Raw genomic sequence first — 57,671 nt, forward strand, 5'->3', positions numbered from 1 at the left:
GTGGTGGTGGCGGGACCGTAGGTGGGCGCGTCACCGGAGCCGCCCTCGGAACCCCCACCGGGGCCACCGCCCGAACCCTCGGCGGGCCTGTCGTACGCGTCGCCCTGCGCGGGCAGATACGCGGTCTCCGTCACGTCCACCGCGACGACGGGCGGCTGTGCCTGCGTCTCCCAGGTCTGCCCCTCCCACTGCTGGGTGGACTGGTCCTGGGCGTACGCCTGCGGGTACTGCTGCTGATCCGCGTACGGCTGCTGGGCGTACTGCTGCTGGTCCCCGTACGACTGCTGCCCGTACTGCTGCTGGTCCGCATAGGACTGCTGCCCGTACTGCTGCTGATACGGCTCCTGCGCGTACTGCTGATCCGGATACGGCTGCTGCGCGTACTGCTGCTGGTCCGGGTACGGAGCCCCGGGGTACTGCTGCTGCCCGGAGTACGGGTCGTACCCCTCGTACCCCTCGTGCCCCTCGTACGGCTGATTGGACATGGCGCTCATCCTCCTGCGAACGGCGGGAGCACCTCGACCGTGCCGCCCTCGGCCAGCCGTACGGTCTCATGCCCGCGGGTCCCGACGGGGTCACCGTCGATCAGGAAGGAGCAGCGCTGGAGGACCCGGACCAGTTCTCCCGGGTGCCGCTCGCGGGCGGCGTCCAGCGCTTCGGCGAGCGTCGCCGCCGCGTACGGCTCCTCGGCGACTCCCGCGGCCGCCTTGGCAGCGGCCCAGTAACGAATGGTGCCGTTCACCATGCGACTCCCCTTTCAGTCGGCGGTCGCCGAGGTCTCGGTCGGCGTTGCCGACGTCCATGATGCCGTGGCCCATGCCGCGATCCGGCCGACCAGCCCGTCCGAGGCGGCGTGCTCCGCGTGCCCCATGCCTTCTTCCAGCCACAGTTCGGCCCCCTCCGGCGCGGCGGCGGCCAGCGCCCTCGGGTGATCGACGGGGAAGTACGGATCCCGGGTGCCGTGCACGACGAGCAGCGGCGTCGTGCCCATGAGGGCGACGGACTCGACCGGCGAAAGGGGGACGGGGTCCCACTCGTGCGGGTGGATTCGCGTGCGGAGCCCGAAGCGGCCGACCACGCGCCCGGCGGGCCGCGTGACGACCCAGTGCAGCCGCCGCATCGGCGCCGTCCCCCGGTAGTACCAGCGGGCCGGCGCACTCACCGCGACCACCGCGTCGGCGCGCGCTTCGGTGCGCCCCCTGTGCGACGCGGCGTGCCGCACGACGACGGAACCGCCCATCGAGAAGCCCACGGTCACCACGCGCGCGTGTCCGAGGGACCGCGCCCACTCCACCGCCGCCGCCAGGTCGAACACCTCCCGGTCCCCGACCGTGGAGTGCCCGCCGGAGCCGCCGTGCCCCCGGAAGGAGAAGGTGATCACGGCCGCACGCTGGGCGAAGACGCGCGCGATGCGGCGCACGTGCGGCCGCGAGAGGTCGCCGGTGAAGCCGTGCGCGACGACGACCGCGACCCCGCCGCCGGGCCCGGGACCCGGGTCGTACGCGGCCTCGATGGCGACCCCGTCCTGTGTACGGAGCGTTGCGCGCCGTTGAACACCGGACGGAGCGCGAGTGATCGGCTGCACAGAAGATCGCGCCGCTTGACCTGCCGGACCGGAACTCATGTGGGCTATTCTGCTGGGCAGAGGATCCGGGCAGCGCAGCCCCCGGGTCCTTTCGTGCTTTCAGAACCCCGGGCGCGGGTTTTGGAGGACAGCGTGACTCAGTACGAAGCAGTGCCGTAAACGCCCCCAGCTCTGAATGAGCAGGGGGGACCCCCTCCGCAGGGACCGAGGAGGAACCAGACGTTATGGGCGAGCGAAACGTGCACGACAGTCGGACGACCCGGGCAGGTGGTCGGCGGTGAGTTCTCTGCTGCTCCTGACCAATGCCCTCCAGCCGTCGACGGAGGTGCTCCCCGCCCTCGGCCTGCTCCTTCACAACGTGCGCGTCGCCCCCGCGGAGGGGCCCGCTCTCGTCGACACCCCCGGTGCCGACGTCATCCTCATCGACGGACGCCGTGACCTCCCCCAGGTGCGCAGCCTCTGCCAGCTGCTGCGCTCCACCGGGCCCGGCTGCCCGCTGGTCCTCGTCGTGACGGAGGGCGGTCTCGCGGCCGTCACCGCGGACTGGGGCATCGACGACGTACTCCTCGACACGGCGGGACCGGCCGAGGTCGAGGCACGGCTGCGGCTCGCCATGGGCCGCCAGCAGATCACCTCCGACGACTCCCCCATGGAGATCCGCAACGGCGATCTCTCCGTGGACGAGGCGACGTACAGCGCGAAGCTCAAGGGCCGGGTGCTCGACCTGACCTTCAAGGAGTTCGAACTGCTCAAGTACCTGGCGCAGCACCCGGGCCGGGTCTTCACCCGCGCCCAGCTGCTCCAGGAGGTCTGGGGCTACGACTACTTCGGCGGCACCCGCACGGTCGACGTCCATGTGCGGCGGCTGCGGGCGAAGCTCGGCGTCGAGCACGAGTCGCTGATCGGCACGGTCCGGAATGTCGGTTACCGCTTCGTCACCCCGGAGAAGGTGGAGCGGGCGGCCGACGAGGAGAAGGCGAAGGCGGCGACGCCGCGGGCCGAGTCCGCCAAGGAGGACGCTGCCGTACGCCCTACGGGGCGGTAGGTCCATCCGCGTAGACTGCGCGCGTGGCCAAGGTGACGCGGGACGATGTGGCGCGACTGGCGGGTACTTCGACCGCTGTCGTCAGTTATGTCATCAACAACGGACCCCGGCCGGTCGCCCCGGCCACGCGCGAGCGCGTACTCGCCGCGATCAAGGAGCTGGGCTACCGCCCCGACCGGGTCGCCCAGGCCATGGCGTCCCGCCGTACGGACCTCATAGGCATGATCGTGCCGGACGCGCGCCAGCCGTTCTTCGCGGAGATGACGCACGCGGTCGAACAGGCGGCGTCCGAGCGCGGAAAGATGGTCCTCGTCGGCAACTCCGACTACGTGGAGGAGCGCGAGACCCACTACCTCCGCGCCTTCCTCGGCATGCGGGTCTCCGGCCTCATCCTCGTCAGCCACGGCCTGACCGACCAGGCCGCCGCCGAGATAGACGCGTGGGACGCGCGCGTGGTGCTGCTGCACGAGCGGCCCGAGGCCATCGACGACGTCGCGGTCGTCACGGACGACGTCGGCGGCGCGCAGCTCGCCACCCGGCACCTCCTCGAACACGGCCACGAGTACGTCGCCTGCCTCGGCGGCATGGCCGAGACCCCGACCGTCGGCGACCCCGTCTCCGACCACGTCGAGGGCTGGCGGCGCGCGATGCGGGAGGCCGGGCGGTCGGTGGAGGGGCGGCTCTTCGAAGCGCCGTACAACCGCTACGACGCGTACCAGGTGGGCCTGGAGCTGCTCGCCGGGCCCGACAGGCCCTCCGCCATCTTCTGCTCCACGGACGACCAGGCGATCGGCGTGCTCCGGGCGGCGCGGGAGCTGCGCATCGACGTCCCCGGGGAGCTGGCCGTGGCCGGCTTCGACGACGTCAAGGAGGCGGGGCTGACGGATCCCCCGCTGACGACGGTGGCCTCGGACCGCCCCGCGATGGCCCGCGCGGCGGTGGACCTGGTCCTGGACGACGGCCTCCGCGTCGCCGGCTCGCGCCGGGAGCGGCTGAAGCTGTTTCCCTCGCGGTTGGTCGTACGGCAGTCCTGCGGCTGCGAGTAGCTGGCCTCTGGCCTTGAGCGGGGGCCCCTGCCGGGGCGGGCCCGCGGGTGCGGGTCGGTTGCCGCTTCGCGGGGAGTTTTCCCACCCGCCCACCCGTTACCCCGGACCTTTATAAGGGGCATACGTACTTCTGCCGCCCTTCTCAGGACGTACTAAGCCCCCTCTCATCTAAGCCGGTCAATCTCAAAGGCATGACCGAGACCTTCCGCCCCAGCGGCGAGTACCCCACGCATCAGCCGCCCGCGCCTGTGCACCACGGCGGTACGCAGAGCGGCGGCGGCGCCTATCCGCCCCCGCCCGCCTACACGCCGGCGGAAGCACCCCCGAACCCCGCCCCGAGGCGCCGCCGCGCCAAGGGCCCCGTCGCCCTCCTCGCCGCCGTCGCCATCGCGGCCGCAGCGGTCGGCGGCGGAACCGCGTACGCCGTGCAGACGCTCACCGACCAGGGCACCCACTCCTCCGCCACCAGCACCGACGTCGTGCCGACCAGCAAGAAGGGCACCGTCTCCGGCGTCGCCGAGGCGGTCAGCCCCAGCATCGTCGAGATCAGCGCCACCACCGCCCAGGGCAAGTCCACCGGCTCCGGTGTGATCACTAGGAGCGACGGCGAGATCGTCACGAACAACCACGTCATCGCCGGGGCCACCTCGATCAAGGTGCGGACGAACGACGGCAGGACGTACGACGCCGAGGTCGTCGGCACCGACAGCAAGAAGGACCTCGCGCTCATCCAGCTGAAGGGCGCCTCCGGGCTCAAGCCCGCGACCCTCGGCGACTCCGACAACGTCAAGGTCGGCGACGAGGTCGTCGCCATCGGCTCCCCCGAGGGCCTGACCGGCACCGTCACCAGCGGCATCGTCTCCGCGCTCGACCGGGACGTCACCGTCTCCACCGGCGAGGGCCAGGAGCAGCCGCGCAGTCCGCAGGGCGGCTGGCCGTTCGAGTTCGGCGGGCAGGAGTTCAACGGCGACACCGGGTCGTCGAAGACCACGTACAAGGCGCTCCAGACCGACGCCTCCCTCAACCCCGGCAACTCCGGTGGCGCCCTCATCGACATGAACGGCAACATCATCGGCATCAACTCCGCGATGTACTCGCCCAGTTCGACGCAGGCGGGCGCCGAGTCGGGATCCGGCAGCGTCGGCCTCGGCTTCGCCATCCCCATCAACACCGTCAAGGACGACCTCGGCAAGCTCCGGTCCGGCTCGAAGACCTGACCCGCGCCGACCGCGCCCGCGTGCGAGGCTGATACCGGCCCCGTTTTCGCCCCTTACCGAGGAAGTCCGAAGCCCATGAGCCCCGCCGAAGGCGACCGCACCGGTGACCGCGAGCAGCTGCGCATCCTGATCGTGGACGACGAACCCGCCGTGCGGGAGGCGTTGCAGCGCAGCCTCGCCTTCGAGGGATACGGCACACAGGTCGCCGTCGACGGCGCCGACGCGCTGGAGAAGGCCGCGGCCTACCGCCCCGACCTCGTCGTACTCGACATCCAGATGCCCCGCATGGACGGCCTCACCGCCGCCCGCAGGCTCCGCGCCACCGGCTCGACCACGCCGATCCTCATGCTGACCGCGCGCGACACGGTCGGCGACCGCGTCACGGGTCTCGACGCGGGGGCCGACGACTACCTGGTCAAGCCGTTCGAGCTGGACGAGCTGTTCGCCCGTATCCGCGCGCTGCTGCGGCGCAGCTCGTACGCCGCCGGGGCGGGCAAGGCCGAGGAGGGGGACACCCTCGCCTTCGCCGACCTGCGGATGGACCTGGCGACGCGCGAGGTCACGCGGGGCGGGCGCACGGTCGAGCTGACCCGCACGGAGTTCACCCTCCTGGAGATGTTCCTCGCACACCCCCGCCAGGTCCTGACGCGCGAGCAGATCCTCAAGGCCGTCTGGGGCTTCGACTTCGAGCCCACCTCCAACTCCCTCGACGTCTACGTGATGTACCTGCGCCGCAAGACGGAAGCGGGCGGCGAGCCGCGCCTCGTGCACACGGTGCGGGGTGTGGGGTACGTGCTGCGGGGCGGCGAGTGAGCGGGCTCGCCGGGCGGTTCCGGGGGCTGCCGTTGCGCTCCCGTCTGGCGTTGCTGGTCACCGTGGCGGTGGCCCTCGCCGTCGCGGCGGTCGCGGTCTCCTGCTGGGTGCTGACCCGCGCGCAGCTGCGGGACCAGATGGACGCCTCGTTGCGCAGCCTGAACGTGGGCCGCGTCTACCTGGACGTGACGGCCGCGGACTGCAATGACGGCCGCACCCGGCCCGACGGTGAGACGTCTCCCGGCACCACCACCGTCTTCGTCCAGATCATCCGGCCGGACGGCTCGCGTTGCGTGGGCCGCGACTCCACGCCCGTGGTGGTGCAGGACTCCGACGTCGAAGTGGCCCAGCACCTGCGGGCGGAGAGCCTGCACGACGCCAGGACGGACGACGGGGCCGCGGTGCGCGTGCTGACCCAGGTGGACCCCGACAGCCGCTACACGGTGACCCTGGCCCGCCCGCTCTCGGAGATCGACGAGCCGCTGAGCAAGCTGGCCCTGCTGCTGACCGCCGTGGGCGGAATCGGCATCCTCGGCGCCGGCGCCGCCGGCCTGTGGGTCGCCCGCACCGGACTCCGCCCCGTGGACCGCCTCACCGAGGCCGTGGAGCACGTGGCCCGCACCGAGGACCTCGGCCTTCGTATCCCCGTCGAGGGCGACGACGAGATCGCCCGCCTGTCGGAGTCCTTCAACTCCATGACGGCCTCGCTGGCCTCCTCCCGCGACCTCCAGCAGCAGCTGATCGCCGACGCGGGCCACGAGCTGCGCACCCCGCTGACCTCCCTGCGGACGAACATCGAACTCCTTGTCCGCAGCGAGGACACCGGCCGGGCCATCCCGCCCGACGACCGCCGCGCCCTGCTCGCCTCCGTCAAGGCGCAGATGACGGAACTCGCCGCGCTGATCGGCGACTTGCAGGAGCTGTCCAGGCCCGACGCGGGCCACGGCAGCAAGGTCCAGGTCATCGCCCTGCACGACATCGTGGAAGCCGCCCTGGAACGGGCCAGGCTGCGCGGTCCGGAGCTGACCTTCACCGCCGACGTGACCCCCTGGTACGTCCGCGCGGAGCCCGCCGCCCTGGAACGCGCCGTGGTCAACCTCCTGGACAACGCCGTGAAGTTCGGCCCTCCCGGCTCCGCCATCGAGGTGGCCCTGCGCGGCGGCGAACTGACCGTACGCGATCACGGCCCCGGCATCCCCGCGGACGAACTCCCCCACGTCTTCGACCGCTTCTGGCGCTCCCCCTCCGCCAGGAGCCTGCCGGGTTCGGGCCTCGGCCTCTCGATCGTGGCCCGCACGGTGGGCCAGGCCGGCGGCGAGGTCACGCTGGGTGCGGCGGACGGCGGCGGCACGGTGGCCTCCGTACGGCTGCCGGGTGCGTCGACGCCCCCTCCGGACGCGATGCCGCCGGGCGCGCCCACCCTGAATTGACCGGTCTTTTCTGCTTGTGACTGCACCCTGATCAGGGCCAATTGGGGACCTAGAGTCGTCCTTACAAGCCGCGGGGGAAGCCCCGGTCGCCGCCCCTGAGCAGGGAGAACAACCATGAACTCCAACATCCTCAAGCCCGTCCTGACCCGCGCCGCCACCGCCGAGACCACCAGTGACCCGAGCAGCGTGATGACCCTGCTCGCCGACTCCGGTACGGACGGCAGCTCGGTCACCAGTTACCGCTCGACCTTCGCCAAGGGGGCGGTGGGCGCCCCCGCCCACTTCCACACCAAGGCCTCGGAGCTGTTCTTCGTCATCGGCGGCTCCCTCAACGTGCTCGTTGACGACGAGGTCGAGACCCTGGAGCAGGGCGACTTCCTGCTGGTGCCGCCGCACACCCCGCACGCCTTCGCCGCGGCCCCCGGCTCGGAGGCCGACGTCCTGTTCGTCTTCACGCCGGGCATGCCCCGCTTCGACTACCTGCGCCTCCTGGGCCGCGTGATGCGGGGCGAGGCGAGCCCCCAGGAGATCAAGGACTCCTCCGAGCAGTACGACAACCACTACGTGGACAGCCCGACCTGGCGCGCGGCCCTCGAAGCGGCCAAGTGACCGAAGCCCCGCGGCTCAGCTCCCGAAGCCCAGTCCCACTCCCGTCAGCCGCACCCGGATCCCCTCCTTCTCCACCGTCACGTCCCGCAGCGACACCGTCCCCTCGCCCGGCACCTTCGGCAGTTGGAAGGCGAGGGTGAGGCGGTCGGCCAGGGCGGGGCGGGTGAGCTGGGAGAGGCCCTTGAGCAGGGCCGGGTCCAGGCCGAGCTTCTTGAGCAGCCAGGGGTGGCCCATCGCCACGTCGATGAGGTTCAGGCCCATCACGTCGTTCACGAAGCGCGGCGAACCGGTGAGGTCATTGAGTTTGGCGTCGCTCTTGAGGGCCTCCCGCACCACGGACTCGGGCACGCCGAGCCGCTTGACGATCGCGGGCACGGACAGCAGCGCCTTCGCCTTGGCGGTCTCCTTGGCCACGCGGTCCGCCGAGCTGCGCGACAGGTGCAGGCCCTCCTTCTCGCGCGTGCCCGGACGGTAGGTCGCCAGGTCGCCGAGTTGCAGGCTCATGCGGCGGATGTCGGTGGAGATCCCGCGCTCGCCGTTGCGCTGGATGCGGGCGTCGGCGCGCACCTTCAGGTCGTGCCCCGCGACGGGCAGCGTGCCGCGCGCGAGGACCTGGTCGCGGCCCTTGCCGGTGAACGTGACCTGGGAGGCGCCCAGTTCGCGGCCCAGGTCCTCGAAGGAGAGCAGCACCTCGCCCTCCATCGCGCCGATGCGGGCGCCCTTGACCGAGGTGGGCCCGTCCCCCTGGATCGTGATGTCCGTGGCGGTCGCGGAGACCTTGGCGAGCGAGACGCGGTCGGCCGCCACGTCCGGGACGGTCACCTTCACCTGGTCCAGGCGCTTGTCGAGCACCTGCGTGAGGAACGGGAACCCCTCGATCTCGACCTCGGGCGCCGCGCTCAGGTCCATCTGCTCCTTGAGCTTCTCCGCGGCCTCGTGCTCGGCGTAGAGCAGGGCCCAGCGGTCGCCCAGGGCGAGGAAGGCGGCGACGACGAGGAGCGCCACCAGGGCCTTCGCGGCGAGCGGCAGACCGGCGAAGCGGCCGCGGGCCCTGCCCCTGCTACGGCCGCGGGCCCTGAACCTGCTACGGCGGCGGCTGCCGCGTCGGTGGTTGGGCGGCTCCCAGGGAGCCTCGTCGGCCGCGTCGGGCTTGTCCTCGTGGAGGAACTCCTCAAGCGGGTTCGGCGCGAGTGCGGCCAGCTCGTCGTACGGGTTGGTGTAGGGCTTGTCCGGGGGCGGTTCCGTGGTTATGCGGTGGGGGGAACGCATCAGATGATCTCACCATACGTTCACACCCCACCCCAAGTTCAGCCGGACGTCGGCTGCGTCACTTCACGATCGTGATGCGGTCCGCCTTCGGCGGCGCGATCGGCTTGTCCGCCGAGGAGTTGGCGGCCAGATAGTCGTTGAACGCCTTCAGGTCGTCGGCGCCGACCAGCGGCTTCGTGCCCTTGCCCAGCTCGGGGAAGCCGTCGCCGCCGCCCGCGAGGAAGGAGTTCAGCGCGACGCGGTAGGTGGCCGCCGGGTCGAGCGCCTTGCCGTTCAGCTTGATGGAGTCCGTCACGACACGGTCGGCGCCGCTCTTGGTCATGTCCAGCGTGTACGTCAGTCCCTCCGACACCTGAAGGATCTTCGGGGAGGCCTGGTTGGCCCCGCCGACCTGCTGCTTCAGGGCGGTGACGAGCTGCGCGCCGGTCAGGTCCACGAGGTTGACCGTGTTGCTGAAGGGCTGCACGGTGAACGCCTCGCCGTACGTGACGACCCCGTCGCCCTCGCTGCCGCTCGCCTTGTGGACGAGGTCGGAGCGGATACCGCCGGGGTTCATCAGCGCCAGGTCGGCCTCCGGGTCGAGGGACTTGGCGTGTGCGAGCTGCGCGTCCGCGATGAGGTCGCCGAGCGGGGCCTCGGGGACTCCCGCGCCACGGCCGGGGATGTCCCCGGAGATGTAACCGACGGGCTTGTTGGCGATGGGTGCGGCCAGCTTGTCCCAGCGGTTGATCAGCGAGGTCATGTCCGGGGCCTTGGCCTGCTCACGGCTGACCACGTGGTTCGCCGACTTCACGCTCGTACGCACGATGTCCTTGGTCCTGCGGTCGTACGTGAGCGTGGTGTCGGTGTAGAGCTTCCCGTAGGAGGACGCCGAGGTGACCATGCGCGGCTTGCCCGCGGGGTCGGGGATCGTACAGACGTACGCGGCATGCGTGTGCCCGGTGACGAGCGCGTCGACCTTGGGCGTGATGCCCTTGGCGATGTCGGTTATCGGCCCGGAGATGCCGTCGCCCGCGCCCGGGGAGTCGCAGTCGTAGTTGTACGACTGGCTCGCGGGGGCGCCGCCCTCGTGGATGAGCGTGACGATGGACTTCACGCCCTGCTTGTCGAGGATCTCGGCGTACTTGTTGACCGTCTTGATCTCGTCGTGGAACTTCAGGCCCTTGATGCCCTCGGCGGAGACGATGTCCGGGGTGCCTTCGAGGGTGACGCCGATGAAGCCGACCTTCACGCCCTTGTGCTTCCACACCCAGTAGGGCTTGAGGATGGGCTTGCCGGTCTTCTCGTCCGTGACGTTCGCGGCGAGGTAGGGGTAGTCGGCGCCCTCGAACTTCTTGGGCTTGCCCTTCCCGTCCTTCTCGAAGCAGCCGTCCTTGGGGTGGCAGCCGCCGTTCTGTATGCGGGCCAGCTCCTTGGCGCCCTCGTCGAACTCGTGGTTGCCGACACTGCTCACGTCCAGGTCCAGCTTGTTCATCGCCTGGACCGTCGGCTCGTCGTGGAAGAGGCCGGAGAGCAGGGGGCTGGCGCCTATCAGGTCACCGGCGGCGGCCGTGACGCTGTAGGGGTGCGCCTTGCGGGCGGTGCGCAGCGAGGTGGCGAGGTACTCGACACCGCCGGCGTCGATCTTCTTCTCGGTCCCGTCGTGCTGCTTCTCCGTCACCTGGCCCGAGGAGCCGGCGGGCGGCTGGAGGTTGCCGTGGAAGTCGTTGAAGGACAGCAGCTGCACGTCCACCGTGCGCTTCTTGCCGCCCTTGCCCCCGCCCGCCTGGTCCTGGCCCGCGCTTGCGGGAAGCGCGGCGGCCAGCGCGCCGAGCGTGGCGAGCGAGGCGGCCGCGGCGAGTACGCGCGTGGCGCGGCGTCCGGGCCTGCGTGGATGGGGTGTGGTTGACACGTGTCCCCCCTGGGGGTGGTGTGAGACGACTGGGAGGGCGATTCCGCCGAGCGCAGCCTAAAGTCAACGCGCGTAGCGCAACAGGGGGTTACGGGTTACGAGGTGGTTGCCATCGGGAGCGATACGGTCACTTCACCCGATGTCCGGTTCTGTCACCCAGCCCTGTCGCCCGGCTGAGCCCGCCCCGCTGGGACCCCCGGCTGGGCCGCCCGGCTGGGCCGCCCGGTTCGGTACGTAACCGAAGTCCACCGGAGTGAGAGGCGCGCCGCCCACCCCGCGCAGGGGCGCGAGCAGTTCCGGCAGCCGGGGCGGCCACAGCGCGTCGGGAGTGGCGGCCAGCTCCGCCGGGGCCCACCAGCGCCAGTGGAGGATCCTGTCCGCGGCGCGCGCGGCGGCCGCCCGCTCGGCCGGCGCCCGGCGCGGGCCGTGGGCGAGGTAGATGTGCTCGTGCTGGCGCACCGGCACCCCCGCGCGCGTGAAGTCGTGCTCCCACGTGCACAGCAGCGGCCCGGGAGCCACATCCGCCCACCCCGTCTCCTCGCGCAGCTCGCGCAGCGCGCCCTCCTCGGGCCCCTCCCCGGGCTCCAGACCGCCGCCGGGCATGGCCCAGTGGACTCCGACCTCCTCGTTGTCGTAACGGAAGAGGAAGACGGCGCCTTGGGGGTCGACGACAGCAACTCGTGCCGCCTCACGGGGAGTTCTCATCCGCGCACCCTAGCCACCAACCCCGCGTGCGACCTGCGTTCCCGCCGGTCCGTCCCTCCCGCGGCCCGCCGCCGTACCCTCGACCCATGACTGACGACCGGCCCGCCGAGGCTCCCGCTCCCCTCCGGAAGATCGATACGCTCGCCGCCCTCACCCCCGCACAGGCCGACGCCGTGCTCGGGCTCCTCGCGGAGGCCGCCCGCGCCGATGGGCAGCAGGCGGTGTCCGAGCAGGGGCGGCTCCAGCTCCGCGGCGGCGCGCGGGAGGGGGTGCGGCACCTGCTGCTCAGCGTCGGCGACCAGCTTGCGGGGTACGCGCAGCTGGAGGACACCGACCCCGTGGAGGCCCCCGCCGCCGAGCTGGTCGTGCACCCCACCTACCGCGGGCGCGGCCACGGCCGGGCGCTCGGCGCGGCACTGCTCGGGGAGTCCGGGCGGCGCCTTCGCGTGTGGGCGCACGGCGGCCACTCCGCCGCCCGGCACCTGGCGCAGGTGCTCGGCCTCGCCCTCTTCCGCGAACTGCGGCAGATGCGGCGCCCGTTGGCGGATCTGGACCTGCCCGAGCCGGTCCTCCCGGAAGGCGTGTCCGTACGTACCTTCGTGCCCGGACAGGACGACGCGGCCTGGCTCGCGGTGAACGCCGAGGCCTTCGCGCACCACCCCGAGCAGGGCTCCCTCACCCAGCGCGACCTCGACGACCGCAAGGCGGAGCCGTGGTTCGACCCGGCCGGCTTCTTCCTCGCCGAGAAGGGCGGGGAGCTGGTCGGCTTCCACTGGACGAAGGTGCACGCGCAGGAGAGCCTCGGCGAGGTGTACGTCGTCGGGGTGCGCCCCGGCGCCCAGGGCGGCGGCCTCGGCAAGGCCCTGACCACGACGGGCCTGCGCCACCTCGCGGGAGCGGGTCTGCCGACCGCGATGCTGTACGTGGACGCCGACAACAAGGCGGCCGTGAGCGTCTACGAGCGGCTCGGCTTCGTGACGCACGAGACGGATCTGATGTACCGCACGGAGTCCTGACCGGGGTCTTACGAGGGTCCTTACCCGGCCGGCGGACCCTTCGAGGGGCGGCGTCACTTGACGCCGCCCCATTTTTGCACCACCCTTTCACTACTCAATTAGTGAAAGGGTGGTGCAAGGCAGTGGTCGAATACCGCATCGACCGGCGCAGCGGCGTCGCCACCTACCTCCAGATCGTCCAGCAGACCCAACAGGCCCTGCGCCTTGGCCTGTTGGCGCCCGGCGACAAGCTGCCCACGGCACGCGAGGTCGTCGAGGCGACCGCCATCAACCCGAACACCGTGCTCAAGGCCTACCGCGAGCTGGAGCGCGAGGGCCTCGTCGAGGCCCGCCGAGGCCTCGGCACCTTCGTCCGGAAGTCACTGGGCAGCGCGCCCGCCGACTCGCCGCTCCGGGGGGAGCTGGCCGAGTGGGCCGCGCGGGCCCGCGCGGCGGGCCTGGAGAAGGACGACATGGCGGCGATCTTCACCGCCGTACTCGAAGAGCAGTTCGCACCGCCGCAAGCGCCGACGGCCACCCACGCATCGGCCGCTTCACCGGCACCGGCCGCTTCACCCGCACCGACCAGGGGGAACTCCGTATGACCGACACCGCCATCGAGGCACGCGGCCTCACCAAACGCCACGGGCGCCGACGCGCCCTGCACGACTGCTCGTTCCGCCTGCCCGTCGGACGGATCTGCGCGGTCGTCGGCCCCAACGGCGCGGGCAAGTCCACGCTGCTCGCCCTCGCGGCGGGCCTCGACCGGCCCACCGAGGGCGCCCTGACCGTCCTCGGCACCAGCCCGGCGCAGGCCCGTGCCCGCGTGGCGTACGTCGCCCAGGACAAGCCCCTCCACCCACGGCTGACCATCGCCGACACGCTGCGCCTCGGCGCCGAACTCAACCCGGGCCGCTGGGACATGGCCGTCGCCGAGCGCGTCGTCGGCGGCGCCGACCTCGACCCGGGCGCCCGCGTCCGTACGCTCTCCGGCGGACAGCGCACCCGCGTCGCCCTCGCCCTCGCGCTCGGCAAGCGGGCCGAACTCCTGCTCCTTGACGAGCCGATGGCCGACCTCGACCCCTTGGCGCGCCATCAGCTGATGGGCACCCTCATGGCGGAGGCCGCCGAACACGGCACCACCGTCGTCATGTCCTCGCACATCGTCGGCGAACTGGCCGACTCGTGCGACCACTTGCTCCTCGTGTCCGGCGGGCGGATCCGGCTCGGCGGCGGCATCGACGACCTCGTCGCCGCGCACGCCCTGGTGACCGGCGCCCGCCCGGCCGCGGACCTCACCCCCCACACGGTCATAGAATCCCGCGCCACCGGCCGCGGGGTGACCGCCCTGATCCGTCCCGAGGGCCCGCCCGACGACGGCTGGGAGGTCGAGGAACCTTCCCTGGAGGAACTGTTGCTGGCCCATCTCCGATCACCGGACGCGCCCGTGCTCCTGACGCCGAGCACGACCGCCCCGTCCCGGGCCGGGGTGAACGCGTGACCACGCTGACGACGGCGCCCGCGAAGCCGACGGGTCGCCGCACCGCCTTCACTCTGCCGGGCCCGTACCGCGCGGTCCTGCTCCAGCACCGGGCCGCCCTGTGGATCGCGCTCGGGCTCTTCGCGCTCGGCGCCGCGGCGCTGATCGCCGACCGTCTGTGGGTCGCACACGCGGCCGATGCCTTCGCGGCGTCCGACTGCTCGATCAGGCAGACCGCGAAGGAGTGCGGCGGCCCGGTCCGCGGCTACCTCGACGCCGAGATGCAGTTCGGCAGAAACCTCGACTACATGGGGATGGCGATCCTCGCTCTGCCCTGTCTGATCGGTGTCTTCGTCGCGGGCCCGCTCATCGCCAGGGACCTGGAAACGGGCACGTACAAACTGGCCTGGACCCAGTCGTACTCCCCGGCCCGCTGGCTCGCCGCCCGCCTCGCCGTGTGCGCCGCAGTCGTGATCACCGGAATGGGTCTCCTCGCCGCCGTGCAGCGCTGGGCATGGACCAGCGGCCCAGAACTCGAGTACGACAGGGCGGCCTGGTACGAGCGCGCGATATACGGATCGGTGGGGCCGGTCGCCGTCGGGTACGCCCTGCTCGGGCTCGCCGTGGGAGCGCTCGCCGGAATCCTGCTGCGCCGCACGCTGCCCGCAATGACCGGCGCCGGGGCCGTCATCGTGAGCGCGGTCGCCGTACTGCCACTGGCGCGGCCCCACCTGTGGGCCACCGAGACGGTCAGCTGGTCGCGCACCTCTCCCCCGGCCACCCCCGGCTCCGGTTACCCGGTGGAGCGGGGCATGCTCACCTCCGACGGGAGCCGGCTGCCGGAGTCGCTGTGCTGGGACCCGGTACGGGACTCCGACCCGTGCTTCGCCGAGCACCAAGTCACCGGGTGGTACAACGACTTCCACCCCTCGTCCCACTTCTGGCCGCTCCAGCTCGTGGAGACCGGCATCGTCCTCGCCCTCGCGGCCGCCGCAACGTACGCCGCGTTCCGCCTCCTCCGCCGCCGTACCCCCTGAAACGTACGTTCCCGGAGACCCCCGGCACCACGAACCCCCGGGGGTCTCCCGTCGATGTCCCGCACGTCATGTCGCCGTAACCGCCGATTCAGACAGGCTTGCGACGCTCGGCCAATGCAGCCCGCCGTGCCCGACCCGCCCCCGGAGAACGGGAAGCTCCGCCTCACTCCCGCGCTCTCCGACGCGCCCATCGGCGTACCCACGCGGAAGAATGGCTCTATGAGCCAGCAGAACACGCATGGACAGGTACAGCACGCCCAGCCTTCCGTCGGTTCCATCGCCGCGCACAGGCCGCACACCATCGCCGCCACCATCTCCGACCTGGCCCCGGACATCGACGCCGATCTGGACGCGTACGACGAGGACGCCCAGGTGGGGCACGACGGCGTCGAGCTGCCGCAGGGGCGGTTCCTGGACCGGGAGCGCAGTTGGCTCGCGTTCAACGAACGGGTCCTCGAACTGGCCGAGGATCCGCAGACACCCGTCCTCGAACGGGCTAATTTCCTCGCGATCTTCGCCTCGAACCTGGACGAGTTCTTCATGGTCCGCGTCGCCGGGCTCAAGCGCCGCATCGCGACCGGCGTCGCCACCCGCTCGGCCTCGGGCCTCCAGCCCCGCGAGGTCCTCGAACTCATCTGGAACCGCTCCCGCGAGCTGATGGCCCGGCACGCCGCCTGCTACCACGACGACGTCGCCCCCGGCCTCGCCGAGGAAGGCATCCAGCTGGTGCGCTGGCACGAGCTGACCGAGAAGGAGCAGTCCCGGCTCTTCACGCTCTTCCGACAGCAGATCTTCCCCGTCCTGACGCCGCTGGCCGTCGACCCCGCGCACCCCTTCCCGTACATCTCGGGACTCTCCCTCAACCTCGCCGTGGTCGTACGCAACCCGGTCTCAGGACACCAGCACTTCGCACGCGTGAAGGTCCCTCCGCTGCTCTCCCGCTTCCTGGAGGCCTCCCCCCAGCGGTACGTCCCCATAGAGGACGTCATCGCCGCTCCCGCGCACCTCCAGGAGCTGTTCCCGGGCATGGAGATCCAGGAGCACCACATGTTCCGGCTCACCAGGAACGAGGACCTGGAGGTCGAGGAGGACGACGCCGAGAACCTCCTCCAGGCCCTGGAGAAGGAGCTGATGCGGCGCCGCTTCGGGCCCCCGGTGCGCCTGGAGGTCGAGGAGACCATCGCCCCGAACGTCCTCAGCCTCCTGGTGCGCGAGCTGAAGATCAGCGAGGCCGAGGTCTACCCGCTGCCCGGCCCGCTCGACCTCACCGGCCTCTTCAGCATCGCCAAGCTGGACCGGCCCGAGCTGAAGTACCCCAAGTTCGTGGCCGGCACCCACCGCGACCTCGCCGAGGTCGAGTCGGCGTCCGCGCCCGACATCTTCGCCGCCCTTCGCGAACGCGACGTACTCCTGCACCACCCGTACGACTCCTTCTCCACGTCCGTGCAGGCGTTCCTGGAGCAGGCGGCCGCCGACCCGGACGTCCTCGCGATCAAGCAGACGCTGTACCGCACCTCGGGCGACTCCCCCATAGTCGACGCGCTCATCGACGCCGCCGAGTCCGGCAAGCAGGTCCTCGTCCTCGTCGAGATCAAGGCCCGCTTCGACGAGCAGGCCAACATCAAGTGGGCGCGGAAGCTGGAGGAGGCGGGCTGCCACGTCGTCTACGGCATCGTCGGCCTGAAGACCCACTGCAAGCTCTCCCTCGTCGTACGCCAGGAGGGCGAGACCCTGGTCCGCTACTCGCACGTGGGCACCGGCAACTACCACCCCAAGACCGCCCGCCTCTACGAGGACCTCGGCCTGCTCACCTCGAACGCGGAGGTCGGCGCGGACCTCTCCGACCTGTTCAACCGCCTCTCCGGCTACTCCCGCAGGGAGACCTTCCGCCGCCTCCTCGTGGCCCCCAAGTCCCTGCGCGACGGCCTCGTCTCCCGCATCGACAAGGAGATACAGCACCACCGCGCGGGCCGCCCCGCCTACGTCCGCATCAAGGTCAACTCGATGGTCGACGAGGCGATCGTCGACTCGCTGTACCGCGCCTCGCAGGCAGGCGTCGAGGTGGACGTGTGGGTGCGCGGCATCTGCGCGGTGCGGCCCGGCGTCGCCGGGCTCTCGGAGAACATCCGCGTACGATCCGTCCTCGGCCGCTTCCTGGAGCACTCCCGCGTCTTCGCCTTCGGCAACGGCGGCGAACCGGAGGTGTGGATCGGCAGCGCCGACATGATGCACCGCAATCTCGACCGCCGTATCGAGGCGCTGGTCAGGGTCCAGGACCCGGCGCACCGAGCGGCCCTCAGCCGGCTCCTGGAGACCGGCATGTCGGACACCACCGCCTCCTGGCACCTGGGCGCGGACGGCAACTGGACCCGCCACTCGGTGGACCCGGACGGCCAGCCCCTGCGGAACGTTCAGGAGATGCTCATAGACGCCCGGAGGCGCCGGCGTGGCACAGCAACACCATGAGATGACGGGTACCACCGGCACGGCGGGCGAGGTCCTCGCGGCCTACCTCCAGGAGCAGGCCACGGAGTTCCTCCGGTCGCTGCGGCTGCACCGCGAGTCCACGACGGACGCGCAGGGCGCCGAGGCGTCCCTGGAGGCGGCCCGCGCCCTGCGCCGTGCCGCCCGCCGCATCGGCGCCACGCTGCACACGTTCCGCCCGCTCCTGGACACCGAGTGGGCGGCGTCCCTGCGCCCCGAACTGTCCTGGCTCTCGGACACCCTGGCCCAGGAACACGCGTACGCGACCCGCCTGCACCGCCTCCTGAACGCCCTGCACCGCCTCTCGGGTCCACCCCTGGTGCCGAGCCCGGCACAGCCCCGAGCGCCGCGCGCCGAGGAGAGAGGCAGCGCCCCCCGAGGCCTGACCGTAGGCGCGGCCAAAGCCGCGGCCCTCCTCGAACGCCAGCTCACCCTGGCGAAGACGCGGGCCCACTCCGCAGCCCTGCAAGCCATCGGCTCCTCCCGCTTCCACGCGGTAGCGGACAACGTGGCGGTGCTGGCCAGCGAAGTCCCCCTGCGCGACGGCGCGGACGACCTGAAGCCGCCGGCCGCCAAGGCCGACGCCGACCTCGCCGAAGCGGTCGCCGCACTCCCGCTCGGGCAGGCCGGACACCCGTACAACGCCGAGGCCCTGGTCCACGGCCTGGCGGCCGAAACCGCGCCGGACGCCCAGGACGCCCCCTGGCTGAAGGTCCGCTCCCTGCTGCGCCTGCACAGGTACGCCCTGGAGGTCCTGCACGGCCACGCCGCACCCGAGCCCCGCCTGGCCGAGGCGAGCCACGCCCTGAACATCCACCGCGAGGCCGCCGCGGCCGCGTCGGCGGCCGCGCAGGCCGCCCGCACCCCCCGCATCGCCCCCGCCACGGCGTACGCCCTGGGCGTCCTCCACGCCGACCAGCGCCACGAGGTCGAGGCGGCGAGGTTCGCCTTCCAGCAGGCCTGGCAGCACGAGACGGTGAGTACGAGGTGACGCACCCCGGCGGCTCCGCCCCCTCGGCAGGCTCCGTCCACGCGGCCGGCTGTGTCCTGTGGCGCCGCTCCCCGGCGGACGGCGCGCTGGAGATCTGCCTGGTCCACCGCCCGAAATACGATGACTGGTCACACCCCAAGGGCAAGCTGAAGCACTCCGAGGAGCCCCTGGCCGCCGCCGTGCGCGAGGTCCTGGAGGAGACCGGGCACCACTGCGTCCCCGGCGCCCGCCTGCCCACGCTCCACTACCTCGCGCAGGGCCGCCCCAAGCAGGTCGACTACTGGGCGGCCGAGGCAGGCGGCGGCCACTTCGAGCCCAGCCGTGAGGTCGACCGCGTCAGCTGGCTGCGCCCCGCCGCCGCGCGCGACCGGCTCACACACCCCCGCGACCGGGCACTCGTAGACGCCCTACTCAGCGTCCTTCACCTGGCGTAATCTGTCGGATACGTTCCGTGACGTGATGTCGCACCAGGCCGACCGCCGAGGTTCACCCTCCGTTCACTCCTGTCCATCGGCGCCTTCACCTGTCCTGCCTAATTTCGGCCTTACACAAGACAGACATCGCACGCCGCCAGCACAGGGCCGGCGGCTCCCGGAAGGAAAATCCGAAAGTGAAGCTTCAGCGCAAGAACCGGCTCCGCGCCCTGTCCCTCGGCGCCCTCGCCGTCTCCGGCGCCCTGGCCCTCACGGCGTGCGGCTCCGACGACACCAGCGGCTCGGGCGACGGCGGCAAGGAGACGAACGCCAACGCCAACATCAAGTGCGACGACGCCAAGGGTCAGCTCGCGGCCTCCGGCTCGTCCGCGCAGAAGAACGCGATCGACGCCTGGCGGAAGGTCTACACGACCAACTGCAAGGACGTGCAGCTGAACTACAACCCGACGGGTTCGGGCGCCGGCATCACCGCGTTCCTCCAGGGCCAGACGGCGTTCGCCGGTTCCGACTCGGCGCTGAAGCCCGACGAGATCGAGAAGTCGAAGAAGGTCTGCAAGGACAGCCAGGCCATCGGCCTGCCCATGGTCGGCGGCCCGATCGCCATCGGTTACAACGTCCCCGGCGTCGACAAGCTGAACCTCGACGCCAAGACCCTGGCCGACATCTTCAACGACAAGATCAAGACCTGGGACGACAAGGCGATCGCCAAGCTCAACCCCGACGTCAAGCTCCCGAAGACCAAGATCCAGGCCTTCCACCGCTCCGACGAGTCCGGCACCACGGACAACTTCACCAAGTACCTGAAGGGCGCCGCTCCGAGCGCCTGGCCGTACGAGCCGGGCAAGTCGTGGGAGCCCAAGGGCGGCCAGTCCGCGAACGGCTCCGCCGGTGTCGCGAGCCAGGTCAAGCAGACCGCGGGCGCCATCTCGTACTTCGAGCTGTCCTACGCGGGCGACGGCATCAAGACCGTCGACCTGAAGACGCAGGCCAAGGAGCCGGTGAAGGCCACCGTCGACAACGCCTCCAAGGCGATCGCCGAGGCCAAGGTCGTCGGTAAGGGCAAGGACCTCTCCCTGGAGCTGAACTACAAGCCCACCGCCGAGGGCGCCTACCCGATCACCCTGGTGACGTACGAGGTCGTCTGCGAGAAGGGCAACAAGGCCGACACGCTCGCCGCCACCAAGTCCTTCCTGACCTACATCGCCGGCGAGGACGGCCAGAACGTCCTCAAGGAGAACGACTACGCGCCGATCCCGGCCGAGATCATCACCAAGGTCCGCTCCACCGTCGCGGGCCTGAGCTAGCAGAACCGAGTGCGGCCGGCCCCGCAGGACCGGGCCGGCCGCACCGTCCGGTGCACCGCCGCCACGGAGCGCCCGCAGCACACGCGCGGCAGCTCCGCAGACCGGAGAACCCCATGGACATAGCAAGTAACACGACCGCACCTCCACCCGTCGACGACACGAAGCCCGTCGCCCCCGTGGACAAGGCCGCCGCCCGCGGCGCCACCCGCCCCGGCGACAAGATCTTCCTCGGATTCTCCCGGGGCTCCGGCATCGCGCTCCTCGCGATCATGGCCGCCATCGCGGTGTTCCTCACCTACCGCACGGCCCTCGCCCTCGCCGACAACACGGGCAACTTCCTCACCACCTTCGAGTGGGACCCGGCCGGTGCCTCCACCGGCGGCAAGCCGTACTTCGGCATCGCCGTCCTGGTCTTCGGCACCGTGGTCAGCTCACTGATCGCCCTGGTGATCGCCGTCCCCGTCGCCATCGGCATCGCGCTCTTCATCTCGCACTACGCGCCGCGCAAGCTGGCCACCCCCATCGCGTACGTGATCGACCTGCTGGCCGCCGTGCCCTCGATCGTGTACGGCCTGTGGGGCGCCCTCGTGGTCGCGCCCAACCTCACCGGGCTCTACAGCTGGCTCGACGACTACTTCGGCTGGACCGGGATCTTCGAGTACAACGGCGGCGCCCCGCGCTCCCTGATGACCGTAGGCATCCTCCTCGCGATCATGATCCTGCCGATCATCACGAACGTGAGCCGCGAGGTCTTCCTCCAGGTCCCGAAGATGCACGAGGAGGCCGCGCTGGCCCTCGGCGCCACGCGCTGGGAGGTCATCCGCATGTCGGTGCTCCCCTTCGGCCGCTCCGGCATCATCTCCGCCTCGATGCTGGGCCTCGGCCGCGCGCTCGGCGAGACGATCGCCGTCGCCACCGTGCTCTCCCCGTCCTTCCTGATCAACGCGTCCGTGCTCGACTACGGCGGCGGCACCTTCGCACAGAACATCGCCAGCAAGTTCAACGAGGCCAGTGAGTACGGCCAGGACGCGCTCATCGCCTCCGGCCTGGTCCTGTTCATCATCACGCTGCTGGTCAACGGCGCGGCCCGCCTGATCATCGCGCGCCGCAAGGAGTACTCGGGGGCCAACGCATGAGCACCACGACACCCACCCCGACCGGGCCGCTCACCAAGCGCCCCTCGACGCTCAAGGCGGCCAGCCTCCCGCGCTGGTCCCCCCTGGCCGTGGCCGCCGGCTCGGCCGCCGTCGCCATCGGCATCGGCGCCGGCGCCGGACTGCACAGCCACATCCAGTGGGGCCTGATAGCCGCGATCCTCTTCATCGTCGGCTCGTACGCCCTCGCGGTCACCGTGGAGGGCACCCGCCAGGCCAGGGACCGCCTCGCCACCTCGCTGGTGTGGGTCATGTTCCTGCTGGCCGTCGTCCCGCTGGCCTCGCTGATCTACGAGACGGTCCAGCGCGGCATCAAGGTCTTCGACGTCTACTTCCTGACCCACTCGATGGGCGTCCTCTCCGACGACGAGACCGGCGGCGGCATCTACCACGCCCTCATCGGCACTCTCCAGCAGGTGCTCCTGGCCTCGGTCATCGCCGTGCCGATCGGCCTGCTCACCGCGATCTACCTCGTCGAGTACGGGCGGGGGAAGCTCTCCAAGGTCATCACGTTCTTCGTGGACGTCATGACCGGCATCCCCTCGATCGTCGCGGGCCTGTTCGTCCTCAGCTTCTGGATCCTGATCCTCGGCTTCGGCTACTCCGGCTGGGCGGGCGCGATGGCGCTCGCGATCCTGATGATGCCGGTGATCGTCCGCTCCACCGAGGAGATGCTCAAGCTCGTCCCGAACGAGCTGCGCGAGGCCTCGCTCGCCCTCGGCGTGCCGAAGTGGCGGACCATCCTGAAGGTCGTCCTGCCCACCGCGATCGGCGGCATCACCACGGGCGTCATGCTCTCGGTGGCCCGCATCGCCGGTGAGACCGCGCCGGTCCTGCTCCTGGTCTGGGTGAACCCCCTGATCAACACGAACCCCTTCGACGGTTCGCAGGCCTCGCTGCCGCTGTACGTCTACCAGCAGTACGCGGCAGGCACCGACGCGTCGTACGACCGGGCCTGGGCGGCGGCGCTCGCCCTGATCGCCTTCATCATGATCCTCAACCTGGCGGCCCGCGGCGTAGCACGCTGGAAGGCCCCCAAGACGGGCCGCTGAGCGGCCAATCAGCGACCCTCTCGCACTCCCCCTCGAAAGAAGCAGTGATCCCCATGGCCAAGCGAATCGACGTATCCGGCCTGACCGCCTACTACGGCTCCCACAAGGCGATCGACGACATCTCGATGACTGTGGAACCCCGCTCGGTGACCGCCTTCATCGGCCCGTCCGGCTGCGGCAAGTCCACGTTCCTGCGCACCCTGAACCGCATGCACGAGGTCACGCCGGGTGGCCGCGTCGAGGGCAAGGTGCTCCTGGACGACGAGGACCTGTACGGCAGCGGCGTCGACCCGGTGGCCGTGCGCCGCACGATCGGCATGGTCTTCCAGCGCCCGAACCCCTTCCCCACCATGTCGATCTTCGACAACGTGGCGGCGGGCCTGAAGCTCAACGGCTCGTACAAGAAGTCCGAGCTGAACGACGTCGTCGAGAAGTCCCTCAAGGGCGCGAACCTCTGGAACGAGGTCAAGGACCGCCTGAACAAGCCCGGCTCGGGCCTCTCCGGCGGCCAGCAGCAGCGTCTGTGCATCGCGCGGGCGATCGCGGTCGAGCCGCAGGTCCTCCTGATGGACGAGCCGTGCTCGGCCCTGGACCCGATCTCGACCCTCGCCATCGAGGACCTGATCGGCGAGCTGAAGGAGCGCTTCACGATCGTCATCGTGACGCACAACATGCAGCAGGCGGCCCGCGTCTCGGACCGCACGGCCTTCTTCAACCTCTCCGCGGTCGGCCAGCCCGGCAAGCTCATCGAGATCGACGACACGGAGCGGATCTTCTCCAACCCGTCCGTCCAGGCCACCGAGGACTACATCTCGGGCCGCTTCGGCTAGCCGCCCCGGGCTCGGCCCACCCCGACTCCCCGCGGTGCTGCATGGCGGTGCCACCGCAGGGACAACAAGAAGGGCCCGCCCCTGGCTCCCGGGGGCGGGCCCTTCCTTCGTAGCCGTGGCTACAGGAACGCGAGGTTAACGATCCAGAAGCTGACCGCCGCGACCAAGGCGGCCGCAGGCATCGTGATGAACCAGCCAAGAATGATGTTCTTGGCCACCCCCCACCGCACCGCGTTCACACGCTTCGTCGCGCCGACGCCCATGATCGCGGAGGTGATGACGTGAGTCGTCGAGATCGGCGCGTGGAACATGAACGCGGTGGTGAACATGATGCCCGCGCCGGTCGTCTCGGCGGCGAAGCCCTGCGGCGGATCCAGCTCGATGATCTTGCGCCCGAGGGTCCGCATGATGCGCCAGCCACCCGCGTACGTACCGGCGGAGAGCATCAGCGCACAGGCGACCTTGACCCAGATCGGGATGGGCGCGTCGGCGCTCTGCACGTCGGAGATGACCAGGGCCATCACCACGATGCCCATCGTCTTCTGGGCGTCCTGGAGGCCGTGGCCGAGCGCCATGCCGGCCGCCGACACGGTCTGCGCGATACGGAAGCCGCGCTTGGCCTTGTGCGGGTTGGACTTGCGGAACATCCACATGATCGCGCACATCACGAGGTACCCGATGGCGAGACCGACGAGCGGCGACAGGAACATCGGGATGACGATCTTGTCGACGACCCCGGACCAGATGACCCCGATACCGCCGGCGAGCGCCGCTCCGACCATGCCGCCGAACAGCGCGTGCGAGGAGGACGAGGGAAGGCCGAAGTACCAGGTGATGAGGTTCCACACGATGGCGCCGATGAGCGCCGCGAAGAGGATCCACATCCCCTTGTCACCGTGCGGGGTCTCGATGATCCCCTCGCTGACGGTCTTGGCGACCCCGCTACCCATGAAGGCACCGGCGAGGTTCATCACCGCGGCCATGGCGAGCGCCGCGCGGGGCGTCAGCGCACGGGTGGAGACGGAGGTGGCGATGGCGTTCGCGGAGTCGTGAAAGCCGTTCGTGTACGTGAATCCGAGCGCGACGCCGATCGTCACGATCAAAGCAAAGGTGTCCATGGCTAGGCCTCAGGACTCCTTGACCGCGATGGTCTCCACAGTGTTCGCCACATGCTCGAAGGCGTCGGCGGCCTCTTCCAGCACATCCACGATCTGCTTCAGCTTCAGCACCTCGATGGCGTCGTACTTGCCGTTGAAGAGCTGGGCGAGGAGCTTGCGGTGAATCTGGTCGGCCTGGTTCTCCAGGCGATTCACCTCGATCCAGTACTCGGTGAGGTTCTCCATGGTCCGGAGGTTCGGCATGGCCTCGGCCGTCAGCTCGGCGGCCCGGGACAGGACCTCGATCTGCTGCTCGACGCCCTTGGGAAGTTCCTCGACCTGATACAGGACGACCAGGTCGACGGCCTCCTCCATGAAGTCCATGATGTCGTCCAGGGACGACGCGAGGTTGTAGATGTCCTCGCGGTCGAACGGCGTGATGAACGAGGAGTTCAGCTGGTGGAAGATCGCATGCGTCGCGTCGTCTCCCGCGTGTTCCGCGGCCCGCATACGCTCTGCGATCTCGGCCCGCGCGGAAGAGTCCGCTCCGAGCAGTTCCATCAGGAGCTTCGAGCCCGTGACGATGTTGTCCGCGGATGCGGCGAACATGTCGTAGAAGCTCGTCTCCCTGGGGGTCAGACGAAAGCGCACGTGGGGTCCTCGGGGTGCTCTGGATGCGGTCAGGCTGATGCTAGGCGCATCATCCGGCCACGGCTAACCGGCCGCCCCCCCAGTGTCGCCCATCAGGCACAGTGATCAGCACACCCCCCGAGAAATCGGCTAAGATATACCCACCAGGGGTATATGGATCAGCGAAAATACCCCATGCCCCTTTACAGGAGGAGGACGCGATGACGACCGCCGACGCGGCAGCGGTGACCCCGGAGACGCCCGAAGCGCCCTCCGACCACGGTGACCACGCTCACGGTGTGCACGGGTACCACAAGCAGAAGGACGAACACCTCAAGCGCCTGCGCCGCATCGAGGGCCAGATCCGCGGCCTCCAGCGCATGGTCGAGGAGGACGTCTACTGCATCGACATACTCACGCAGGTCTCGGCGAGCACGAAGGCCCTCCAGTCCTTCGCGCTCCAGCTCCTGGAGGAACACCTGCGGCACTGCGTGGCCGACGCGGCGGTCAAGGGCGGCACGGAGATCGACGCGAAGGTCGAAGAGGCGACGAAGGCGATCGCACGCATGCTCCGCACGTAACGCTCCCGCGAGGAGAACAGCCCAGGCCCACTCCAGCGGAGCCCGGGCAGGTTCACGCGGGCCCCGCGAGAAGCCGACCCGGCGCCAACGGGGCGGCGAGGGAGACTCCCCCGCCGCCCAAGCGACTAGCCGCGCCCGCCCGCCGAGGGCGACGCGTTGTCCTGGGGATCCCAGACCCTCAGCACCTCGTCGATCCGGTCAACACTGAGCCGCTCAGCCGCCGCACTCGCCGCAATGATGAGTTCGCCGCAGAGCTCGATCTCGGCGAGGGCGACGTGGTCCTGAACCGCCGTACCGCCACGCATAGGAGCCACGTTCATCACCTCTTCCTGACCAGCACCAAAATCAGCACCAGAAGCCGGCACCGAAAGCCGGCGCCGGAAGCCGGAAACCAGCACCTGCCCCGTACCGACTTGCCGACTTCCTAGAGTAGGGAGCGGCCCACACGCCGCGCATGGCACGGACGGACCATTTCCTCCAGCCGTACGCGACTACGAACCCGCGATTTTCCCGGCGAAGATGTCCTTCTCGGCCGGAAGTCGCACCCCGACAGGCACCCCGAAACCGTAGAGCAGCGTGGTCGACGCCACGTCGGCGTTGGCCACGGTGAACTGCTGGCGCAGCTTCCGCACCCGCCCCCGCTCATCGAGATAGGCCTCGAAGGGCACCTTCCCCCCGCTGAACCCTTTCGCCGCGGCAGCCCCCAGCGCACCACGCTGACCTGCGGAGGAAGCCTTCGCCGCGGTCCGCAGATCGGCGACCCCGCGGTAGTGCCGCACCTCCGCGCCGCCGACCCGCTCCTCCCCCACGTAGGTCACCTTCCGCGCCCCGCGCAGCAGTTCCGCCGCCGCGAGCGGATCCGTGGCGCCGCCGGTGACGAGATTCCCGTCGGAGAGCGAACGTGTCTCGATCCGCACCCACTTGTCGGCGGGCACCCCGGCCCCCCGGTTCTTCATGAAGAGCGCGCCGTCCGACATCAGCTCGGTGACCGGACGCCGCGCCCGGCCCCCGGCGGGGTCCTGAGGGAGCACCACCTCGAACTCCCCGAGCTGCCGCCGGAAGTCGTACACGCCCTCACCCCGGACGGTCACGCGCGTCCCGCCGCTGGCCATCTCCATGGACGTACGCGCCTTGGCGCTGCCCGCCCGGACCAGGAAGTCGGCGGACCTCCGCACCATTTCGCGGGGGTCGCCAGGGGCCCCCGCACCGCTGCCCTCGGCGACGGCACCGCCCGAACAGCCGGTGGCGACGGCCATCAGCCCCACCGCCACGACCGCGGTGACCGCCCGGCCCGTGCGCCTGTGCTGCTGCCCCATCGCCTGTGTACCCCCAAGCGTTTCCGCGCTTGTCGATCCCCCCGTCGTACGGGATAACGACCGGTACGTTGACCCGTCACGCCGCCCGAGGCGGACCGACCGATGCGGCTTCACCCGGGGTCGGTACCGTGACGGCGTGGCCGAACAGGAAGTCTCCGCCCCGCACCGCACGACGACGGTCGAGAAGGGCCGTTTCATCGCGGCCCACTGTTCCTGCGGCTGGCGCGGCCCGGCCCGCAGGGCCCGCAGCAAGGCCCGCACGGACGCGGCCGAGCACGAGGAGTCCCCCTAGAGCCGAACACGACGAGCCCCTTGAGGGAACCCGCCCGCCCCACGCACCGTCTCGTTCTCCGGGAAGCAAGGGGAGGCGTCATGGAACGACGTACGTTCATCGGTACAACGGCCGCCACGCTGGCCGCGGCCACCGTCGCGGGCTGCACGAGCGGCGCCGGGGGACCGGGCACGGCGGCGCGCACCAGCGGCACCAGCAGTACGCCCATCAGGACGTCCAGCGCCGCCGCCGCGGCGCCCGCGAGCCTCAAGGCCCTCGCCAAGGATCTCGACGGCACCCTCGTGCGTCCCGGCGAGGCCAAGTGGGCGGCGGCCCGTCAGCTGTACAACACCCGCTTCGACGATCTGCGGCCCACCGCGGTCGCCTATGTCGCGCACCCGGACGACATCCGCACCGCCCTGGCGTACGCCCGCGCCCACCACACCCCCGTCGCGATCCGCAACGGCGGGCACTCGTACGCGGGTTGGTCCTCCGGCACCGGCCGGCTGATCATCGACGTATCGAAGCTGAGCAAGATACGGGCGAGCGGGAGGACGGCCACGATCGGCGGCGGCGCCAAGCTGATCGACGTCTACCGCTCGCTCGCCGCGAAGGGCGTGACGATCCCCGCGGGCTCCTGCCCGACCGTCGGCATCTCGGGGCTCACCCTCGGCGGCGGCCAGGGCGTGGTCTCCCGCGCGTACGGCCTGACCTGCGACAGCCTCACCTCCGCCACCCTCATCACGGCGGACGGCAAGCAGCTCACCGCCTCCAAGTCCGAGCACAAGGACCTCTTCTGGGCGCTGCGCGGCGCGGGCAACGGCCAGTTCGGCGTCGTGACCGAGCTGTCCTACCGCACGCACACCGCGCCCCAGGCCGTCTCCGCGTACATGACCTGGCCCTGGTCGAAGGCGGCCGCGGTCGTCAAGGCGTGGCAGGCGTGGGGCCCGGACCAGCCGGACGAGATCTGGTCGTCCCTCCACCTGGCGAACACCCCGGGCGGCACCCCGACCGTCTCCGTCGCCTGCTTCTCCCTGGGCACGTACGGCGAACTGCAGAACGCCGTCGACCGCCTCGCCGACAAGATCGGAGCCCCCGCGCGCAGCGTGTCCCTGAAGCGGCGTACGTACGAGGAGGCGATGGAGGTGTACGCGGGCTGCTCGTCGTTCGCCACGGACGCCCAGTGCCATCTGCCCGGCACGACGCCCGGCCGCAGCCCGCAGGGCGCCCTCAAGCGGGAGACGTACGCGGCGAGTTCCGACTTCTTCGACCGCTCCCTGTCGGCGGCGGGCATCCGCGCGCTGCTGTCGCAGATCGAGAACGTGACGGGCGCGAGCGCGGGCAGCATCGCGCTGACGGCGCTCGGCGGCGCGATCAACCGCGTCGACCCGACGGCGACGGCGTTCGTGCACCGCCGCTCGCGGATGCTGGCGCAGTACATCGCGTCGTGGCGCGCGGGGACCTCGGGCTCACCGGCACGGGCGTGGCTGAAGTCGGCGCACGGGGCGATGGGGCGTTACGCGTCGGGCGCGGCGTACCAGAACTACACGGACTCGACGCTGACGAACTGGCGCGAGGCGTACTACGGGGCGGCGGCGCCGCGCCTGAAGCAGCTCAAGAAGCAGTACGACCCGGGCCGCTTCTTCGACTTCCCGCAGGCGCTCTGAGCCTCCTGGCTGACCGCTGAGCCTCCGGGGCGGCCGCCGGCCCTCCTGGGCGGCCGCCGATCCTCTGGGCGCTCGGCCTAGGCCGCGAGGTCCCGCTCGTCCGGGTCCGCCGCGGCCTCCGACGGCGACGACGCCGGGGATTCGCTCACCGCCGCCGCGGACACCGGTGCGGCCCTGCGGTCCCACACCAGCCACCCCACGTGCCGCGAGCGCCCGATCGCCTTGGCGAGCGGGGTGAGCAGCGCCATGGCGAGCGGGGAGAGGAGCAGGGCGACGGCCGTGCCGAGCGCGAAGCCGCCGATGACGTCCGTCGGGTAGTGGACGCCCATGAAGACCCGGCAGAAGCCCTCGACGGCGGCGAGCCCGAGGCCGACGAATCCGAACTTTCGGTGGGCCACGAAGAGTCCGGCGCCGATGGCCATGGCGAGCGTGGCGTGGTCGCTGACGAAGGAGAAGTCGTTCTTGCCCTCGACCAGGACGTCGATGCCGCTGTGGTCACGGAACGGGCGGGGCCGCTCCACGAACCCCCTGATGGGGACGTTCACGAGGACCGCGATGCCGGCGGCGAGCGGCGCCCAGACGACGGCGGCGACCGACGAGGCGGCGTCGTCGAGGGTGCCCCGCTTGCGCTGGCCCCACCAGCACCACACCACGAGCAGGACGAGGGCGAGCAGCAGTCCGTACTCACCGACGAACGCCAGGGCGCGGTCGAGCCAGTGCGGCGTATCCCGCGTCAGGCCGTTGATGTCGTAGAGCAGGCCGACGTCGGGGTTCGACCCGGATTCCTCGAGTCCAGCCATGGCGCTGCGGCCCCTTGTCTCCTAGCCCATGGACGCACTTTTCCGTGCGCCCTTCCATCAACCCCCGTGGTCGGTCCAGTCAAGGGAACGCCCGGTCCCCACCCCTACGTTCCACTCTCCACCGAAAGATCACTCAGACGTTACCGAAGAGAGATACATCGCCGCAGCTCAGGGAAGTTTTTTTACGGAGAGTTCAAGCCACGTCACACCACGCGTGCGCCCTCCGCACGCCCCCGCCCGCGCCCCCCTCAGACCGCTGTGGGCTTGACCGGTGCCGCCTTGGCGCCCTCATCCGTCACACGAGTCGCGCCAAAATAGTCCGGGGTGTCGATCGGGTCGAAGCGGATCACGGCGCCGGCCCGCGGGGCATTGATCATGTAGCCCCCGCCGACGTAGATCCCGACGTGCCGGATGGCGCGCGAGTTGGTGAGGTCGTCCGAGAAGAAGACCAGGTCACCGGGGAGCAGCTCGTCCCGCTTGGGGTGCGGTCCCGCGTTGTACTGGTCGTTGGCGACGCGCGGCAGCGTGACGCCGACCGTGCGGTAGGCGGCGAGCGTGAGACCGGAGCAGTCGAAACGGCCGTTCTGCTCGGGCGTGCCGTTGCCGCCCCACAGGTAGGGGGTGCCGAGCTTCTTCTGCGCGAAGGCGATCGCCCCCGCCGCCTGCTGCGACGGCTGCACGCGCCCCACGGGCTTGGCGAAGCTCTTCGAGAGGGTGGTGATGGTCTTCACGTAGTTCTGCGTCTCGCGGTAGGGCGGCACGCCCCCGTATTTGATGACGGCGTACGCGCCCGCGTTGTACGCCGCGAGCATGTTCTTCGTGGGGTCCCCCGGGGCGTCCTTCACATAGCCCGCGAGTTTGCAGTCGTACGAGGCCGCGGAGGGGATGGCGTCCTTGGGGTCCCAGACGTCGCGGTCGCCGTCACCGTCGCCGTCGAGGCCGTGCGTCGCCCAGGTCCCGGGGATGAACTGCGCTATCCCCTGCGCCTTGGCGGGGCTCGTCGCGCGCGGGTTCCACCCGCTCTCCTGGTACAGCTGGGCGGCGAGCAGGGCGGGATTGATGGCCTTGCAGAGATTGCCCCACTTCTGAACGAGGGACTGATAGGTCGCGGGCACGGCTCCCTTGGCGAGCCCCACGGACCCGCCGCCCACGCCGCTGGCGATGCTTCCCGCGGCCATGTACGTCCCGAGGACGAGGAGCGCGATGAAGCTGAGGGCGCCGCCGATCCCGACGGCCGCGACCAGCCACGCCTTACGCACCGTCAACCACCCCTCACCCGACGGGAGTCCACCGCCGCTCAGTGTAGAGGCCGGGTGTGACAGCGCCAGGAGCCATCGCCCGATAGGCCCGACAGGGAGTCCCCTTCACCGACCCGGACTAGGGCGAGACCTCCGCCCACAACAGCTTCCCCACATGCCCCTTCCCCACGGGGCCGGCCCCCCAGCTGTCCGCACAGGCCCGCACGAGGTGCAGTCCCCGGCCGCTTTCCGCGGTTCCCGGCGGGTAGGGGTCGAGGGCGCCTCCGTTCCCCCCGAACCCGGGTGGGATCCGCGGATCGGAGTCCCATACGGCCACGCGGATCCCCTGCGGGGAGGCGGAACGGACGCGAAAAGCGTAGGGCCCGTCGGTGTGGCAGTGCGCGTTGCTGAGCAGTTCTCCTGCGAGGAGTTCCGCGGTGGGGGAGAGTTCACCGAGCCCGTACGTCTCCAGGACCGCGCGGAGGGTGGCGCGGGCGATTCCCGGTGCGCGGGGGTCGTGGGGCAGTTGGAGGGTGTAGGTCCAGGGCGGCGATACGGTGGCGTTCATGGAAGTCTCTCCTGCGGGACGGTAGTTGCCGGGTAGGCCCAGTGACCTTGCCGCTCCGTCGAGCGGGGTTCTTCTGGGTGGATGACCTGAGCTATAAGGTAGCGAGGCCCGGATAAGAAATTATCGGCATCGCGTAAAAGGGCTGATCTGCCACTCGTGTGGGTGACCAGTCGTGGTGAGAGGCGAGCGAACGGTGAGATCCAACCCGACGGGCCGTCAACTCCGACTCGGCGCGGAGCTGCGCAAACTCCGTGAACGCGCGGGCCTGACGTCGACCGAAGCGGGTCAACTGCTCGGCGTGAAGCAGAACCAGGTCAGCAACATGGAGTCCGGCCGCATGGGCGTAAGCCCCGAGCGTGTACGGATGCTTGCCTGTCACTACGAGTGCCCGGACAAGGCCCTCGTCGAAGCCCTCACCCGCATGGCGAGCGACCGCACGCGCGGCTGGTGGGAGGAGTACCGTGAGCTGCTGCCCAGCTCACTGCTCGATTTGGCGGAACTGGAGCATCACGCCCGGGCGTTGCGTGACAGCGTCACCGCACGGATCCCCGGCCTGCTCCAGACGCACGACCATGCCCGCGAGATCTTCCGCCAGGCCGTTATCGAGCTTTCGCCGCCCGACATCGAGCACCGCCTCTCGTTCCGCATCAAGCGCCAGTCCGTGCTGTACCGCGACGCCCCTCTCCCCTACGAGGCAGTCATTCACGAGGCCGCGCTCCGCATGAAGGTCGGCGGCTCCGCCATCGCGCGGCGTCAGCTTCAACACCTCCTCGACATGAGCGAGCGCGACGGAGTCACCCTGCGTGCGATCACGTTCGATGCCGGCGCTTACCCCGGGTCCGGACAGTCGATCTACTACGTACACGGGCCGGTGCCCCCACTCGACACGGTTTACCTCGACCAGTCGCACGGGCTCGCGTTCCTCGACGCCGAGGCGCAACTTCACAAGTACCGCACCCTCTTCGACCGTCTGGAGGCAGTAGCACTCGCCCCCGGAAAGACCCGAGACCTTATCCACGCCGTGATGAAAGATCTGTAGGGGAAGCACTCATGAACCGTCACTGGCAGAAGTCCTCGTACTGCTCCGAGGGCAGCTCCTGCGTACACGTCGCCGCGACAACCACCGGCACAGTCGAACTCACCGAAAGCAGCGACCCCACCGGCACGATAGTCCGCACCACGCCCAGAGCCTTCGCGGCGCTGATCCGCACCGCCAAGCAGCCCGCAGGCGCCGAACCGGCCTGAGGGGACGTGGGGGTATGTGCGCACGGAGCACCGAGCACACCGCGTCCCGAGCGGCTGCCGGGGCAGCACAGCAGAGATGGCGAGTACGCACATACCCCCGCGGCCCCGCCCCACAGACGAAGAAAGGGCGCCGACCCCAGCCATGACCGACAGCCCCCGCCCCAGGCCCGTGCCCATACCCCCGCCCCCTGCCGGCCTCGACTGGATCCGCGCCGCCCCCGAGGACGAGCAGGGCCCCGGCCCCTGGATCGAGATCGCCTTCGGAGAGGGCGACGCCGTCTACCTCCGCGAGACCAGCACCCCGGACAACGTCGTCACCACCACCCGGACGAAGTGGAACGCTTTCGTACTCGGCGTACAGGCAGGCGAATTCGATCATTTCGTGGAAGGCGTCGACCAGGACTGACACCGCCCGACGGACACATCCGCTCGAAAACCGCTAACCACCCGCCGGGCAACTGCTGTTACCGTCCCGCCATGTCTGAGCCCTCTCACTCCCCTGGTCCCCAGGTTCCCCATAGCCCCCAGGGCCCCCCTAGCCCCGTAACCGCCGACGACGTCACCCGAGCCGTCCGCCACGCCGTAGCGACCCTCCGCGAAGCGCCCGCCGACGCCGACTGGAGCGTCAAGGCGGGCGGCCTGGAGTGGGACTGCTGGGAGACCGGCGAGCACCTCGCCGACGACCTCTTCGCGTACGCCGCCCAACTCGGCCCCGAACACCCGCCGCTGGACAGAGAGGTCCCCTTCCACTGGGTCAGCCGGACCCCGGGCGGCCCCGCAAACGTCACCCTCGCCGACCCCGCGGCAGGCCCGGCCGGACTGCTCATGGTCGTGGAGGCGTGCGGCGCGCTGCTGACCGCCATGGTCGCCACCACCCCGCCGACCGTCCGCGCCCACCACGGCTTCGGCGCCTCGGACCCCGAGGGCTTCGCCGCGATGGGAGTCGTAGAGACCCTCGTCCACACGTACGACATCGCGAACGGACTCGGCATCGGGGCCGCCTGGACCCCGCCCGCCGACCTCTGCACCCGAGTCCTGCACCGCCTCTTCCCCGACGCCCCCACGGACACGGCCCCCTGGCCCACCCTCCTGTGGGCGACGGGCCGCGGTGAACTCCCGGGCCGCAAACGCCTGACCGAGTGGCGGTGGTACGGAGAGCCCAGGGCCTGAAAGGGCCTGACCCAGCGGCCCGTGCCACACCCGCATCCCACCCCCGCGTTCCACGCGAAGTGCGTCACCCCAGGCCAGACCCCCTGGAAGCGTTCCAGCATCCCCGATCACCCAGTGTCCCTTGCCCCTGCCCGCCGGGGACGGCTTCGCTGTTGGCCAGGCCAGGAAACACGGCCTCACACAAGGCCAACACCAATGCCGACGCCAATGCCGACGCCACTTCGCACTTCGCATCTCACCGGGGACCCCATGAAGCTCACGCACGCCTCGAAGACCCTGCTCGCCGGCCTCACGCTCCTCGGCGCGCTCTCGCTCACCGCCTGCAACAACGACGACGGCGGCGTGAAGGCGGGAGACACCCCGTCCGGTGCAAAGCCGACGGTGTCCACGGGGACCGGCAGCAGCGGCGGAACGGGCGACTCCGGCACATCGTCCGGCTCCGGCTCCGGCTCCTCCGGGGAGGGCAACACCGACACCGAGGTCGACGACTGCCGCAGCGACGAGCTGGAGGTGACCGCCGCCGACAACACCACCGACAAGACGGAAGGTGTCATCACCGTCCAGTTCAAGAACGGCGGCGGGCGCGACTGCGCCCTCAGCGGCTACGCGGGCGTGGACCTCAAAACGGCCACCGGCGACACCCTGTCCGTCGACCGCAATGGTGACCAGCCCCACCCCCACGTCCTCAAGGACGGCGAGTCCGCCGCCTTCAACATCACCTTCCCGGTCAACACCACCGGCGGCTCCGGTGTCCGTATCACCAACATCCTGGTGACCCCGCCGAACGAGACGAAGACCGTCACGATCGCCTGGCCCGCCGGCTCCCTCCCGGTGAGCGGCGAGGACTCCTCGGACAGCGGCCCGAAGCTGTCCGTCGGCCCGGTCGGCAAGGTCAGCGACTCCCCCGCGAGCTGAGGTGGGCAAGTGACCCCTGGGGCTGGCGAAACCACCCGGTCACAGGGGGTCGACACCCTCCCCCACACGTGATTGACGCGACCCCAACCATCCTCGATGGTTGGGGAATCGGGCGTTGTGCGGCCGCTGGGCGCGGCATGGCGCGGTGCCACGGCTGGGGGGAGCCGACGATGGAACCGAACGAGCCGAGGGATCGACGCACCGCCGGACCCGAGAGCGAGGCCGACCGCGGGCCGGGCCGTTTCGGACCCCCGCCCGCTTTCCCGCCACCTCCGCCCGCGTTCCCGCCTCCCTCACTCCCACCCGTGTCCCCGACCCCACCCGCATCCCCACCCTCGTACGCGCCCTCTTCCTCCTACGCGTACCCGCCACCGCCGCCACAGTTGTCCGCCCAGCCCTCAGCCGCGCTCCCGCCCCCGCCCCCACTGCCCACCCGGCCACCCGGCCCACCCGGCCAACCCGGCGACCACAGTCCCTTGCGCCCTCTGGCCGTCGCCCTGCTGAACCTCAGCGGCCTCGGCCTCGGCTACCTCCTCATCCGGCGGCTGCTCCCCGCCCTGCTCTGCGTCGGCGCGACCGCCGCGCTGCTTCTGCTGGCGCTGCCCGCCGACGTCGACGGCGTACCCGGCGGCGTACTCATCGGCTACGCCGCCCTCCTGCTCCTTGCCGCCGTCCACGGCGCGCTCCGCGCCATCCGCGACCGGACGCGCCGGCCGCTGCGCGCCCCCCTCGCGACCGCCCTCGGCGTCATCCTGCTCGCCGTGCCCTCCGGCGGCGCCCTCGCCTACGAGAGCGCGCGGGACGAGGCCGTCGAGCAGATGCTCCTCGACCGCCTCGACAACGCCGACCGCATCGTCGCGGGCCTCGACTCACAGCCCTTCGAGGGCATCGCCGAGACGAAGTACAAGAAAGCCCTCCGCACCTACCGCGACCTCGCCGACGACCACCCCGGCTCCCGGGCCGCCGACCGCCTGCCCGACAGCCTCACCGCCTACTACGAGTCCGTCGCCGCCCCTTACGCCGCCAAGCGGTACTGCGAAGCCGTCCCCCCGCTCACACATCTACGCACCCTCCCCGGCACCCTCGGCAAGGACCGCCTCGGCGCCCTCGCCACCTGGCCCGACGACCGCCTCGCCACCTCCCTCTACGAGTGCGGCACCGAAGGGCTCGGCCGCTCGGCCGCCGACGCCCCGCTCACCGAACTGCTCCGCACCTTCCCCGCCTCGGCCCAGGCCAAGAAGGTCGAGCCGGCCCTGCGCGACGCCATCGACACCCGTACGTCCGCCGTCAAGGGCCCCGCCCCCTGCCCCGCCCTGGACGAACTGCGCGCCATCGGCACCACCGCCGCCGCCCTGCCCGGCGACGCGGTCGACGCCGAGGCCGTTCGCGGCGCCACCGAACGGGCCGTGGAGAGCGGCGTCTACGCCTGCGGCATGGACGAGTTCGAGGACGCCCACTTCGCGAAGGCCGCCGCGACCCTCAACGGCTTCGCCAAGGCCTACCCGGCCAGCGAGAAGCGCGACCGCGCCAAGGATGTCGCCATCGCCGCCGAGATCGCCGAGGAACGCCCGAGCGCGGGCCGCCGTCTGCCCCCGTCCGGCTCCCCCGGCGGCGCCAAGGTCGACCTCGTCGTCGCCAACCTCGGCCCCGGCGAGCTGGAAGTCCTCTACACCGGCCCCACCACCGGCAGCGTCCAGCTCAAGGACTGCGCCTCCTGCCGGGTCTTCGCCACCAAGTCCCAGGGCGACAAGACCTGCCGGGCCGGCGTCACGAAGTACCCCAGGACCACCCTCAGGCTGCCCGCCGGCGAGTACCACTTCCTCTACAAGAGGGCCACCGTGCGCGATCGCGCCGACGGCGCCAGGCTGAGCCCCGCCTACCGCTACACCGACTGCTCCTTCGTCACCCGTGGCACGGCCGGCCTCGGCCGCTCTTGAGTGCTCGTCAAAAGTGCTGGTCAGAAGTCCTGGTCAGAGGCACGCCGGGCCGTCATTGCCCGGCGTCGTACCGCGTGATACACAGAGTGACCAGACCTCGCGTACGAGGAAACGCACGAAGTCAGCCAACGAATGGCGCCAAGGCGCCATCCGCGGGCCCGATTGTCGGCGAGAATGAGCTGTCCTCTGCACCGAGGCGGGCAGAGGTGCCAGAACAACCCACTAGGGGCGGTGAGTTACACATGCTTATGGCAGCCGAAAAGGGCGACATCACCACCATCATCGGCGGGATCGCCCCCGACTGGGGTCCCTTCGGGAACCTGGGCAACGAGGCACGCGTCATGATCGAGGTCGTGATGGCGGTCGCCATTCTGCTGTGCCTGGGCATTGCGATCTGGGGCGCGGCGAAGCAACGCATCGGCGCGACGGCGCTGCGCGACACCTTCAGCGCGGAACAGGGCAAGGGCCTGATCATCGCGGGCCTGACCGGAGTCTTCATCATCGGTTCGCTCGGCACGCTGTTCACGATCGTCTACGGCATGGCGGTCTAGCGCCCTTCCCCAGGCCTCGACCCCGCGCTCCCTCTCCCCTTGTCCCGCCTGTCCCCCCTGTCCCCCCTTCCCTGTCCCCTCTTCCCTGTCCCCTCCCCCACCTGTCCGTCGTGCCCACCGGCTGAGGTTGCAACTCCCTGATGTCGAGTCACCACACCGCGCCCGCGCGGGAACCAGCACGGCTACCGTCATACGTGTCCTACGTGACGGTTCGGCGAGAGGTTGAGGGGGCGGTCGCGGCATGAGCCTCGACGACGAGCGGAACGACGGCCTCTTCGGCGGCTCGGGAGAGACCAGGACGCGGCTTCCCGAGGGGGAGGGCGGGGACGACGTCTACGGCGCGCGCAGATCCGCCCGGGGCGGGCGGACGTCCTCCCGCAGCCTGGTGACGGTGGTCGGCGTCGTGGTCCTGCTGATCGCGGCGATCGCCTTCGCCAACAGGGGCGGGGACGAGTCCTCTGCGGGGGGCGGCGACGCCAAGACGCCTGACGCGGCGGCGACGGCCCCTTCGGGGAGGAAGCCGGTGGGCGGCAAGGCCGACGGGATCGCGACGGGCTTCGCCAAGACCGAGCAGGGTGCCCAGAGCGCGGCGGCGAACTTCGCGGTTCCGCTCGGCTCTGCCGAAATGTTCGACAAGGGCAAACGCGACGCCATCCTCCGAACCGTCATGGCGCCGCAGAGCGTGGCCAAGTTCCAGGCCGAGCTCGACAAGGCGTACACCGCGCCGTTCTTCAGGAACGTAGGCCTGAACGAGGACGGTTCGACGCCGAACGGCTATCAGTTCATCTCGCGCACATCCCCGATCGGCACGAAGGTCACCGACTTCTCGGACCGCAAGGCCACCGTCGAAGTCTGGTGCAGCGGCCTGCTCGGCCTGGCCGGCGAGAAGTCCACCAAGCCGGTCACCAACAGCTGGTTCACGCTCACCATGGAGCTGGCGTGGATCGACGGCGACTGGAAGGCCGTCACGCACTCCCAGAAGAACGGTCCCGCCCCAGTTCCGGGCGACGACCGTGCGTCCAACTCCGACGAGATCGCGAAGGCGGTCGAAGGGTACGGAGGGTTCACGTATGCCCGGTAGCCGCCGTGTACTCCGCCTCAGCGCCACCATCACGGCCGCGCAGACCGCGGCGGTCCTGTTCGCGACGCGTGCCTTCGCGGCGCCGGAGCCCAAGGACGACGACGCCTGCGACCTCATCCACGGCCCCGCCAAAAAGTACTGCGAAAGAGGCCAGGCCACCCGAGACGGAGGCAGCTCCGGGGACGAGGGCAAGTACCCCACCGACGCCCCCCTCGACGGCACCGCCGACCCCCTCAGCTCCCTGGCCAAGGGCTGCGCCGAAGCCGCCTCCTGGACCGTCGACAAGCTGTCCGACGCCGTCAAGGAGACGGCCAGCGTCGACTTCACCAACCCCAAGTTCCTCCAGCAGTACGCCGTCGTCTTCGCGGCGTCCACCATCCTCACCCTCCTGCTGTGGCTGCTCGCCGTGGCGAAGCGGGCCGTGCGGGGCGTGCCGTTGACCACCGCGATCTCCGAGGCCATCGGGTTCCTGTGGCTCACCGTGCTCGCCTCCGCCTTCACGCCCCTGATCCTGTACACCGTCGTCTCGGCGACCGACGGTGTCTCGGACGTCATCGCGAAGGCGACGGGCGGTCAGACGGACCACTTCTTCGGGACGTTCGCGGGCGCCCTGAAGAGGGGCGAGGACATCGGCGGCGGCCCGATCATGCTGATCGTCGTCTCGCTCGTGTCGATCCTCGCCGCGGGCGTGCTCTGGCTGGAGCTGGTCATCCGGGCGGCGCTCCTCTACGTAGGAGCGCTCCTCGGCACGGTCGTCTACGCCGGCCTCGTCGACAAGAACCTGTGGTCGCACGTCCGCCGCTGGGCGGGCATCATGATCGCCGTCATCCTCGTCAAACCGATCATCGTGATCGTGCTCGGCCTCGCCGGGGCGCTCTCCGCCGACGACGGACCCGACGCGTTCTCCGCCGTCGTCTCCGGACTCTCGATCATCCTGCTCGCCATCTTCGCGAGCGCCATGATCTACCGCTTCGTACCGGGCTTCGGCGACGAGATCGCCGGCTCCCGCGACAACCGCATGATGCGCGGCGCCGAGAACAAGGCCGCCGCCGTGATCAGCTCCCCCGCCTCCCTCGTCTCCCAGGGCATCAAGACCCACAGCGCCCGGGGCCACGGCGGCGGCGGTGGCGGCGGGAGCAGCCAGCCCCGGCCCGCCAACCCCGCCAGCGGCGGCGTCGCCGCACACAGCGGCCGCACCTCCCCGGGCGGCTCGTCGAACGGCGGCGGATCTGTCCCCTCCGCCGCACCCGCGCCGCGCAGCAGCGCGACGAACACGCCGCACGCGGGCAACCGCGGCGGCTCCCGCAACAGCAGTACCAACCGCACGGGAGGTGAAGGGCGTTGACGACCCAGTCCCACGTGTCCCAACCGGTCGCGCCCCGCCGCACATATCTGATCGGCCGCGCGCGGCCGAACGCGATCGTCGGCAAGAACCGCGAGACCGGCGAGATCGCCCTCATCATCGTGGGGGCGTTCCTCGGCATGATGTGCGGGCTCCTCGTCCCCCTCCTCGCCCTGCGCATCGTGCTGCTCTCCGGCCTGCCGATGCTCGCCGTCGCGGCGGTGTACGTCCCGTACAAGGGCCGCACGTTCTACAAGTGGTTCGAGATCAACCGCAGCTACAAGCGCTCCCTCAAGCGCGGCACCGCCTACCGCTCCGCCGCCCCCGAGGCCGGGGTCAGGATCGACGGCCGCGAGGTCGAGGTCGGCCCGCCCCCCGGCATCGGCCGCATCAGCTGGCTCGCCGCGCCCTTCGGGCCGGACGAGATCGCCGTGCTGCTGCACGCCGACCGGCGCACGGTCACGGCCGCCATCGAGATCGAGGGGCCGGGCGTCGGCCTGCGCGACTCCGAGGACCAGGAGGCGCTGGTCGACCGCTTCGGGACGCTCCTGAAGCACGTGGCCAACGGCGACGGCTTCGTCACCCGCCTCCAGATGCTCGCCCGTACGCTGCCCGCCGACCCGGACGCGCACGCCAAGGACGTCGCCCAGCGCGGCGACGACCGGGCGCTGCCGTGGCTCCAGCAGTCGTACGACCAGTTGCAGTCGATGGTGTCGACCAGCAGCGAGCAGCACCGCGCCTACCTCGTCGCCTGCATGCACTACTCCCGCGACCTGGCCGCCGAGGCCCAGGCGATGGCCCGCGCGGCGCGCCCGCACGGCGGCCGCAAGCTCGACAAGGACGCCGGTCTCGCCGTCGTCATGGCCCGCGAGCTGACCGACATCTGCTCGCGGCTCCAGGAGGCCGACATCCGCGTACGGCAGCCGCTCGGACAGGGCAGGCTCGCCTCGCTCGTGCACTCCATGTACGACCCGGACCACCCCATCGACCACATCCAGGCGATGACGAAGCGCAACGCCTGGCCCGCCGAGCTGGACGCCATGGAGCCCACCTACCTCCAGGCCAAGACCCGCGAGTCCTCCACCCGCGCCCCCTGGTGCCACGCCACGGCCTGGGTGAAGGAGTGGCCGATGACGCCCGTCGGCGTCAACTTCCTCGCCCCGCTGCTCGTCCACACCCCCGACGTGATCCGCACGGTCGCCGTCACCATGGACCTCGAACCCACCGAGGTCGCCATCGAGCGCATGCTGACCGAGAAGACGAACGACGAGGCGGAGGCCAGCCGCCAGGCCAAGATGAACCGCACGGTCGACCCCCGCGACATCGCCTCGCACTCCCGCCTCGACCAGCGCGGCGAGGACCTGGCGAGCGGCGCGGCGGGCGTCAACCTCGTCGGCTACATCACGGTGTCGTCCCGTTCCCCGGAGGCCCTCGCGCGCGACAAGCGCACCATCCGCGCCTCCGCCGGCAAGTCGTATCTGAAGCTGGAGTGGTGCGACCGCGAGCACCACAGGGCCTTCGTCAACACGCTGCCGTTCGCGACCGGCATCCGACGTTAGACGTATCGACGTAGAGGCAGGCTGTTGCGATGCGGGATCCGCTGACCGTCCTCACGGACGCCTTCACGTCCTTCCTCTTCGGGAAGGTCGAGACGACCAGGCTTCCGGTGCGCACGTCGACGGGGCAGGCCCAGGCGGTCTACCTCCCGACGGCCGCGCCCGGCCTCGGCGACTCGGGCGTGATCATCGGGCGCGAGGTGTACTCCGGCAAGGGTTACATCTACGACCCCTTCCAGCTGTACGGGCAGCAGCTGCCCGCGCCGCACTGGCTGGTGCTCGGCGAGTCCGGCAACGGCAAGTCGGCGCTGGAGAAGACGTACGTCCTGCGCCAGCTGCGCTTCAAGGACCGCCAGGTCGTCGTGCTCGACGCGCAGGGCGAGGACGGGGTGGGCGAGTGGAACCTCATCGCCCAGGAGCTGGGGATAACTCCCATCCGGCTCGACCCGACCGCCGCCCTGGACATGGGCATCCGCCTCAACCCGCTGGACCCCGCGATCACGACGACCGGCCAGCTCGCGCTCCTGAGGACGATCATCGAGGTCGCCATGGGGCACGGGCTCGACGAGCGCTCGGGCTTCGCGCTGAAGGTCGCGCACGCGTACGTGAACGAGACGATCGTGGAACGCCAGCCGGTCCTCACCGACATCGTCGAGCAGCTGCGCCACCCCGAGCCGGAGTCCGCCGAGGCGATGAACGTGGCCATAGACGACGTACGGGCATGGGGCCTGGACGTGGCCCTCGTGCTCGACCGCCTTGTCGACGGTGACCTGCGGGGCATGTTCGACGGCCCGACGACGGTCGGCGTCGACCTCGACGCGCCCCTGACCGTCTTCGACCTCTCCCACATCGACCGCAACTCCATCGCCATGCCGATCCTGATGGCGATCGTCGGCGTCTGGCTGGAGCACACGTGGATCCGGCCCGACCGCAAGAAGCGCATCTTCCTGGTGGAGGAGGCGTGGCACATCATCAACTCCCCGTTCGTGGCGCAGCTGTTCCAGCGGCTGCTGAAGTTCGGGCGGCGGCTCGGTCTGTCGTTCGTGGCGGTGGTCCACCACCTGAGTGACGTGGTGGACGGGGCGGCGGCGAAAGAGGCCGCCGCGATCCTGAAGATGGCCTCCACACGGACGATCTACGCCCAGAAGGCCGACGAGGCGAGGGCCACGGGGCGGGTCCTCGGACTGCCCCGGTGGGCGGTGGAGATCATTCCGACCCTGACCCCCGGCATCGCGGTATGGGACGTCAACGGCAACGTCCAGGTGGTCAAGCACCTCATCACGGAGACGGAACGGCCGCTGGTCTTCACCGACCGCGCCATGACGGAGTCGTCCGCCGACTTCGCCGACGACGCGATGCGGGCGGCCGAACTGGAGGCGGAGGCACGGGCGGCGTACATGGAGCAGCATGCGGGATGACTGGGAGCGGAGAGGCCCCTCGTACGGGCGCGGTCCCGAGCGGGGTGCGCGGAGCGCCGGCGCCGAGAGGGGCATCCCGGACGGGCTGCTACTGAGTTTCCTCGGCTTCCTGCTGGGCTCCACGGTCCTCGTCTGGACGTCCACGAGGCTCGCGGCGCGGTTCGCGCGAGGGGCGTGGCCGGACGGAGTCACGTTCGGGAACACGCCCCTGGCGGTACGCCACTTGATCGGCAGCCCGCAGGACCTGCCGGGCGCCTGGCCCGCAACACCTGCGGCGCAGCTGTCGGGATACGGCCTGTTCTGGGGCCTGTTCATCGGCCAGCTGATGGTGTTGATCGTACTGATGGTCTTCGTGACGGGCACGGTGGTGCGGTGGCGGGCGGTGCGGAGGACGAGGCGCGCCGAAGGCGCGAACAACGCTTCTTGGGCCCCGGTCCCGGCGCCGGCGCCGGCCCCGGAGAGCGCCGCACCTCCGGCCCCGGCCTTGGAGAGTGCCCCGGCCCCGGCCCCGGAGAGCATCCCCGCCCCCGCCCCGGAGAGCCCACCGGCATCCTCTGCGCCACTCACACCACCTGCATCACCCACATCACCCGCACCACTGACACCACCATCACCACTCCCATCCCCCACTCTCCGTACGCCCCTGATCCTCGGCACCCCCGCGACCAGAAGACCCCACGCCCTCCAGGCCGTCCAGGACGCCGAGGCCGCCGCCCTGGTCCTGACCTCCGACCCCACCCTGTGGGAGGAGACGAAGGACGCCCGCGCCAAGCTGGGCCCGGTCCTCCTCTACGACCCGTCCCACCTCTGCGACACCCCGGCCCGTCTGCACTGGTCCCCCACCGCCGGCTGCCAGGACAAGGCGACGGCCGCCCAGCGCGCCGCCGCCCTCCTCGCCCCGATAAGGCCGAGCGCCAAGCTGGACGCCGCCGTGGCCGACACGGCGGAGACCCTGATGCGCAGCTTCCTGCACGCCGCCGCGGTGGGCGACAGGCCGATGAAGCACGTCCACCGCTGGTCCCAGGGCACCCAGGTCCAGGAGGCCGTACGCATCCTCCGTACGCACCCCGGGGCCGCGCCCGGTGCCGCGGGCGAGCTGGAGGCCACCCTCACGGCGTACCCCGAACGCCGTGACGTGGCCCAGGAGTTGACCGCCCGAGCCCTCTCGGCTCTCTTCACGGTCCACGTCCGCGAGTCCTGCACCCCAAACCGAACTGATGCGCTCACGCTGGATTCCTTCGTCCATGAAGGGGGCACGCTTTTTGTGGTGGGTGAGGCGATCGAGGATCCCAAGGCCCGCCAAGGCCCGGGTGCCATGCCGCTGCTCACGGCACTCGCCTCCAGCGTGGTCGAGCACGGCCGGCGCATGGCCGAACGGTCATCCTCCGGTCGGCTCGACCCACCAATGACGCTCGTCCTCGACGACGCCGCCGCGGTCGCCCCGCTGCCTCAGCTCCCGGAGCTGCTCGCCACCGGCGCCGACCGGGGCCTGCCCACCCTGGCCCTGCTCCGCTCCCGCGAACAGGGCCGTTCCCGCTGGCCGAACAGCGAACTGCCGGTCTGACAACAGATGAATAGCCGTGAACGCAGAAAACCCCCGCACCATAAGGTGCGGGGGTTTCCCATTCAAAATTAGTTCGGCGGCGTCCTACTCTCCCACAGGGTCCCCCCTGCAGTACCATCGGCGCTATGAGGCTTAGCTTCCGGGTTCGGAATGTAACCGGGCGTTTCCCTCATGCTATGACCACCGAAACACTATGAAACTGTCAACCGCACCGCACGTGACCATGTACGGGGTTGTTCGTGGTTTCAGAACCAACACAGTGGACGCGAGCAACTGAGGACAAGCCCTCGGCCTATTAGTACCAGTCACCTCCACCCGTTACCGGGCTTCCAGATCTGGCCTATCAACCCAGTCGTCTACTGGGAGCCTTAACCCCTCAAAGGGGGTGGGAATACTCATCTCGAAGCAGGCTTCCCGCTTAGATGCTTTCAGCGGTTATCCTTTCCGAACGTAGCCAACCAGCCATGCCCTTGGCAGGACAACTGGCACACCAGAGGTTCGTCCGTCCCGGTCCTCTCGTACTAGGGACAGCCCTTCTCAATATTCCTACGCGCACAGAGGATAGGGACCGAACTGTCTCACGACGTTCTAAACCCAGCTCGCGTACCGCTTTAATGGGCGAACAGCCCAACCCTTGGGACCGACTCCAGCCCCAGGATGCGACGAGCCGACATCGAGGTGCCAAACCATCCCGTCGATATGGACTCTTGGGGAAGATCAGCCTGTTATCCCCGGGGTACCTTTTATCCGTTGAGCGACGGCGCTTCCACAAGCCACCGCCGGATCACTAGTCCCGACTTTCGTCCCTGCTCGACCCGTCGGTCTCACAGTCAAGCTCCCTTGTGCACTTACACTCAACACCTGATTACCAACCAGGCTGAGGGAACCTTTGGGCGCCTCCGTTACTCTTTGGGAGGCAACCGCCCCAGTTAAACTACCCATCAGACACTGTCCCTGATCCGGATCACGGACCGAGGTTAGACATCCAGCACGACCAGAGTGGTATTTCAACGGCGACTCCACGAACACTGGCGTGCCCGCTTCAAAGTCTCCCACCTATCCTACACAAGCCGAACCGAACACCAATATCAAACTGTAGTAAAGGTCCCGGGGTCTTTCCGTCCTTCTGCGCGAAACGAGCATCTTTACTCGTAGTGCAATTTCACCGGGCCTATGGTTGAGACAGTCGAGAAGTCGTTACGCCATTCGTGCAGGTCGGAACTTACCCGACAAGGAATTTCGCTACCTTAGGATGGTTATAGTTACCACCGCCGTTTACTGGCGCTTAAGTTCTCAGCTTCGCACACCCGAAAGTGCACTAACCGGTCCCCTTAACGTTCCAGCACCGGGCAGGCGTCAGTCCGTATACATCGCCTTACGGCTTCGCACGGACCTGTGTTTTTAGTAAACAGTCGCTTCTCGCTGGTCTCTGCGGCCACCCCCAGCTCACGGAGTAAATCCGATCACCAGTGATGGCCCCCCTTCTCCCGAAGTTACGGGGGCATTTTGCCGAGTTCCTTAACCATAGTTCACCCGAACGCCTCGGTATTCTCTACCTGACCACCTGAGTCGGTTTAGGGTACGGGCCGCCATGAAACTCGCTAGAGGCTTTTCTCGACAGCATAGGATCATCCACTTCACCACAATCGGCTCGGCATCAGGTCTCAGCCTTAATGTGCGACGGATTTACCTATCACACGGCCTACACCCTTACCCCGGGACAACCACCGCCCGGGCTGGACTACCTTCCTGCGTCACCCCATCACTCACCTACTACAAGTCTGGTCCGTCGGCTCCACCACTTTCCTTTCCCCGAAGGGTCCGGAACGGCTTCACGGACTTAGCATCGCCTGATTCAATGTTTGACGCTTCACAGCGGGTACCGGAATATCAACCGGTTATCCATCGACTACGCCTGTCGGCCTCGCCTTAGGTCCCGACTTACCCTGGGCAGATCAGCTTGACCCAGGAACCCTTAGTCAATCGGCGCACACGTTTCTCACGTATGTATCGCTACTCATGCCTGCATTCTCACTCGTGAACCGTCCACCACTGCCTTCCGGCGCAGCTTCACCCGGCACACGACGCTCCCCTACCCATCCCAGCAGGCGTTGGCCCTATATGCTGGAATGACACGACTTCGGCGGTACGCTTGAGCCCCGCTACATTGTCGGCGCGGAATCACTAGACCAGTGAGCTATTACGCACTCTTTCAAGGGTGGCTGCTTCTAAGCCAACCTCCTGGTTGTCTCTGCGACTCCACATCCTTTCCCACTTAGCGTACGCTTAGGGGCCTTAGTCGATGCTCTGGGCTGTTTCCCTCTCGACCATGGAGCTTATCCCCCACAGTCTCACTGCCGTGCTCTCACTTACCGGCATTCGGAGTTTGGCTAAGGTCAGTAACCCGGTAGGGCCCATCGCCTATCCAGTGCTCTACCTCCGGCAAGAAACACACGACGCTGCACCTAAATGCATTTCGGGGAGAACCAGCTATCACGGAGTTTGATTGGCCTTTCACCCCTAACCACAGGTCATCCCCCAGGTTTTCAACCCTGGTGGGTTCGGTCCTCCACGACCTCTTACAGCCGCTTCAACCTGCCCATGGCTAGATCACTCCGCTTCGGGTCTTGAGCGCGCTACTAAACCGCCCTATTCGGACTCGCTTTCGCTACGGCTTCCCCACACGGGTTAACCTCGCAACACACCGCAAACTCGCAGGCTCATTCTTCAAAAGGCACGCAGTCACGAGACACCAAGCAAGCTTGATGTCCGACGCTCCCACGGCTTGTAGGCACACGGTTTCAGGTACTATTTCACTCCGCTCCCGCGGTACTTTTCACCATTCCCTCACGGTACTATCCGCTATCGGTCACCAGGGAATATTTAGGCTTAACGGGTGGTCCCGCCAGATTCACACGGGATTTCTCGGGCCCCGTGCTACTTGGGTGTCTCTCAAACGAGCCGCTGATGTTTCGACTACGGGGGTCTTACCCTCTACGCCGGACCTTTCGCATGTCCTTCGCCTACATCAACGGTTTCTGACTCGTCTCACAGCCGGCAGACTGTGAAAGAGAGATCCCACAACCCCGCATACGCAACCCCTGCCGGGTCTCACACGTATACGGTTTGGCCTCATCCGGTTTCGCTCGCCACTACTCCCGGAATCACGGTTGTTTTCTCTTCCTGCGGGTACTGAGATGTTTCACTTCCCCGCGTTCCCTCCACACTGCCTATGTGTTCAGCAGCGGGTGACAGCCCATGACGACTGCCGGGTTTCCCCATTCGGAAACCCCCGGATCAAAGCCTGGTTGACGACTCCCCGGGGACTATCGTGGCCTCCCACGTCCTTCATCGGTTCCTGGTGCCAAGGCATCCACCGTGCGCCCTTAAAAACTTGGCCACAGATGCTCGCGTCCACTGTGCAGTTCTCAAACAACGACCAACCACCCATCACAGCCCGCCGAAGCGAACCTTCACTGGGGTCGGCATTGAGGTCGGGAACAAGCCCGTACCCTCAGATACCCAACAGCGTGCCCGACCGAGTCCCGTCCGAAGATCATGCTTTCCACGCTCTTGCGAGCAGTACTTGCAGCCTCCGACCCGTGAACCAGGCCGAGTAGTCAACGTTCCACCCATGAGCAACCACCGTCGATCGTTTGCCGACGTAGTGGCCTCTGAACCAAGCAAGCTTGGCTTAGAAGTGCTCCTTAGAAAGGAGGTGATCCAGCCGCACCTTCCGGTACGGCTACCTTGTTACGACTTCGTCCCAATCGCCAGTCCCACCTTCGACAGCTCCCTCCCACAAGGGGTTGGGCCACCGGCTTCGGGTGTTACCGACTTTCGTGACGTGACGGGCGGTGTGTACAAGGCCCGGGAACGTATTCACCGCAGCAATGCTGATCTGCGATTACTAGCAACTCCGACTTCATGGGGTCGAGTTGCAGACCCCAATCCGAACTGAGACAGGCTTTTTGAGATTCGCTCCACCTCACGGTATCGCAGCTCATTGTACCTGCCATTGTAGCACGTGTGCAGCCCAAGACATAAGGGGCATGATGACTTGACGTCGTCCCCACCTTCCTCCGAGTTGACCCCGGCGGTCTTCTGTGAGTCCCCATCACCCCGAAGGGCATGCTGGCAACACAGAACAAGGGTTGCGCTCGTTGCGGGACTTAACCCAACATCTCACGACACGAGCTGACGACAGCCATGCACCACCTGTACACCGACCACAAGGGGGGCACCATCTCTGATGCTTTCCGGTGTATGTCAAGCCTTGGTAAGGTTCTTCGCGTTGCGTCGAATTAAGCCACATGCTCCGCTGCTTGTGCGGGCCCCCGTCAATTCCTTTGAGTTTTAGCCTTGCGGCCGTACTCCCCAGGCGGGGAACTTAATGCGTTAGCTGCGGCACCGACGACGTGGAATGTCGCCAACACCTAGTTCCCACCGTTTACGGCGTGGACTACCAGGGTATCTAATCCTGTTCGCTCCCCACGCTTTCGCTCCTCAGCGTCAGTAATGGCCCAGAGATCCGCCTTCGCCACCGGTGTTCCTCCTGATATCTGCGCATTTCACCGCTACACCAGGAATTCCGATCTCCCCTACCACACTCTAGCTAGCCCGTATCGAATGCAGACCCGGGGTTAAGCCCCGGGCTTTCACACCCGACGTGACAAGCCGCCTACGAGCTCTTTACGCCCAATAATTCCGGACAACGCTTGCGCCCTACGTATTACCGCGGCTGCTGGCACGTAGTTAGCCGGCGCTTCTTCTGCAGGTACCGTCACTTTCGCTTCTTCCCTGCTGAAAGAGGTTTACAACCCGAAGGCCGTCATCCCTCACGCGGCGTCGCTGCATCAGGCTTTCGCCCATTGTGCAATATTCCCCACTGCTGCCTCCCGTAGGAGTCTGGGCCGTGTCTCAGTCCCAGTGTGGCCGGTCGCCCTCTCAGGCCGGCTACCCGTCGTCGCCTTGGTGAGCCATTACCTCACCAACAAGCTGATAGGCCGCGGGCTCATCCTTCACCGCCGGAGCTTTTAACCTCCACCCAGGAGAGTGGAGGTGTTATCCGGTATTAGACCCCGTTTCCAGGGCTTGTCCCAGAGTGAAGGGCAGATTGCCCACGTGTTACTCACCCGTTCGCCACTAATCCACCCCGAAGGGCTTCATCGTTCGACTTGCATGTGTTAAGCACGCCGCCAGCGTTCGTCCTGAGCCAGGATCAAACTCTCCGTGAATGTTCTCCCGTAATCGGGATGACACCACGAGAGCGGAACGGTCGGGAGGAATAATCCCGTCCGTTCACAGCGTCCTCGCTGTGTTTTTTCAAAGGAACCGCGTCCCAGCTGATGCTGGAGACGGGGTTATCAACATATCTGGCGTTGACTTTTGGCACGCTGTTGAGTTCTCAAGGAACGGACGCTTCCTTTGTACTCACCCTCTCGGGCTTTCCTCCGGGCGCTTCCCTTCGGTGTTTCTTTTGTTGTTGCGTTTCCGACTCTATCAGACTCTTTCGTGTCCGATTTCCTCGGTGCCTTTCCGGTTCCCGCTCCAGCCTTTCGGCTTTCGCGTTTCCCTTTCCGGCGGTTCCGACTCTATCAGATCCTTGCGGGCCTGACTCCCAGTCGAATGTGGGTTGTCCTCGCGGCTGTTGGGCCGTTCCGACGTCCCAAACTCTAGCGGGTTTTCCCGGCGACTCATAATCGAGTCCTGGAATTGAATTCGGGCATGCCGAATGCGTTCCGTTGGGAGGTTGTGCTGAGTTGGGTTTGCCGCTCGATCAGCGGCGGAGGTGCGGCCGCAGAACCGTTACGGCTCCGTGGCAACCCGAAGAACCTTACGGGTCGGTTGGGTGACTGTCAACCCCCACCCAGCGGCCTTCAGTCAAGGTCCGTCAGGCGTCCGCCGGCGTCCGGCTGGGCGTGCTCCACGCGGCGCAGCAGCCGGGTCAGCAGCTCGTCCAGGACGCCGCGCTCGTCGTCGGACAGGTCCTGGAGGAGGTCCTCCTCGAAGACCGTGGCAAGGCGCATCGCCTCCAGCCACTTCTCGCGGCCCTCCGCGGTCAGCTCCACGATGACGCGCACGCGGTTCGTCTCGTCGCGGTCGCGGGTGACCAGACCCTCCCCCACCATGCGGTCGATGCGGTGGGTCATGGCGGCGGGCGTGAGGCCGAGCCGCTTGGCAAGGTCGCCGGGGCCCATTTGGTACGGGGCTCCGGAGAGGACGAGGGCCTTGAGGACCTCCCACTCGGCGTTGCTGATGCCGAGCGTCGCGGTCTGGCGGCCGTAGGCCACGTTCATACGGCGGTTCAGGCGGCCGAGGGCCGAGACGATCTTCTCGACCTGGGGGTCGAGGTCCTGGAACTCGCGCTGGTACGCGGCGATCTGCTCTTCAAGTGTCGGCTCACTTGGGCCGGGGGTGTCACCCATGGCCGCAGTATGGCACGCCCCCACTTGGCATTGAAGTCCTTCAGTGTGTACTGTTTAGATCCTAACTTTAGCTTCGAAGTCTTCACTTCTAACTCCTAAGGCAGGTGAAAGTGACCAGGGCGATGGGCGCAGCGATGCGTCGTATCCAGGCAGGCAGCGCGCTGAGCGCGTTCGGCATCGGGTTCACGGTTCCGTTCCTCTACGTCTATGTGGCGCAGGTGCGGGAGCTGGGGGCCAGTACGGCGGGCATCGTGCTGGCCGCCTTCGCCATGGCCGCGCTGATCGTCCTGCCCATCACCGGCCGCGTCATCGATCGGCGCGGCCCGCTGCCCGTACTCGTGGGCGCGGCAGTCGTCGCCTCCGTGGGCGCGGTCGCGCTCGGCGTCGCGAACAGTGAGACGACGGCGATCCTGTCCGCCGCCCTGCTCGGCGCGGGCACCGCGGTCATGCAGCCGGCGCTCGCGACGATGATCGTCTGGTCGTCGACGCCGGCGACCCGTACGCGCTCCTTCGCGATGCAGTTCTTCCTCCAGAACCTGGGTCTCGGCATCGGCGGCCTCATCGGCGGCCAGATCGTCGACGAGCACCGGCCGAGCAGCTTCACCCTGCTGTTCTCCATCGAGTCCGTGATGTTCCTGGTGCTCGCGGCGATCGCGCTGACCGTGCGGCTGCCGCACGCGCCGTCCATCCAGGACGCGATGCCCACGGACGGCGCTCCCCGGGGCGGGCTGCGCGCGCTCCTGAAGCACAAGGCCATGGTGCAGCTGTGCGTCCTCGGCTTCGTGCTCTTCTTCGCCTGCTACGGGCAGTTCGAGTCGGGTCTTTCCGCGTACGGCGTGGAGGCCGCGGGGATCTCGCCGTCGACGCTCGGCATCGCGCTCGCCGCCAACACGGCGATGATCGTGCTCGCGCAGTTCGCGGTCCTGAAGTTCGTCGAGCGGCGCAAGCGGTCCCGGGTGATCGCGTCCGTCGGTCTGATCTGGGCCTTCGCGTGGATCCTCGCGGGGTACGCGGGGCTCGGGCACGGCAGCCAGGCGATGGCGACCGCGGCGTTCGTCTCGACGTACGCCCTGTTCGGGCTCGGTGAGGCGATGCTGTCGCCGACCGTCGCGCCGCTGGTCGCGGACCTGGCGCCGGGCGGCATGGTCGGGCAGTACAACTCGGCCTTCGCCCTGGTGAAGCAGCTGGCCCTCGCGGTCGGTCCGGCCGTGGGCGGTCCGATGGGTGCCGCGCTGCACGCGCCGTACATCGTGACGTTCGTACTGTTCTCGCTCGGCATCACGGTGCTGGCGGTGCGGATGGGACGTCAGCTCACTCCGGTGCAGAACCAGCCTTCGCTGGCCAAGAGCCCTGTGGTGGCGCAGGGCGGCCCTGCTACGGCCGTGCCGGCCAAGGCCGACGCGTAACGCGCACTACTTGGGAAGCGCGAACTCGCACCAGACGGCCTTGCCGCCGCCCGGTGTGCGGCGGCAGCCCCAGCTCGACGCGATCGTGGCGACGATGGCGATGCCGCGTCCCGCCTCGTCGGCCGGTTCGGCGCGGCGGCGGCGCGGCAGGTGGTCGTCACCGTCGGTGACCTCGATGATCAGACGGCGGTCGGTGCGGCGCAGACGGAGCCGCATCGGCGGGGTGCCGTGCTGGAGGGAGTTGGCGACCAGTTCGCTGGCCGCGAGGACGCCCAGGTCGTGCAGTTCCGGGGAGAAGCGCCAGCTGGCCAGCACGCCTGTGGCGAAGGCACGCGCGCGTGGCGCCGCTTCGACGCCGCCGAGCAGCTCCAGGGCGGCGTTTCTGAACAGTTCGGCGTCCGAGCCGATGCGGGCGGGGTGCTGGAGGACGAGGACCGCGACGTCGTCGTCGTGGTCGGCCGTCACCCCGAGGGCGCGGATGAGGCGGTCGCACACCACCTGGGGCGTGCCGGTGGCGCCGGCCAGGGCGCGCTCCAGGGAGGCCACGCCTTCGTAGATGTCCTCGCTGCGCCGCTCGACCAGGCCGTCCGTGTAGAGGACGGCCGTCGATCCGGGGGCGAGCGGCACGGAGCCCGAGGTGTGCAGCCAGCCGCCGGTGCCGAGCGGGGGTCCGGTGGGCTTCTCGGCGCGGTGGATGGTGCCGTTCTCGTCGCGTACGAGGATGGGCAGGTGCCCGGCGGACGCGTAGACGAGGCTTCCTTCGTTCGGATCGTGTACGGCGTAGACGCAGGTGGCGATCTGGCTGGCGTCGATCTCGGAGGCGAGGCCGTCCAGGAGTTGCAGTACCTCGTGCGGGGGCAGGTCCAGGCGGGCGTAGGCGCGCACGGCCGTGCGGAGCTGGCCCATGACGGCCGCCGCGCGCACGCCGCGGCCCATCACGTCGCCGATGACGAGGGCGGTGCGGCCGCCGCCGAGGGTGATCACGTCGTACCAGTCGCCGCCGACCGCGGCCTCGGTGCCGCCCGGCTGGTAGGTGGCGGCGATGCGCAGGTCGTCGGGCTGTTCCAGTTCCTGGGGCAGCAGGGACTTCTGGAGGGTGACGGCCGTCTCGCGCTGGGCGCGCTCGCTGGCGCGCAGCCGCTCGGCGGCCTCGGCGTGGTCGGTGACGTCGGCGGCGAAGACAAGCACACCGCCGCCTTCCTCGGTGTCGGCCTCGGAGCCGCCCAGGGGCAGCGTCACGGGCGTGCAGGTGAAGGTGTACGAGCGTCCGCCGGGGGCCTTGCGGGACTTGACGGTGCGCGGCTTCGCGCTGCGCAGGACCTGGTCCAGGAGGGGCAGCAGGCCCAGCTCGTCCAGTTCGGGCAGGGCCACGCGCGCGGGTTCGCCGATGGGGCGGGGGCCGAAGGCGGCGACGTACGCGTCGTTGACGTGGGCGATGCGGTGGTCGGCGCCGTGCACGAGGGCGACGAGGGCCGGGATGCGGTCGAGCACCTCGCGGACCGGCAGCTGGTCGATGCCGTCGGCGGGCGCGGGCGGGGTCCCGTCGGAGAGCCGCTCGGCGCGGGCCGCGGGGACGGAGCCGTCTCCTCGGGATGCCGTGGCGATCGCCTGTTCGGTCCGCGCTGCTGCGCGGCGCTGCGTTCCGGGGAGCCGGGCGCTCCAGCGCGTGAAGTTCACTGCGGTAGGCCTCGTGGTGTCGCTTCTGGATCGGGAACACAGCATGTCGAGGGCGGACGTCCCTGGTCGGCCTTGCGGCCGGACCATGGTCACACGAACAGTCTCGTCTGCCGGACTGACATCGGCCGGTCCGGACGGACATCCGTCAGACGTGGGTCCTGCGCGGGGAGTTCCTGACTCCGGTCAGGAGGACTCCTTCGGGCGCTCGCGCCCGGCCGCCAGTTCGAACTCCGCACGGGGGTGCTCAAGCGATCCGAGGGAGACGATCTCGCGTTTGAACAGTCCGGAGAGGGTCCATTCGGCGAGCACACGGGACTTGCGGTTGATGGTCGGCACTCTGCTCAAGTGGTAGACGCGGTGCATGAACCAGGCAGGGTAGCCCTTCAGCTTGCGTCCGTAGACGTGTGCGACACCTTTGTGCAGTCCCAGGGACGCTACGGAGCCGACGTATTTGTGCCGGTACTCCTGGAGGGGCCGCTCGCGCAGGGTCGCCACGATGTTGTCGCCGAGGACCTTGGCCTGGCGCACGGCGTGCTGGGCGTTGGGCGCGCACTCCTTGCCGGGCTCGTCCGCGGTGACGTCGGGGACCGCGGCGGCGTCTCCGGCCGCCCACGCGTGCGTGGCGCCTTCGACAGAGAGCTGTGCGGTGCACTTGAGGCGGCCGCGTTCGTTCAGCGGCAGGTCGGAGGCGGCGAGGACCGGGTGCGGTTTGACGCCCGCCGTCCACACGACGGTGCGGGTGGGGAAGCGGGAGCCGTCGCTCAGCACGGCGACACGGTCCTCGCAGGAGTCGAGGCGGGTCTCCAGGCGTACGTCGATATTGCGCCGTCGTAGCTCCCGCACGGTGTACTGGCCCATCTCCTCCCCGACCTCGGGGAGGATCCGCCCCGTCGCCTCGACGAGGATCCACTTCATGTCCTCGGCCTTGATGTTGTGGTAGTACCGGGAGGCGTAGCGCGCCATGTCCTCCAGCTCGCCGAGCGCCTCCACGCCCGCGTACCCGCCGCCCACGAAGACGAAGGTCAGGGCCGCGTCGCGGATCGCGGGGTCGCGGGTCGACGAGGCGATGTCCATCTGTTCGATGACGTGGTTGCGCAGCCCGATGGCCTCTTCGACGGTCTTGAAACCGATGGCGTACTCGGCGAGCCCGGGGACGGGCAGCGTGCGCGAGATGGAGCCGGGGGCCAGCACCAGTTCGTCGTACACGATGTCGACGGGGCCGGTGCCCTCCTCCTCGGTGGCGAGCGTGGTGAAGGTCGCGGTGCGCTTGGCGTGGGCGATCGACTCGACCTCGCCGATGACGACGCGGCACTGGTCGAGGACGCGGCGCAGCGGTACGACGACGTGGCGCGGCGAGATGTTGCCGGCCGCCGCTTCGGGCAGGAATGGCTGATACGTCATATACGGCTCGGGAGTGATCACGACGATCTCGGTCTCACCCCGCTTGAGCTCCGACTTCAGCTTCCGCTGGAGCCGCAGCGCGGTGTACATACCGACGTAGCCGCCGCCGACGACGAGAATGCGCACAGGTTCCTTCACCATCCCATGACGCACCCGGCTACAGAGTTTGTCCACAGGCCCGGCAATTTGTGTGACCGGTCGTGGTGCGCCCCCGGCGCCCGGCGGATTGCGCCGGAGCGCGGGAGGTGCGCAGGTCAGCGGGGGTGAGGGGGGTATGGAGACGGGGGACGATAAGGCCGGAAACGGTGCGTACTCCGATCGGGGGGCGCTCCGTGCGGAACCCACCTCTTCTGAATTGACTCAGGCTCAACTATGTTCGTGGGACGTCGGGGTGTCGGGGGATGCGCTCGTCGAGCCGAGTTTCCGGGCTCGCGGAAGGGTTCGCTCCTCACACGCCGGTTGACCAATGGCGGGGAGTCTCCGGGGGGAGACGTCATTAACCGGGGGAACGTGTATGACCATTCAGGAAACCCACTGGACTTCCGCTGCCGCGTCGGCATCAGCCGTCGGCCTCAGCGGGAACGGACGTGACATGGGGGAAGGAGCGCGCACGACACCGCTGCGTGTCGACGCACAGCGCAATCTCGAGCATGTACTTCGTGCGGCACGCGAGGTCTTCGGCGAGCTGGGGTACGGCGCGCCGATGGAAGACGTGGCGCGCCGCGCGCGGGTCGGTGTCGGCACCGTCTACCGCCGCTTCCCGAGCAAGGACGTACTGGTCAGGCGCATAGCCGAGGAGGAGACCTCCCGGCTGACCGACCAGGCGCGTGCCGCGCTCGGGCAGGAGGACGAGCCGTGGTCGGCGCTCTCGCGCTTCCTGCGGACGTCCGTGGCGTCGGGCGCGGGGCGGCTGCTGCCGCCGCAGGTGCTGCGGGTGAGCGTCGAGGACGGCGCGGCCGACGAGGACGAGGCGAGGGTGCCGCAGCAGCGCCAGCCCGCCCCGGACTCGCCCGAGCTGCGCCTCGTGGAACAGCGCCAGGCGCCGGCCGAGGAGTCGGTCCCGATGGGCGAGGACGCGGGGACGGCGACGCTCCTCGATGTCGTCGGCCGCCTCGTGGAGCGTGCCCGTGCGGCGGGCGAGCTGCGACCGGACGTGACCGTCTCGGACGTGCTCCTGGTGATAGCGACGGCGGCGCCCTCGCTGCCGGACGCGGCGCAGCAGGCCGCGGCCTCGTCGCGACTGCTGGACATCCTGCTCGAAGGGCTGCGGTCTCGGCCGTCGTAGCGGCACCCCAGACGGCGGAAGGCTCAACTCCGTTTATCACCGCGGTTGTTGAGTCTTCCCCGAATGGGTGAACGGTAGTGCTCCGTTGCGGGAAGTCACCTCGGACGAGTGGTTGCCTGTCATCCCTCGTGGCCCGAGCGCGGCCGTGTGCCACGCTTTCCCGGTGGTCGGGTCTGAGTGTGCAACCGGGGGCGTTCCGCGATGAGTGTTGACGGTCGGGACGAGCCGTCCACCGGCTTCGGCGAGGAGGCACCCTCGGCAAGCGGTGGCAAGGGGACCGGCGGGACGGCATCCGGCACGGCCCCCGGCCCCAGCGTGCCGCCGCAGCGTGAGGGCGGCACGGGAGCCGCCGCGCCCGGCGACGGGGAAGCGGCGCCGTCCGACGCCGACCTGATCTCGCGGATGCGGACGGGCGACGACTCCGCGTACGAAGAGCTGTACCGCAGGCACGCCGAAGCCGTCCGCCGCTACGCCGGCACCTGCTGCCGCGACGGCCACACCGCCGACGACCTCACCGCCGAGGTCTTCGCCCGCATGCTCCAGGCGGTACGCGGCGGCAGCGGGCCCGAGTACGCGGTGCGCGCCTATCTGCTGACCACGATCAGGCGCGTCGCCGCCGGGTGGACGAAGTCGGCCAGGCGGGAGCAGCTGGTCGACGACTTCGCGGTGTTCGCCGCGCAGGCCGCGCGCGGCACCGACGTGGGTGACGACGACACGCTGGACCTGGGCGCGGACGTCCGCGCGATGCACGAGGCCGAGCAGTCGATGGCCATGCAGGCCTTCCGGAGCCTGCCGGAGCGCTGGCAGGCCGTGCTGTGGCACACGGAGATCGAGGACGAGTCCCCGAGCGAGGTCGCCACGCTCTTCGGCCTCGACGCGAACGGCACGCGCGTGCTCGCGAGCCGCGCCCGCGAGGGCCTCAAGCAGGCCTACCTCCAGGCGCACGTGAGCGCCACCCTCACCGAGAGCGAGGAGTGCGCGCGCTACGCCGACCGCCTCGGCGCCTACGCCCGCGGCGGACTGCGCACCCGCGCCGAGCGGGGCCTGCGCAAGCACTTGGAGGAGTGCGCCAAGTGCCGTCTGGCCGCGGGCCAGATCAAGGAAGTCGCCAGCGGGATCCCCGCGGTCGTGCCGATCGCCGTCATCGGCTGGTTCG

The 57,671-nt window shown here is 69.3% G+C and carries 51 protein-coding genes and 3 rRNA genes (2 of these 54 cut by a window edge); 35 read left to right on the forward strand and 19 right to left on the reverse strand.

The genetic code is table 11. The features are described 5' to 3' along the window. The 3 genes in view from CP975_RS16345 to CP975_RS16355 are tightly spaced (at most 12 nt apart) and all read right to left on the reverse strand, a layout consistent with a single transcriptional unit that may run on beyond the window. Positions 1–485, reverse strand: the 5' end (the start) of a protein-coding gene (locus tag CP975_RS16345) for a hypothetical protein (RefSeq protein WP_055533910.1). Its footprint begins 769 nt before the window's first position; the window shows 485 of its 1,254 coding nt (coding positions 1–485); it begins with the start codon at positions 483–485; the stop codon falls past the left edge of the window. Positions 486–490: 5 nt separating this feature from the next. Continuing rightward, positions 491–745: a MoaD/ThiS family protein gene (locus tag CP975_RS16350; protein WP_055533908.1), complete on the reverse strand. Its 255-nt coding sequence runs from the start codon at positions 743–745 to the stop codon at positions 491–493. A gap of 12 nt (positions 746–757) precedes the next feature. Continuing rightward, entirely contained in the window at positions 758–1,624 is an 867-nt protein-coding gene (locus CP975_RS16355) for an alpha/beta fold hydrolase (RefSeq protein ID WP_055533906.1), read from the reverse strand. A gap of 238 nt (positions 1,625–1,862) precedes the next feature. Between CP975_RS16355 and CP975_RS16360 the strand changes: the two genes are divergently transcribed. The 6 genes from CP975_RS16360 to CP975_RS16385 all read left to right on the forward strand — a co-directional run bounded on the left by CP975_RS16360 (position 1,863) and on the right by CP975_RS16385 (position 7,745). Further along, complete coding sequence (locus CP975_RS16360) at positions 1,863–2,630, forward strand: response regulator transcription factor (protein WP_055533904.1); 768 nt, start codon at positions 1,863–1,865, stop codon at positions 2,628–2,630. Positions 2,631–2,653: 23 nt separating this feature from the next. Continuing rightward, complete coding sequence (locus CP975_RS16365) at positions 2,654–3,676, forward strand: LacI family DNA-binding transcriptional regulator (protein ID WP_150477043.1); 1,023 nt, start codon at positions 2,654–2,656, stop codon at positions 3,674–3,676. Between the two features lie 191 nt (positions 3,677–3,867). Continuing rightward, positions 3,868–4,893, forward strand: coding sequence for a S1C family serine protease (locus CP975_RS16370; RefSeq protein WP_150477044.1), 1,026 nt, complete (start codon positions 3,868–3,870; stop codon positions 4,891–4,893). 75 nt (positions 4,894–4,968) lie between these two features. Further along, entirely contained in the window at positions 4,969–5,706 is a 738-nt protein-coding gene (locus CP975_RS16375) for a response regulator transcription factor (protein WP_150477045.1), read from the forward strand. Beyond that, positions 5,703–7,136 (forward strand): sensor histidine kinase, encoded by a 1,434-nt coding sequence (locus CP975_RS16380; RefSeq protein WP_055533210.1) that lies wholly within the window; start codon positions 5,703–5,705, stop codon positions 7,134–7,136. The genes CP975_RS16375 and CP975_RS16380 overlap by 4 nt, the downstream gene beginning before the upstream one ends. A 114-nt stretch (positions 7,137–7,250) precedes the next feature. Further along, the gene (locus tag CP975_RS16385; RefSeq protein WP_055533208.1) at positions 7,251–7,745 is read left to right on the forward strand and encodes a cupin domain-containing protein; all 495 of its coding nucleotides are present in this window, start codon (positions 7,251–7,253) and stop codon (positions 7,743–7,745) included. Positions 7,746–7,760: 15 nt separating this feature from the next. Here the strand turns inward: CP975_RS16385 and CP975_RS16390 are convergent, their stop codons facing one another. From CP975_RS16390 to CP975_RS16400, 3 genes are all read right to left on the reverse strand, one after another. Further along, complete coding sequence (locus tag CP975_RS16390) at positions 7,761–9,014, reverse strand: LmeA family phospholipid-binding protein (RefSeq protein WP_055533205.1); 1,254 nt, start codon at positions 9,012–9,014, stop codon at positions 7,761–7,763. A 58-nt stretch (positions 9,015–9,072) separates the two neighbouring features. Beyond that, entirely contained in the window at positions 9,073–10,905 is a 1,833-nt protein-coding gene (locus tag CP975_RS16395) for a bifunctional metallophosphatase/5'-nucleotidase (protein ID WP_055533203.1), read from the reverse strand. A 132-nt stretch (positions 10,906–11,037) separates the two neighbouring features. Continuing rightward, positions 11,038–11,610, reverse strand: a complete 573-nt coding sequence (locus CP975_RS16400; protein ID WP_150477046.1) for an NUDIX domain-containing protein — start codon at positions 11,608–11,610, stop codon at positions 11,038–11,040. Between the two features lie 86 nt (positions 11,611–11,696). Between CP975_RS16400 and mshD the strand changes: the two genes are divergently transcribed. From mshD to pstB, 11 genes are all read left to right on the forward strand, one after another. Next, positions 11,697–12,626, forward strand: coding sequence for a mycothiol synthase (mshD, locus tag CP975_RS16405; RefSeq protein ID WP_055533201.1), 930 nt, complete (start codon positions 11,697–11,699; stop codon positions 12,624–12,626). Positions 12,627–12,748: 122 nt separating this feature from the next. Then, on the forward strand, positions 12,749–13,210 hold the full coding sequence (locus tag CP975_RS16410; RefSeq protein ID WP_055533199.1) for a GntR family transcriptional regulator: 462 nt from the start codon (positions 12,749–12,751) through the stop codon (positions 13,208–13,210). Next, positions 13,207–14,106 carry an ABC transporter ATP-binding protein gene (locus tag CP975_RS16415; protein ID WP_055533197.1) on the forward strand — a complete coding sequence of 300 codons (900 nt, stop codon included), beginning with the start codon at positions 13,207–13,209 and terminating at the stop codon, positions 14,104–14,106. The genes CP975_RS16410 and CP975_RS16415 overlap by 4 nt, the downstream gene beginning before the upstream one ends. After that, positions 14,103–15,122 carry a hypothetical protein gene (locus CP975_RS16420; protein WP_055533195.1) on the forward strand — a complete coding sequence of 340 codons (1,020 nt, stop codon included), beginning with the start codon at positions 14,103–14,105 and terminating at the stop codon, positions 15,120–15,122. Before CP975_RS16415 ends, CP975_RS16420 begins: the two co-directional genes overlap by 4 nt. A 114-nt stretch (positions 15,123–15,236) precedes the next feature. After that, positions 15,237–17,588: an RNA degradosome polyphosphate kinase gene (locus tag CP975_RS16425; RefSeq protein WP_425474254.1), complete on the forward strand. Its 2,352-nt coding sequence runs from the start codon at positions 15,237–15,239 to the stop codon at positions 17,586–17,588. Further along, positions 17,569–18,597 carry a CHAD domain-containing protein gene (locus CP975_RS16430; RefSeq protein WP_055533191.1) on the forward strand — a complete coding sequence of 343 codons (1,029 nt, stop codon included), beginning with the start codon at positions 17,569–17,571 and terminating at the stop codon, positions 18,595–18,597. Before CP975_RS16425 ends, CP975_RS16430 begins: the two co-directional genes overlap by 20 nt. After that, entirely contained in the window at positions 18,594–19,031 is a 438-nt protein-coding gene (locus CP975_RS16435) for an NUDIX hydrolase (protein WP_055533189.1), read from the forward strand. The genes CP975_RS16430 and CP975_RS16435 overlap by 4 nt, the downstream gene beginning before the upstream one ends. Before the next feature lie 176 nt (positions 19,032–19,207). Next, a complete protein-coding gene (pstS, locus tag CP975_RS16440) occupies positions 19,208–20,335 on the forward strand; it encodes a phosphate ABC transporter substrate-binding protein PstS (protein WP_055533187.1) in 1,128 nt (375 codons plus the stop codon). A 113-nt stretch (positions 20,336–20,448) separates the two neighbouring features. Next, entirely contained in the window at positions 20,449–21,471 is a 1,023-nt protein-coding gene (pstC, locus tag CP975_RS16445; RefSeq protein WP_055533185.1) for a phosphate ABC transporter permease subunit PstC, read from the forward strand. Then, positions 21,468–22,541 (forward strand): phosphate ABC transporter permease PstA, encoded by a 1,074-nt coding sequence (gene pstA / locus CP975_RS16450; protein WP_055533183.1) that lies wholly within the window; start codon positions 21,468–21,470, stop codon positions 22,539–22,541. The genes pstC and pstA overlap by 4 nt, the downstream gene beginning before the upstream one ends. A gap of 53 nt (positions 22,542–22,594) precedes the next feature. Beyond that, entirely contained in the window at positions 22,595–23,371 is a 777-nt protein-coding gene (gene pstB, locus CP975_RS16455) for a phosphate ABC transporter ATP-binding protein PstB (protein WP_055533214.1), read from the forward strand. A gap of 119 nt (positions 23,372–23,490) precedes the next feature. Here pstB and CP975_RS16460 read toward each other — a convergent pair whose 3' ends face one another. Both CP975_RS16460 and CP975_RS16465 read right to left on the reverse strand, forming a co-directional pair. After that, positions 23,491–24,489, reverse strand: a complete 999-nt coding sequence (locus tag CP975_RS16460; protein WP_055533181.1) for an inorganic phosphate transporter — start codon at positions 24,487–24,489, stop codon at positions 23,491–23,493. 9 nt (positions 24,490–24,498) lie between these two features. Next, positions 24,499–25,119 carry a DUF47 domain-containing protein gene (locus CP975_RS16465; RefSeq protein ID WP_030784908.1) on the reverse strand — a complete coding sequence of 207 codons (621 nt, stop codon included), beginning with the start codon at positions 25,117–25,119 and terminating at the stop codon, positions 24,499–24,501. Positions 25,120–25,319: 200 nt separating this feature from the next. On the opposite strand from CP975_RS16465, the gene CP975_RS16470 reads away from it, so the two are divergent. Continuing rightward, the gene (locus CP975_RS16470; protein ID WP_055533179.1) at positions 25,320–25,679 is read left to right on the forward strand and encodes a metal-sensitive transcriptional regulator; all 360 of its coding nucleotides are present in this window, start codon (positions 25,320–25,322) and stop codon (positions 25,677–25,679) included. 125 nt (positions 25,680–25,804) lie between these two features. Here the strand turns inward: CP975_RS16470 and CP975_RS16475 are convergent, their stop codons facing one another. Both CP975_RS16475 and CP975_RS16480 read right to left on the reverse strand, forming a co-directional pair. Further along, positions 25,805–25,999, reverse strand: a complete 195-nt coding sequence (locus tag CP975_RS16475) for a hypothetical protein (protein WP_055533173.1) — start codon at positions 25,997–25,999, stop codon at positions 25,805–25,807. Between the two features lie 171 nt (positions 26,000–26,170). Continuing rightward, on the reverse strand, positions 26,171–26,995 hold the full coding sequence (locus CP975_RS16480) for an SCO4651 family lipoprotein (RefSeq protein WP_055533171.1): 825 nt from the start codon (positions 26,993–26,995) through the stop codon (positions 26,171–26,173). Between the two features lie 136 nt (positions 26,996–27,131). Here CP975_RS16480 and CP975_RS35055 point away from each other — a divergent pair, with 136 nt between their 5' ends. Together CP975_RS35055 and CP975_RS16485 are read left to right on the forward strand one after the other, a co-directional pair. Beyond that, on the forward strand, positions 27,132–27,287 hold the full coding sequence (locus tag CP975_RS35055; protein WP_167532702.1) for a hypothetical protein: 156 nt from the start codon (positions 27,132–27,134) through the stop codon (positions 27,285–27,287). Between the two features lie 80 nt (positions 27,288–27,367). Further along, entirely contained in the window at positions 27,368–28,933 is a 1,566-nt protein-coding gene (locus tag CP975_RS16485; protein WP_055533169.1) for an FAD-binding oxidoreductase, read from the forward strand. A 77-nt stretch (positions 28,934–29,010) separates the two neighbouring features. Here the strand turns inward: CP975_RS16485 and CP975_RS16490 are convergent, their stop codons facing one another. From CP975_RS16490 to CP975_RS16500, 3 genes are all read right to left on the reverse strand, one after another. After that, on the reverse strand, positions 29,011–29,733 hold the full coding sequence (locus CP975_RS16490) for a phosphatase PAP2 family protein (RefSeq protein ID WP_055533167.1): 723 nt from the start codon (positions 29,731–29,733) through the stop codon (positions 29,011–29,013). A 248-nt stretch (positions 29,734–29,981) separates the two neighbouring features. Beyond that, complete coding sequence (locus CP975_RS16495; protein ID WP_055533165.1) at positions 29,982–30,992, reverse strand: C40 family peptidase; 1,011 nt, start codon at positions 30,990–30,992, stop codon at positions 29,982–29,984. A gap of 118 nt (positions 30,993–31,110) precedes the next feature. Continuing rightward, complete coding sequence (locus CP975_RS16500; RefSeq protein ID WP_055533163.1) at positions 31,111–31,539, reverse strand: ATP-binding protein; 429 nt, start codon at positions 31,537–31,539, stop codon at positions 31,111–31,113. Positions 31,540–31,732: 193 nt separating this feature from the next. Between CP975_RS16500 and CP975_RS16505 the strand changes: the two genes are divergently transcribed. The 12 genes from CP975_RS16505 (at position 31,733) to CP975_RS16560 (ending at position 44,318) form a co-directional block, all read left to right on the forward strand. Next, positions 31,733–32,578: a helix-turn-helix domain-containing protein gene (locus tag CP975_RS16505; RefSeq protein WP_055533161.1), complete on the forward strand. Its 846-nt coding sequence runs from the start codon at positions 31,733–31,735 to the stop codon at positions 32,576–32,578. A gap of 11 nt (positions 32,579–32,589) precedes the next feature. Further along, the gene (locus CP975_RS16510) at positions 32,590–32,784 is read left to right on the forward strand and encodes a DUF397 domain-containing protein (RefSeq protein ID WP_055533159.1); all 195 of its coding nucleotides are present in this window, start codon (positions 32,590–32,592) and stop codon (positions 32,782–32,784) included. Positions 32,785–32,926: 142 nt separating this feature from the next. Next, complete coding sequence (locus CP975_RS16515; protein WP_150477047.1) at positions 32,927–33,190, forward strand: DUF397 domain-containing protein; 264 nt, start codon at positions 32,927–32,929, stop codon at positions 33,188–33,190. A 71-nt stretch (positions 33,191–33,261) separates the two neighbouring features. Continuing rightward, on the forward strand, positions 33,262–33,954 hold the full coding sequence (locus tag CP975_RS16520; protein WP_150477048.1) for a hypothetical protein: 693 nt from the start codon (positions 33,262–33,264) through the stop codon (positions 33,952–33,954). A gap of 249 nt (positions 33,955–34,203) precedes the next feature. Continuing rightward, a complete protein-coding gene (locus CP975_RS16525) occupies positions 34,204–34,869 on the forward strand; it encodes a DUF4232 domain-containing protein (RefSeq protein ID WP_055536514.1) in 666 nt (221 codons plus the stop codon). Positions 34,870–35,345: 476 nt separating this feature from the next. Beyond that, positions 35,346–36,806 (forward strand): hypothetical protein, encoded by a 1,461-nt coding sequence (locus tag CP975_RS16530; RefSeq protein WP_055536489.1) that lies wholly within the window; start codon positions 35,346–35,348, stop codon positions 36,804–36,806. A 242-nt stretch (positions 36,807–37,048) separates the two neighbouring features. Then, the gene (locus CP975_RS16535; RefSeq protein WP_030795286.1) at positions 37,049–37,357 is read left to right on the forward strand and encodes a hypothetical protein; all 309 of its coding nucleotides are present in this window, start codon (positions 37,049–37,051) and stop codon (positions 37,355–37,357) included. A 241-nt stretch (positions 37,358–37,598) separates the two neighbouring features. Next, positions 37,599–38,438, forward strand: coding sequence for a DUF8175 domain-containg protein (locus tag CP975_RS16540; protein WP_150477049.1), 840 nt, complete (start codon positions 37,599–37,601; stop codon positions 38,436–38,438). Continuing rightward, positions 38,428–39,783, forward strand: coding sequence for an energy-coupling factor transporter transmembrane component T family protein (locus tag CP975_RS16545; RefSeq protein ID WP_055535355.1), 1,356 nt, complete (start codon positions 38,428–38,430; stop codon positions 39,781–39,783). Before CP975_RS16540 ends, CP975_RS16545 begins: the two co-directional genes overlap by 11 nt. Next, positions 39,780–41,339 carry an SCO6880 family protein gene (locus tag CP975_RS16550; RefSeq protein ID WP_030795294.1) on the forward strand — a complete coding sequence of 520 codons (1,560 nt, stop codon included), beginning with the start codon at positions 39,780–39,782 and terminating at the stop codon, positions 41,337–41,339. The genes CP975_RS16545 and CP975_RS16550 overlap by 4 nt, the downstream gene beginning before the upstream one ends. A 29-nt stretch (positions 41,340–41,368) precedes the next feature. Then, complete coding sequence (locus CP975_RS16555; protein WP_055535353.1) at positions 41,369–42,754, forward strand: ATP-binding protein; 1,386 nt, start codon at positions 41,369–41,371, stop codon at positions 42,752–42,754. Further along, positions 42,744–44,318, forward strand: coding sequence for a type IV secretory system conjugative DNA transfer family protein (locus CP975_RS16560; protein ID WP_246201536.1), 1,575 nt, complete (start codon positions 42,744–42,746; stop codon positions 44,316–44,318). Before CP975_RS16555 ends, CP975_RS16560 begins: the two co-directional genes overlap by 11 nt. A gap of 71 nt (positions 44,319–44,389) precedes the next feature. Here CP975_RS16560 and rrf read toward each other — a convergent pair. The 4 genes from rrf to CP975_RS16585 form a co-directional block, all read right to left on the reverse strand. Continuing rightward, positions 44,390–44,506, reverse strand: a 5S ribosomal RNA gene (gene rrf / locus CP975_RS16565). Between the two features lie 87 nt (positions 44,507–44,593). Further along, positions 44,594–47,718: ribosomal RNA gene (locus CP975_RS16570) — 23S ribosomal RNA — on the reverse strand. Between the two features lie 311 nt (positions 47,719–48,029). Further along, positions 48,030–49,555 (reverse strand): 16S ribosomal RNA (locus tag CP975_RS16575). The 16S, 23S and 5S rRNA genes sit together here, the layout of an rRNA operon. Before the next feature lie 642 nt (positions 49,556–50,197). Further along, positions 50,198–50,746, reverse strand: a complete 549-nt coding sequence (locus tag CP975_RS16585; protein ID WP_055536072.1) for a MarR family winged helix-turn-helix transcriptional regulator — start codon at positions 50,744–50,746, stop codon at positions 50,198–50,200. 122 nt (positions 50,747–50,868) lie between these two features. Between CP975_RS16585 and CP975_RS16590 the strand changes: the two genes are divergently transcribed. After that, a complete protein-coding gene (locus tag CP975_RS16590; RefSeq protein WP_150477050.1) occupies positions 50,869–52,152 on the forward strand; it encodes an MFS transporter in 1,284 nt (427 codons plus the stop codon). A gap of 6 nt (positions 52,153–52,158) precedes the next feature. Here CP975_RS16590 and CP975_RS16595 read toward each other — a convergent pair whose 3' ends face one another. Both CP975_RS16595 and CP975_RS16600 read right to left on the reverse strand, forming a co-directional pair. Beyond that, positions 52,159–53,829, reverse strand: a complete 1,671-nt coding sequence (locus CP975_RS16595; RefSeq protein ID WP_055536074.1) for an ATP-binding SpoIIE family protein phosphatase — start codon at positions 53,827–53,829, stop codon at positions 52,159–52,161. A 183-nt stretch (positions 53,830–54,012) separates the two neighbouring features. Further along, the gene (locus CP975_RS16600; protein WP_055536075.1) at positions 54,013–55,371 is read right to left on the reverse strand and encodes an NAD(P)/FAD-dependent oxidoreductase; all 1,359 of its coding nucleotides are present in this window, start codon (positions 55,369–55,371) and stop codon (positions 54,013–54,015) included. A gap of 373 nt (positions 55,372–55,744) precedes the next feature. On the opposite strand from CP975_RS16600, the gene CP975_RS16605 reads away from it, so the two are divergent. Then, the gene (locus CP975_RS16605) at positions 55,745–56,515 is read left to right on the forward strand and encodes a TetR/AcrR family transcriptional regulator (protein WP_055536289.1); all 771 of its coding nucleotides are present in this window, start codon (positions 55,745–55,747) and stop codon (positions 56,513–56,515) included. Between the two features lie 201 nt (positions 56,516–56,716). After that, positions 56,717–57,671, forward strand: the 5' portion of a protein-coding gene (locus CP975_RS16610; RefSeq protein WP_150477051.1) for a sigma-70 family RNA polymerase sigma factor. The gene runs 938 nt beyond the window's last position; only the first 955 of its 1,893 coding nucleotides appear in the window; it begins with the start codon at positions 56,717–56,719; its stop codon lies off the right edge, out of view.

It is taken from the genome of Streptomyces alboniger (assembly GCF_008704395.1).
Classification (GTDB): domain Bacteria; phylum Actinomycetota; class Actinomycetes; order Streptomycetales; family Streptomycetaceae; genus Streptomyces; species Streptomyces alboniger.

Bases quoted from the DNA above. Each gene is read 5' to 3' on its own strand.
- CP975_RS16480 (WP_055533171.1), bottom strand. From the start codon at position 26,995: ATGGGGCAGCAGCACAGGCGCACGGGCCGGGCGGTCACCGCGGTCGTG.
- CP975_RS16390 (WP_055533205.1), bottom strand. From the start codon at position 9,014: ATGCGTTCCCCCCACCGCATAACCACGGAACCGCCCCCGGACAAGCCC.
- CP975_RS16385 (WP_055533208.1), top strand. From the start codon at position 7,251: ATGAACTCCAACATCCTCAAGCCCGTCCTGACCCGCGCCGCCACCGCC.
- CP975_RS16500 (WP_055533163.1), bottom strand. From the start codon at position 31,539: ATGAACGCCACCGTATCGCCGCCCTGGACCTACACCCTCCAACTGCCC.
- CP975_RS16355 (WP_055533906.1), bottom strand. From the start codon at position 1,624: ATGAGTTCCGGTCCGGCAGGTCAAGCGGCGCGATCTTCTGTGCAGCCG.
- CP975_RS16590 (WP_150477050.1), top strand. From the start codon at position 50,869: ATGGGCGCAGCGATGCGTCGTATCCAGGCAGGCAGCGCGCTGAGCGCG.
- CP975_RS16460 (WP_055533181.1), bottom strand. From the start codon at position 24,489: ATGGACACCTTTGCTTTGATCGTGACGATCGGCGTCGCGCTCGGATTC.
- CP975_RS16555 (WP_055535353.1), top strand. From the start codon at position 41,369: ATGCGGGATCCGCTGACCGTCCTCACGGACGCCTTCACGTCCTTCCTC.
- CP975_RS16525 (WP_055536514.1), top strand. From the start codon at position 34,204: ATGAAGCTCACGCACGCCTCGAAGACCCTGCTCGCCGGCCTCACGCTC.
- CP975_RS16515 (WP_150477047.1), top strand. From the start codon at position 32,927: ATGACCGACAGCCCCCGCCCCAGGCCCGTGCCCATACCCCCGCCCCCT.
- CP975_RS16490 (WP_055533167.1), bottom strand. From the start codon at position 29,733: ATGGCTGGACTCGAGGAATCCGGGTCGAACCCCGACGTCGGCCTGCTC.
- CP975_RS16425 (WP_425474254.1), top strand. From the start codon at position 15,237: ATGCAGCCCGCCGTGCCCGACCCGCCCCCGGAGAACGGGAAGCTCCGC.
- CP975_RS16545 (WP_055535355.1), top strand. From the start codon at position 38,428: ATGCCCGGTAGCCGCCGTGTACTCCGCCTCAGCGCCACCATCACGGCC.
- pstC (WP_055533185.1), top strand. From the start codon at position 20,449: ATGGACATAGCAAGTAACACGACCGCACCTCCACCCGTCGACGACACG.
- CP975_RS16585 (WP_055536072.1), bottom strand. From the start codon at position 50,746: ATGGGTGACACCCCCGGCCCAAGTGAGCCGACACTTGAAGAGCAGATC.
- mshD (WP_055533201.1), top strand. From the start codon at position 11,697: ATGACTGACGACCGGCCCGCCGAGGCTCCCGCTCCCCTCCGGAAGATC.
- CP975_RS16540 (WP_150477049.1), top strand. From the start codon at position 37,599: ATGAGCCTCGACGACGAGCGGAACGACGGCCTCTTCGGCGGCTCGGGA.
- CP975_RS16375 (WP_150477045.1), top strand. From the start codon at position 4,969: ATGAGCCCCGCCGAAGGCGACCGCACCGGTGACCGCGAGCAGCTGCGC.
- CP975_RS16400 (WP_150477046.1), bottom strand. From the start codon at position 11,610: ATGAGAACTCCCCGTGAGGCGGCACGAGTTGCTGTCGTCGACCCCCAA.
- CP975_RS16535 (WP_030795286.1), top strand. From the start codon at position 37,049: ATGCTTATGGCAGCCGAAAAGGGCGACATCACCACCATCATCGGCGGG.
- pstA (WP_055533183.1), top strand. From the start codon at position 21,468: ATGAGCACCACGACACCCACCCCGACCGGGCCGCTCACCAAGCGCCCC.
- CP975_RS16485 (WP_055533169.1), top strand. From the start codon at position 27,368: ATGGAACGACGTACGTTCATCGGTACAACGGCCGCCACGCTGGCCGCG.
- CP975_RS16605 (WP_055536289.1), top strand. From the start codon at position 55,745: ATGACCATTCAGGAAACCCACTGGACTTCCGCTGCCGCGTCGGCATCA.
- CP975_RS16600 (WP_055536075.1), bottom strand. From the start codon at position 55,371: ATGGTGAAGGAACCTGTGCGCATTCTCGTCGTCGGCGGCGGCTACGTC.
- CP975_RS16350 (WP_055533908.1), bottom strand. From the start codon at position 745: ATGGTGAACGGCACCATTCGTTACTGGGCCGCTGCCAAGGCGGCCGCG.
- CP975_RS16560 (WP_246201536.1), top strand. From the start codon at position 42,744: ATGCGGGATGACTGGGAGCGGAGAGGCCCCTCGTACGGGCGCGGTCCC.
- pstB (WP_055533214.1), top strand. From the start codon at position 22,595: ATGGCCAAGCGAATCGACGTATCCGGCCTGACCGCCTACTACGGCTCC.
- CP975_RS16475 (WP_055533173.1), bottom strand. From the start codon at position 25,999: ATGAACGTGGCTCCTATGCGTGGCGGTACGGCGGTTCAGGACCACGTC.
- CP975_RS16510 (WP_055533159.1), top strand. From the start codon at position 32,590: ATGAACCGTCACTGGCAGAAGTCCTCGTACTGCTCCGAGGGCAGCTCC.
- CP975_RS16415 (WP_055533197.1), top strand. From the start codon at position 13,207: ATGACCGACACCGCCATCGAGGCACGCGGCCTCACCAAACGCCACGGG.
- CP975_RS16470 (WP_055533179.1), top strand. From the start codon at position 25,320: ATGACGACCGCCGACGCGGCAGCGGTGACCCCGGAGACGCCCGAAGCG.
- CP975_RS16370 (WP_150477044.1), top strand. From the start codon at position 3,868: ATGACCGAGACCTTCCGCCCCAGCGGCGAGTACCCCACGCATCAGCCG.
- CP975_RS16520 (WP_150477048.1), top strand. From the start codon at position 33,262: ATGTCTGAGCCCTCTCACTCCCCTGGTCCCCAGGTTCCCCATAGCCCC.